This is a genomic window from Streptomyces sp. NPDC058195 (assembly GCF_042883525.1).
GTDB lineage: Bacteria > Actinomycetota > Actinomycetes > Streptomycetales > Streptomycetaceae > Streptomyces.
The window spans coordinates 1-56586 of record NZ_JBHVVM010000019.1 but is presented as its reverse complement, the minus strand read 5'-3'; the positions used below and the strand labels follow the sequence as shown (position 1 = coordinate 56586).

Here is a 56586-nt window from a genome sequence, read left to right as displayed (position 1 = left end):
GAGCCCGGTCTCGCGGGTCCAGACCTCGCCGCCGGTCTCGCTGCACCCCATCACGGCGGGGGTCCAGGAGTGGGCCCTGGCCTCGTCCATGAAGCGTTCGATGGCGCCTGGCCAGGCCTCCACGTCACCGATCGGGTCGCCGCTGGCCAGCATCACCCCGGACACCACCCGGTAGCAGACGGCGGCCTTGCCGCTGGGGGAGAAGACGACGCCCTTGTCGCGGCGGAGCGCGAAGTGGCCGAGCGAGTCGCGCCCGCCGTGCTTCTCCAGCAGGACCCGCAGCCGGGCCTCGTCGTCCTCGGTGAGGCGGGCGGCCGGGTGCTCGGGGCGGAAGGCGAAGTAGACGGTGGTGACGGCGGTGAGCAGGCCGAGGGCGCCGAGGGAGTAGGCCACGGTCCAGGAGGTGTCGTCGGCGTACCGGACGGGGCCCTCGATGCCGAGCATTCCGTACAGCACGTGCTGGAGGCGGTCGGCGATGCTGGGGCTGCCCACCACCCGGCCGGGGTGCGCGTTGACGATGGCCAGCCCGAGGGCGAGCGAACCCGCGCCGAGCAGCACGAAGTTGGCCAGAGCGCGCCAGCGGCTGCGGGCGTCGGGGAGCGCGGCGAACTCGCCGCGGTGACGGATCAGCAGCATGCACAGCGCCAGCGAGACCAGGGCGCCGATGACCGAGTGACGGTAGGTGAACTGTGCCAGCGCACCGGCCGGGAGCAGCAGGACGGCGGCCCGCCAGGCCCGCCGCTTGCGCCGCTTGAGGCCGTGGGCGAGGAGCAGGAGCAGGACACCGGCGCTCAGCGAGAGCGCGGCGGCGAACGGCCCGAGGGCTCCGGGCAGCACTTCGGCGAGGGTGTGCATCCGGCTGTGCCGGAAGCGGGGGAAGACGCCGGCGGCGACGTCGATCAGGCCGACGACGGTGCAGGCGGTACCGACGAGCCCCGGTACCGTTTCGGGGCGGGGGCCGCGTACGAACTTGGCTACGGGACTCGGAACCGATCCCGATTTATCCCCATCTAGCGTGACAGACATCGCTTCCCGTGGTTCCGCGAGAGATTCTTGAGTCCTTCGGACATATGCCTTCGGACGATGTGCGCCCTGTAGGACGAGGCTTCCGGGCCGCGGGTTCACCGCCGTACGGAAATTTCCAGACAAGAAAGCTCACCATCCATGGTCTTACCAGTAAGACGCTTCTGGTTCTGGCGATCGCGCTGGCCGTGGTGTTCTTCGCCGCCACGGTCTGGCTCTGGCCGCGGCTGTCCCGCAGCAGCGTGTCCGCGGTGTCCGGCGGGGTCGGCCTGCTGCTGGTGACCCAGGTGTCCCTCTTCGTCACGGTGGCCCTGCTGGCGAACAACTCCTTCCTCTTCTACGGGTCGTGGTCGGACCTGTTCGGCCGGAAGCAGGACCTGGGTGTGGTCACGGACCACGCGGCGGCCACGCTGGCCTCGAAGAACATCGTCCGGGTCGGGGTGCAGCGGCCGGAGGTGCCGGGAGGATCGCGGCCCGAGGTGGGCGGGCGGATCGACAAGGTCGTGGTCGCGGGCAAGCGGTCGGAGATCGAGAGCTCGGCGTACGTGTATCTGCCGCCGGAGTACTTCCAGCCGGCGTTCGCGCGCCGCGCGTTCCCCGCGGTCGTGGTGCTCACCGGCTGTCCCGGGGTCGCGGAGAACCTCCTGAAGGGGCTCGCGTACCCGCGGACCGCACACGAACGGGTGAAGGCCGGACGGGCGCAGCCGATGATCCTGGTGATGCTGCGGCCGACGGTCGCGCCGCCGCGGGACACCGAGTGCGTGGACATCAAGGGCGGGCCGCAGACCGAGACCTATCTCGCCGAGGATCTGCCGCAGGCGGTCGCGGAGTCGTACCGGGTCGGCAAGCGGGCCCGTAACTGGGGCATCATCGGCAATTCGACCGGCGGGTACTGCGCGCTGAGGATCGGGCTGCACCACCCGGACCGGTTCATCGCGAGCGCCGGGCTCTCCGCGTACTACGAGGCGGCCGAGGACCCGACGACCGGTGACCTCTTCCAGGGCGACCAGGACGCGCGGAACCGGGCGGACCTGATGCGGACGCTGGGCAGCCTGCCGCAGCCCGACGCGTCCTTCCTCGTCACCACCTCCCGGCACGGGGAGGGCAACTACAAGGCCACGCGGCAGTTCATCGCCAAGGTGAAGGCGCCCGCCCCGGCGTCGTCGGTCGTGCTCGACGGCGGCGGGCACAACTTCAACACCTGGCGGCGGGAGATCCCCTCGGCGCTGGACTGGCTGAGCAGCCGCCTCAGCGAGAACTGACGGGCCGGCACGCGCCGGGCCGGTCCCGTCCGGCCCTGCCTCTCCCCTCCGCGCCCCGGCTCAGCGCGTGGCGCGCTCCACGGTCTCGACCGTCACCTCGGCGCGCGGGAGGTCCTGGGCGTCCGCGTCGATCGAGCGGCGCAGCGCCTCGTGCAGCCGGGCCGGGGTGAGGACGCCGAGGAAGCGGCCGGTGCTCTGCGCGTCGATCACGGCGATCCAGCCCGCGTCGTGCTGGAGCATGGTGGAGAACGCCTGCTTGAGCGGGGCGCCGAGCGGCAGCCACGCCTCCATCCGGCGGGCGTGCGCGCGTACGGTCCCGTCGGCTGCGGTCGCGGTCGCGTTGGCGGTTTCGGTGGCGTCGGCCGGGAGCCAGCCGTGCAGCTGGTCCTCGCCGTCCAGGACGACGGCCCAGCGAGCCCCCTCGGCGCGGAGCCGTTCGGTGGCCCGGGACAGGGGGTCGTCGAGATGGACGACCGGGGGCTGGTCGAGGTCGCTCTCCTCGACGGGGGTCACGGAGAGCCGCTTGAGACCGCGGTCGGCACCGACGAAGTCCGCGACGTAACGGCTGGCGGGGGCACCGAGCACGGTGGCGGGGGTGTCGAACTGCTCGATGGAGCCCTGCCCGTAGACGGCGATCCGGTCGCCGAGCCGGACGGCTTCCTCGATGTCATGGGTGACGAACAGGACGGTTTTCCGGACCTGTTCCTGAAGTTTCAGGAATTCGTTCTGCAGCCGTTCCCGTACGACCGGGTCGACCGCGCCGAAAGGCTCGTCCATCAGCAGGACCGGCGGGTCGGCGGCCAGGGCCCGTGCCACGCCGACGCGTTGGCGCTGGCCGCCGGAGAGCTGTTCCGGATAGCGGTCACCATAAACGGAAGGATCAAGTCCGACCAGGTCGAGGAGTTCGGCCGCGCGTGCCCTGCCCTTTCCCTTTTTCCAGCCCAGCAGATGCGGGACGGTCGCGGTGTTCTCCAGGATCGTGCGGTGCGGGAAGAGCCCCACCTGCTGGATCACATATCCGATACGGCGGCGCAGCAGGACGGGGTCGATGGCGGATATGTCGTCCCCGTCGACGCATATCCGGCCCTCGGTCGGTTCGATCAGCCGGTTCACCATCTTCATGGTCGTCGTCTTGCCGCATCCGGACGGTCCGACGAGCGTGACCAGTTCACCCTCGGCGACCTCGAAGGAAAGGTCGTCGACGGCGGTGGTGCCGTCCGCGTACCGCTTGGTGACGTGCTCGAAACGGATCATGGTTCCCCATTGTGGCGCGAGTTCTGTGAAGGACATGTTGCTGAAATACAACGGCTCCGGCGATTGTCAGTGGCCGAGGATAGGGTCACCAGACATACGTACGATGCGTCGGCGGGAGGTGGGGACGGATGGCCGCGGGTGAGAACTGCCTGGTGACGAACGACTGGATCTGCGGGGAGTATCTCCGTTCCCGCAGCCAGGAGTTGGCCGACGCGACGGTCCAGCACATCTGGATCACCGTGGTCTCGGTGGTGATCGGGCTCCTGGTGGCCTTTCCGCTGGCGCTCCTGGCGCGTCGCGGCCGCCGTTTCGCCGCTCCGGTGCTCGGGCTGACGACGGTTCTCTACACGGTGCCCTCGCTCGCCCTGTTCTCGCTGCTGCTGCCCTTCTTCGGGCTCTCCGCGGCGCTGGTGGTCACCGGTCTCGTGCTCTATTCGCTGACCATCCTCGTGCGGAACATCCTGGCGGGCCTCGAAGCCGTCCCCGGGGAGGCGAAGGAGGCCGCGCGAGGCATGGGCTACGGTCCGGTGCGCCTGCTCTGGGAGGTCGAACTGCCCCTGGCGATGCCCGCGTTGATGGCCGGAGTGCGGATCGCCACGGTGTCGACGGTCGCGCTGACGACGGTCGGCTCGATCGTCGGCCGGGGCGGTCTGGGCAATCTCATCGGGGACGCGCTGCCCAGCTTCTTCAAAGCTCAGGTGCTCACCGCCTCGGTGCTGTGCGTCCTGCTCGCGGTCGTCGCGGATCTGCTGCTGCTCGGTGTGCAGCGGCTGCTGACCCCCTGGACCCGAATACGCCCCGCGCCCGCGGCGGCGGACACCGCGGCGAAGGCGGTCTGATTCCATGGGAGTTCTGGGCGAAGCCTGGACCTGGCTCACCACCGGGGCCAACTGGTCGGGGGAGAGCGGCGCGGCCCACCGGCTCGCCGAGCATCTGTACGTGAGCGGTCTCGCGCTCACCCTGGCGTGCGCGGTCGCGCTGCCCGTCGCCCTGTACCTGGGGCACATCGGGAAGGGCGGCACGCTGGCCGTCAACCTGTCCAACGTGGGGCGGGCGGTCCCGGTCTTCGCCGTGCTGGCCCTCTTCATGGTCTCGCCGCTGCGCAACGCCGGATACGTGCCGACGGTCATCGCGCTGGTGCTGTTCGCGGTGCCGCCGCTGCTGACCAACGCCTACGTCGGGATGACGGAGGTCGACCGGTCGGTGACGGAGGCGGCACGCGGCATGGGCATGTCCGGGCGCCAGCTCTTTCTCCGGGTCGAGCTGCCGCTGGCCTACCCGATGGTGATGACCGGGCTGCGCTCCGCCGCGGTCCAGGTGGTCGCCACGGCCACGATCGCCGCGATGGTCGGCCAGGGCGGTCTCGGCCGGATCATCACCGCCGGGTTCAACACCTACAACACCCCCCAGGTGGTCGCGGGGGCGGTGCTGGTCGCCCTGCTCGCGCTGCTGGTGGAAGCGGTGCTGGTGGGCCTGGACCGGCTGCTGTCGCCGCTGCGCCGCCGCCGGACGGCCTGACGAAGGGGCGGAGGCCGCCCGGTGCCTCTTCCTCGTAGATCCCCTTACCCACCCTGTTGCTGTGGACGGAGAACAACCATGAGCAAGTCCTCGCGCATAGCCGGCGCGGTCATCGGCATGGCCGCGCTGGCCGGTTCGCTCGCCGCTTGCGGCGGCGACAGCCTGGAGAAGGAGAAGGGAGGCCCGGCGGCGGACTCCGGCACGAAGGGCTCGCTGGTCGTCGGCGCCGCCTCCTTCACCGAGTCCAAGGTCCTCGCCGAGCTGTACGCGCAGATCCTGGCCGACGCCGGGTACCGCACCTCGGTCACCACCGTCGCCAACCGGGAGCTGTACGAGCCGTCCCTGGAGAAGGGGGAGATCGACGTCGTTCCCGAATACGCGGCGACGATCGCCGAATTCCTCAATGCCAAGGTGAACGGCGCGAAGAAGGCCGAGAAGGCGCCGGTCGCCTCGGGCGACGCGACGGCCACCGTCGCCGCCCTGGAGAAGCTCGCCGTCCCGCGCGGGCTGAAGATCCTCCCGCCCGGTGCCGCGGTCGATCAGAACGCCTTCGCGGTGACCAAGGAATTCGCCGCGAAGAACAAGCTCCGGACGCTTTCCGACCTCGGCCGGTCGAAGGTCCCGGTGAAGATCGCGGCGGGCGACGAGTGCGAGGTGCGGCCCTTCTGCGCCCCCGGACTGAAGAAGACGTACGGCATCGACGTCACCGGAATCGATCCCAAGGGAGTCGGCACTCCGCAGGCCAAGCAGGCGGTCAAGGACGGCAAGGACCAACTGGTCCTCACCACCACCACCGACGCCGTGCTGGACAGCTATGACCTGGTGTTCCTGGAGGACGACAAGAAGCTCCAGAACGCCGACAACGTCCTGCCGGTCGTCAATGCGAAGGACGCCGGTTCGCCGGAGATCGCCGAAGCGCTCGGCAAGCTCACCAAGGCGCTCACCACTGAGGATCTCGCGGAACTGAACCGCAAGGTCGACGCCGAGCGCGCAAAGCCCGCCGATGTCGCCGGGGACTATCTGCGGGCGAAGGGACTCGTCGCGAAGTAGAAAACGGAGGGAAAGGGGGGCCGTCAGGTAACCGGCAGGGAACAGATTGGCGGGCGGCCCCCCAAGTGCCCCGCACACACGGTAAATTTCAGGCCATGCCACGTGGACGCCATCGCCATTCGCCACCTCTGCACAGAATCCTTCCGCCCTCGGCGGTCGTCGGAGCATCGGTCGTCTGTGCCGCCGGTTCCTGGCTGCTTGCCGAGCCCCTGGTCCTGCGCGGACTGGTGGCCGCGGCGGCGGTGGCCGCGGTGGCCGGCGCGTATCTGATGCGCAGCTGGGACCGGGACGCCGGGCGCCGTGTCGCCGAGCTGACCCGGGCACGAGCGGGCGACGAGTGGCGGGCCGAGGAGCGGATCGCCGAGCTGGAGTCCGATCTGGAGGAATCGCGCGAGCTGCGCGCCCGGCTGGAGACGAAGCTGCGCCGCAAGCGCGTGGAGCTCGCCGGCCTGCGCGGGGAGCACGCCGCGCTGCTGCGCCGGTACGCCAACGCCGAGACCGGCCGGGCCAGCGCCCTGGAGGGCCGCAGACAGCTCGCGCTGGAGGCCGCCACCGCGCCCCGCGAGCTGACCGCCGCGCGCAGCACGCCGACGCAGGGCGCCTATCTCCGGGCCGCCCAGGCGCTTCAGGACCTCTCCCGCAACGCCGCGCTCCAGGAGGCCCGCCGCACCGCCGAGCAGGCCCGGCGGAGCGAGATCGCACCACGTCCGGCCGTCCACGCCCCCGCCGTGAACGAGGACCACACGGCCGCGCGTCATCTGCGTCCCCCGGCCCCGCTGCCCCCGGCCCGGCAGTCCGCCGCGCTGCCCCCGGCCCGTCCCGCGCCGGCCGCCGCGGCCGTCGCCCCGTACACGCCGCCGCGCCGCCAGCCGGTGCCGCAGGGCAGCTTCGACTTCTTCGGCACGCACAAGGCGAGCGCTGCGATCGAGTCCGTGCAGGACGAGGATCTCGCCGACGTGGTGGGCGAGGAGGCGCTGGCCGCGCACCGCACGGACAAGGCCGTGAAAGGGGCTGTCGGCAAGGTCATCGACCTGACCGCGCACGACGAGACCGAGCAGCTCGACGTGGTGGAGCTGCGCAGCGCGATCTCGTAGGAGGACGCGGGCCGGGCGGCGCTACTTGTCGATGTCGCCGACGACGAAGAAGAGCGAGCCCAGGATCGCCACCATGTCGGCGACCAGGGTGCCCGGCAGCAGTTCGGTGAGCGCCTGGATGTTGTTGTACGAGGCGGAGCGGAGCTTCAGCCGGTACGGGGTCTTCTCGCCCTTGGAGACCAGGTAGTAGCCGTTGATGCCGAGCGGGTTCTCGGTCCAGGCGTAGGTGTGGCCCTCGGGGGCCTTCAGGACCTTGGGCAGCCGCTGGTTGACCGGGCCGGGCGCCAGCGCGGTCAGCCGGTCCAGGCAGGCGTCCGCGAGGTCCAGCGCGTTGTGCGTCTGCTCCAGCAGGCACTCGAAGCGGGCCAGGCAGTCGCCCTCGGTCCGGGTGACCACCTTCAGGGTGTCCTGGAGCTCCCCGTACGCCAGGTACGGCTCGTCGCGCCGCAGGTCGAAGTCGACGCCGGAGGCGCGGGCGATCGGCCCGGACACCCCGTACGCGTGCACCGCGCCGGTGCTGAGCACACCCACCCCGCGGGTGCGGCCCCGGAAGATCTCGTTGCCGAGCACCAGGTCGTCGTAGACGTCCATCCGGGAACGGACCGAGGCGACGGCGTCGCGGACACGGCCGGTCCAGCCCGCCGGAAGGTCCTCCTTGAGGCCGCCGACCCGGTTGAACATGTAGTGCATCCGGCCGCCGGAGACCTCCTCCATCACGGCCTGGAGCTCCTCGCGCTCCCGGAAGGCGTGGAAGACCGGAGTGATCCCGCCGAGTTCGAGCGGGTACGAACCGAGGAACATCAGATGGTTCAGCACCCGGTTCAGCTCGGCGAGCAGCGTACGGGTCCACACCGCGCGCTCCGGGACCTCCATGCCGAGCATCCGCTCCACGGCCATCACGACGCCCAGCTCGTTGGAGAACGCCGACAGCCAGTCGTGGCGGTTGGCGAGCATCACGATCTGCCGGTAGTCGCGGGCCTCGAACAGCTTCTCCGCACCGCGGTGCATGTAGCCGACGACGGGCTCCGCGCTCAGCACCCGCTCGCCGTCCAGCACGATCCGCAGCCGGAGCACGCCGTGCGTGGAGGGGTGCTGCGGACCGATGTTGAGCACCATGTCCGTGCTCTCCGCCGCGCCGCCGATGCCGACCGTCGTCTCCGTCATGCGGTCAGTATCGCGTGAACGCGTCCGGGCCGGGGCCCGGACCCCCGCGCTGCATCAGCCAGCCGAAGTCGCCGAGGCCGCCCCGGGCCGTCAGTTCCGCCGCCTGGCCCGCCGAGGCCAGCGCCCGTACGTATCCGGCGGGGTCGGCCGAGGCCAGCGCCAGCGGCGGGCGCCCGCCGTGCACACCGAGGCGGTGCAGCGCCTCGCGCTGGGGCAGCAGCTCGGGCTCCGTACCGGCCACCGCCGCGCCCGCCGCCGCACAGGCGTCCAGCGCCACGTGCGAGGTGAGGTCGCAGCCGCCGTCCGGCACCGGCCGCACCTCCCGGCCCGCCCGGAAGCCGGTCAGGGTGCCGAAGGGCGGCCGTGCCTCCCGGTCGTGGGCGTAGTCCACCGCCACCGCGAGCCCCCCGGCCAGTGTGCCCACCGCCCGCGCCCAGGCGGCGTCGCGGGGGCGGCCGATCTCCGCCCGGCTCCCCGGCCCGGCCGAGGGCCACCAGCGGCGCAGCCACGCCGCGTCCGCCCCGGTCACCGGCGCCCCCAGCCGCTCCGCCCCGTCCCGTGTCCGGACCAGGACGTACCGGTCGACGCCGTCCGCGTCGGTCTCGGCGACGGGGACCGGGACGTTGTCCAGCCACTCGTTGGCGAACAGCAGCCCGTACGTGCGCGGCGGCGGCTGCGCGCGCCACTCGATCCGGGGATCGAGGCCCGGCGGCCGGTCCGCCAGCTCCACCGCGCGGGCCCGTACGGCCAGGCCCTCGCCGCCCTCGGCGGGCAGCGCGGTCAGCACCCCCGTCAGCAGCTCGCCCCGGCCCGCTCCCAGGTCCACCAGATCGACCCGGTCGGTGCCCAGCTCCCGGGCCGTCGCGACCAGCAGCCGGGCCACGGCGGCGGCGAAGAGCGGGGAGGCGTGCACGGAGGTACGGAAGTGGCCCGCGGGCCCCTCGGGGCTCCGGTAGAACCCGCCGTCCCCGTAGAGAGCGGTCCCGGCCGCCTCCTGCCACCCACGCCACTCATCCGTCACGGAGCCAAGTCTCCACCTTGGGGAGTACGGTGCCGTAAGCCGGATCGGCCCTTCGGCTGACCCACGAGCCCCATGCTTTTCCCTACGCTGGGTTACGTGCAGCGCCTCTACGACTTCCTCCGCAGACACCCCTTGGGCGTCGACGTCTTCTGGGCCGTCGTCCTCCTCGGGCTCTCCGGCCTGTCCGCGGCCGGAGTCGGGGGGAGCACGCGGGAGCGCGTCGCCGCTGTTCCGATCATGCTCGGCTACTGCACCGTCGTCGCACTGCGCAGGCGTGCGCCGGAGAAGATGCTGCTGCTCGCCATCGCGATGGGGCTGGCGCAGATGGCCATCGGCGTGGCGCCCGGTGCCATGAACTTCGCGATGCTGGTCATCGTCTTCACCGTGGCGACCGTCGGGCAGCGCTGGGCGTCCCGGCTCGCGCTGGTGTGCAGTCTGGGCGCCGCGACCCTGTCCAAGCTGCGCTGGCCGGAGGACATTCCACGGGCCGGCTGGGCCGAGGAAGCCTTCATCGTCGTCGTCCTGACGGTGCCGTTCGTGCTCGCCTGGGTGCTCGGCGACTCGATGCGGACCCGGCGGGCCTACTTCAGGCAGCTGGAGGAGCGGGCCGCCCGGCTGGAGCGGGAGCGCGAGGCGCAGTCGAAGGTCGCGGTGGCGGCGGAGCGGGCCCGGATCGCCCGGGAGCTGCACGACGTGGTCGCGCACAACGTGTCGGTGATGGTGGTGCAGGCCGACGGCGCCGCCTACGTCATGGACGCGGCGCCGGACCAGGCCAAGCAGGCCCTGGAGACCATCTCCAGTACCGGCCGTCAGGCGCTCGCCGAGATGCGCCGACTGCTCGGGGTGCTGCGTACGGGCGACGTGCCGGAGAGCGGGGAATACGTCCCGCAGCCCGACGTGGAGCAGATCGAGGACCTGATCGAGCAGGTCCGGCAGACCGGCCTGCCGGTCGACTTCAAGGTCGAGGGCACCCCGCGCCCGCTGCCCAGCGGGGTCGAGCTGACCGCGTACCGGATCGTGCAGGAGGCCCTGACCAACACCCGCAAGCACGGCGGCCCGGACGCCGGGGCCAGCGTGCGTCTGGTCTACTTCGACGACGGCCTCGGGCTGCTGGTCGAGGACGACGGGCGGGGCGCGGCGCACGAACTGTACGAGGACGGCGGCGCCGACGGCGCGGGGCACGGGATGATCGGCATGCGGGAGCGGGTCGGGATGGTCGGCGGCACGCTGGACGCCGGGCCGCGCCCCGGTGGCGGCTTCCGGATCAGCGCGCTGCTGCCGCTCAAGCAGGCCTGACGCCCGGCGCGCAGGAGAACCCCGGACCCATGGGCGTCCGGATATTCGGACAACAGGAGACAGGACCCCTCATGGCGATCCGCGTGATGCTCGTCGATGACCAGGCGCTGCTGCGCACCGGCTTCCGGATGGTGCTCGCCGCCCAGCCGGACATGGAGGTCGTGGCCGAGGCCGGCGACGGCGCGGAGGCGATCGAGAACCTGCGCTCCACCGAGGTCGACGTGGTGCTGATGGACGTACGGATGCCGAAGCTGGACGGGGTCGAGGCCACCCGGCGCATCTGCGAGCGGCCGGACGCGCCCAAGGTGCTCATCCTGACCACCTTCGACCTCGACGAGTACGCCTTCTCCGGGCTGAAGGCCGGGGCCAGCGGCTTCATGCTCAAGGACGTGCCGCCCGCCGAGCTGCTCGCCGCGATCCGCTCCGTGCACAGCGGTGACGCGGTCGTCGCCCCGTCAACCACCCGGCGGCTGCTCGACCGCTTCTCCCCGATGCTGCCGGGCCACTCGGGCGAGCCGCAGCACAAGGACATCGCCCGGCTCACCGAACGCGAACGCGAGGTGATGCTGCTGGTGGCCCAGGGCCTGTCGAACGGCGAGATCGCGGCGCGCCTGGTGCTCTCCGAGGCGACGGTGAAGACGCACGTGGGCCGCATCCTCACCAAGCTGGAGCTGCGCGACCGGGTGCAGGTCGTGGTCCTCGCGTACGAGACGGGGCTGGTCCGGGCCGGGGGCGGCGCGCACTGACGCCGGGCGGGCTCCGGTTCAGCGCAGGATGCCCTCCAGGAAGTCGCTGCCCAGCCGGGCCACCGAGGTCAGGTCGAGCTGGTGCAGTACGTACCGGCCGCGCCGCCGGGTGGTGACCAGGCCCGCCTTCTTCAGCACCGCGAGGTGCCGGGAGACCACGGGGGCCGTGATGCCGTGGGTGTCGGCGAGCTGACCGGTGGTGTGCGCGGAGCGGGCGAGGTGGCGGCAGAGCCGCATCCGCATCGGGTGGGCCAGCGCCTCCATGCGCAGCTGGAGCAGTTCGACGGAGGCGGGGGAGGGCAGCTCCGGCTGGTGCACGGGGTAGTGGATCACCGGGCGCCAGCCCGGCGCGTGCAGCAGGTTGAGGTGGGGCCAGCCGAAGGTGGACGGGATGAGGGTGAGCCCGGGGCCGACCGCACTGGTGCGGCCCTCGTTCAGCTTGTCGGCGCTGATCAGGGTGGACGCCTCGTCGACGCTGAGCGCGCTGGACACCGCGGCCATCGCCTCGCCGATCCCCTTGCGGTGCAGCAGATCGGTCTTGTGCCGGGCGTCGGCGACCAGCTGGACCCGTACGCGCTGCCAGGTGTCCGCGAAGAACGCCCGGTCGCAGTCCTCGAACAGGCGCCGTACCCAGCCGCGCACCGGCGCGGGGTCGGCCAGCAGGCGCCGGGCGAACTCCACCTGCCGGGGCCCGTGCGCCGCGGCCATCTCCAGGGCACGGGCGCGCATCATCGCGTCGCCGAGGGGGGAGGGCGCGCCGAGCCCGTAGAACCCGCTGCAGGCGAACTCCAGGGCGGCGGCGACGAACCGTTCGTCGTCCAGCCGGTCGAGGATGTCGAGGTCCTCGGCGAGGCCCGCGCCCGTCCGGCCGTTGCCGCCCCGGATGCCGGCGAACGGCATGAAGACGTCCGAGAAGGTGTGCCGCCACAGGAACTCGGCCTCGTGGAGCCGGTCGGCGAGGTCCGGGTCGAGCGCGCTCGCGGTCGCCGTCGCCCAGCCGTGCAGGCCCGGATGGTGGCCCGGCTCGGAGAGGGCGTGCAGGGCCAGCCCCAGCTCGGCGAGGGGGGAGGTCTCGAAGACGATGCGTTCGGGGGCCAGCCCGGCGATGTCGATGTGCACGCTCACCCCTCCATGGTGCGGGGTGGGCGGGGGTGCCACCGCGTCGTTTGACGCGGGCCGTCAATCGGCGGGCCGCCGACGGGCGGCCCCGGGGCAGCGGCGGGCGGCGGGCTGCGCCCGGGGCGGCGGGCGGCGGCCGCTCAGACCACCGCCCGACGTCCGTCAGACGGTGGCCGCTCCGTCCACCCGCTCCATGAAGGCCCGCGCCGCGTCCCGTACGTCCTCGGCGGTCCACTCCAGCCCCTCGTGCCCCACCGTCACCTCGGCGTACGAGATCCCGGGCGGTCCGGCGGGCGCGGGGAACCAGCGGCGGAAGAGGCACACGCCCGTCTCCTCCGCCTGCCGCACCGCCGCCTCGCCCAGGACGTCCGGCGGGTACGGCAGCCACACCTGGAACTGGTGCGTGTGAGGCGGCTCCGGATGGACCCGGAACCAACCGGCGCCGGACGCCGCGAAGGCCTCGGCCAGCGCCCCGGCGACCACCTTCGCCTGCGCCACGTACGCGGGCAGCCGCGGCAGCTCCCGGTCCAGGCCCATCAGGGCGGTGATCGCGGCGGGGAACTGCTGGAAGAGCAGGCCGCCGTACCGGTGGCGCCAGGTGCGGGCCTCCTCGATCAGGGTCCGGGGCCCCGCCAGCGCGGCCCCGCCGAGGCCGCCGAGGGTCTTGTAGAAGGACACGTACACGCTGTCCGCGAGCGCCGCGATCTGCGGCAGCTCCCGGCCGAAGTGGGCGGCGCACTCCCACAGCCGGGCACCGTCGAAGTGCACCACAGCGTCGCGTTCCCGCGCGGCCTCCACGACATCCTCCAGCTCCTCCCACGTTGGCAGGACGTAACCCGCGTCGCGCAGCGGAAGCTCCAGCATCAGCGTGCCGAACGGCTCGTCGAAGTCTCGGATCTCCGACGCCGTGGGCAGCCGGGGCTCGGCCGTCGGATGCACGGTGCGCAGCCCGCTCACCGCCCCCAGCGCCCCGCGCTCGTGCACCTCGGGGTGGGCCAGCGGATGCAGGGCCACCGTGCTGTTGCCGGTCCGCCCGGCCCAGCAGCGCAGCGCGACCTGCTGGGCCATCGTCCCGGTCGGGAAGAACGCGGCGGCCTCCATGCCCAGCAGCCGGGCGACGCGTTCCTCCAGCTCGGCGACGACCCCGTCGCCGTACATGTCCGTGGGGCGGTCGAGGTCGGTGACGGAGCCGGCCCCGGCCGCCAGGCTGGCCAGCCGCTCGCGGAGCGGGAGTTCCATGGGCGGTCTGGCCAGGGCGCGGCGGGCCGCGCGCCAGGCGGCGGCCCGGCGCAGCCGCTGTGCGTCCTGCGTGTCCTGTGCGTTCTGCGCGTCCCTGTCCGTGTGCCGCGTCTCCTTGTCCGTGGGCTGTGCGTCCGGCTCTTCGCACGCGCCCACGGGCTGTTCCTCCGTGCCTGTGATGTCTGTCATGGGACGATCATCACGCAGCGTGTACTCCGGGACCGAACCCTTTTCCCGGCCTGATTTTCTGATGTGCGGACTTTCATCCACAGGCTGTGGACGGCCGGATGGATCGGGCGAAACGCTGGCGTAGCATGCAGAGAAATCGTCCGGTACCCCCTGCGGACTGGAACGGAAGGCATCGCCGAGTGAACGCAACAGCTCCCCATGACCCCCTCGAAGCCAAGGACCGCCCCGCCCGTCTGACGGTCGGCGTCGTGGGCGCGGGCCGGGTCGGTCCCGCTCTCGCCGCGTCCCTCCAGCTCGCCGGTCACCGGCCGGTCGCCGTGTCCGGTGTCTCCGACGCCTCGGTGCGCAGGGCGGCGGATCTGCTCCCCGACGTGCCGCTGGTGCCGCCCGCCGAGGTCCTCGCGCGCGCCGACCTGGTGCTGCTGACGGTCCCGGACGACGCCCTGCCCGGCCTGGTCGAGGGGCTGGCCGGGACCGGTGCGGTGCGGCCCGGCCAGCTGCTCGTCCACACCTCCGGACGGTACGGGGCGGGGGTCCTGGACCCGGCGCTGCGGGCCGGTGCCCTGCCGCTCGCCCTGCACCCGGCGATGACGTTCACCGGTACCTCCGTCGACGTCCAGCGGCTGGCCGGCTGCTCCTTCGGGGTGACCGCCCCCGAGGAGCTGCGGCTCGCCGCCGAGGCGCTGGTCATCGAGATGGGCGGCGAGCCGGAGTGGATCGCCGAGGAGGCCCGCCCGCTCTACCACGCGGCGCTCGCCCTCGGCGCGAACCACCTGGTCACGCTGGTGGCCCAGTCGATGGAGCTGCTGCGTACGGCCGGGGTCAGCGCTCCGGACCGGATGCTCGGCCCGCTCCTGGGCGCCGCCCTCGACAACGCCCTGCGCTCCGGCGACGCCGCGCTGACCGGCCCGGTGGCCCGCGGCGACGCCGGTACGGTCGCCGCGCACATCGGCGAGCTGCGCAGGCACGCCCCGCAGACGGTGGCCGGTTACGTCGCGATGGCCCGTGCCACCGCCGACCGCGCCCTTGCCCACGGCCTGCTCAAGCCGGAGCTGGCGGAGGACCTGCTCGTCGTCCTGGCCGACGGCGCGGGTACGGGCAGCGGGACAGGCACAGGGACCGGACCCGAGGAGCCCCGATGACCAGCACCGCCTCCAGCACCCCCGGCGCCGCGGCCCTGCTCCGTACCGCCGCCGAGCTCGCCGCCCTCGCGCCCCGGGAGGGCGTCCGGGCCGTCGTCATGACCATGGGTGCCCTGCACGAGGGCCACGCCACCCTGATCCGCGCCGCCCGCGCGGCGGCGGGCCCCGGCGGCCGGGTCGTCGTCACGGTCTTCGTCAACCCGCTCCAGTTCGGTGAGGCAGCCGACCTGGAGCGCTACCCCCGCACGCTCGACGCCGACCTCGCCGTGGCGGGCGCCGCCGGAGCGGACGCGGTCTTCGCACCGTCCGTTGACGAGGTCTACCCGGGCGGCGAACCGCAGGTCCGGATCACGGCCGGACCCATGGGCGAGCGGCTCGAAGGGGCCTCGCGCCCCGGGCATTTCGACGGCATGCTCACGGTCGTCGCCAAGCTCCTCCACCTCACCCGCCCGGACCTCGCGTTCTTCGGTCAGAAGGACGCCCAGCAGCTGGCGCTGATCCGCCGCATGGTGCGTGACCTGAACTTCCCGGTGGAGATCGCCGGGGTGGAGACGGCCCGCGAGCCGGACGGCCTCGCGCTCTCCAGCCGCAACCGCTTCCTGGACCCGGCGGAGCGGCACACCGCCCTCGCCCTGTCCCGGGCCCTGTTCGCCGCCCGTGACCGGCTCGCCGCGCAGCAGGCGCTGCACGCCCGCGCCGCGGCCACCTCGGCCACCACCGGCCGGGCCGCCGCGCTCACCGCCCTCGGCGAGGCCCGCGCGGCCGCCGACGCCCACGCGGTGGCCCTGGCCCGCCCGGACGGCGGACCGGCGGTGGTGCGGGCCGCCGCCCGTCAGATCCTCGACGACGCGGCGGCGGCCCAGCCCCCGCTCGCCCTGGACTACCTGGCGCTGGTGGATCCGGCCGACTTCACCGAGATCCCCGACGACCGCACCACCGGTGAGGCGGTTCTCGCCGTCGCCGCGCGGGTCGGCCGCACCCGCCTCATCGACAACATCCCGCTGACTCTCGGAGCCACCCCGTGACCGGAATACGGCTGACCGCCCCCGCCCCCGGCTGGTCCATAGACGCCGACGTCGTGGTGGTCGGCTCCGGCGTGGCCGGGCTCACCACGGCGCTGCGCTGCGCGGCGGCGGGCCTCGCCACCGTGGTCGTCACCAAGGCCCGGCTCGACGACGGCTCGACCCGCTGGGCGCAGGGCGGCATCGCCGCCGCGCTCGGCGAGGGCGACACCCCCGAGCAGCATCTCGACGACACCCTGGTCGCGGGTGCGGGCCTGTGCGACGAGGCGGCGGTGAGGGCCCTGGTCACCGAGGGCCCGGACGCGGTACGCAGGCTCATCGGGACCGGCGCCCGCTTCGACACCACGCAGAGCGGCGACATCGCGCTGACCCGCGAGGGCGGCCACCACCGCCGCCGCATCGCCCACGCGGGCGGTGACGCGACGGGCGCCGAGATCTCCCGCGCCCTGGTCGACGCGGTCCGCGACGCCGCCCTGCACACCGTGGAGAACGCGCTCGTCCTGGATCTGCTCACCGACGCCGAGGGCCGTACCGCGGGTGTGAGCCTGCACGTCATGGGCGAGGGCCAGCATGACGGAGTCGGCGCGGTCCACGCCCCCGCGGTGGTCCTCGCCACCGGCGGTATGGGCCAGGTCTTCTCCGCCACCACCAACCCGCCGGTCTCCACCGGCGACGGCGTGGCGCTCGCGCTGCGGGCCGGTGCGGAGGTCTCCGACCTGGAGTTCGTCCAGTTCCACCCGACCGTCCTCTTCCTCGGAGCCGGCTCCGAGGGCCAGCAGCCCCTGGTGTCCGAGGCGGTACGGGGCGAGGGCGCCCACCTCGTCGACGCCCTGGGCACCCGCTTCATGCTCGGCGAGCACGAGCTGGCCGAGCTGGCCCCGCGCGACATCGTCGCCAAGGCCATCACCCGCCGGATGGAACTGCACGGCACCGAGCACATGTACCTCGACGCCCGCCACTTCGGCGCCGGGATGTGGGAGCGCCGCTTCCCCACGATCCTGGCCGCCTGCCGTGCCCACGGCATCGACCCGGTCACCGAACCGATCCCGGTGGCCCCCGCCGCGCACTACGCCTCCGGCGGCATCCGCACCGACCTGCGGGGCCGTACGACCGTGCCCGGCCTGTACGCCTGCGGGGAGGTCGCCTGCACCGGCGTGCACGGCGCGAACCGGCTGGCGTCCAACTCCCTCCTGGAGGGCCTGGTCTTCGCCGAGCGCATCGCGGCGGACATTGTCGCGGACCGGCCGCGCGCGGGTGCCCCGGTCACCGCGCTCCCCGCCGATCCCTCGCCGCTGATCGCCCCGGAGGCCCGCACCACGATCCAGCGCGTCATGACCCGCGGCGCCGGGGTCCTGCGCTCCGCCGAGAGCCTGGCCGTCGCCGCCGAGCGGCTGGAGGAGCTGCACGACAGCGCCGTCCGGGCCGTCGCGGCGGACGAACCGAAGGTCGCGGTGCCCGGCGTCGAGGCGTGGGAGGTCACCAACCTGCTGCTGGTCTCGCGCGTCCTGGTGGCCGCCGCGCGGCGGCGTGAGGAGACCCGCGGCTGTCACTGGCGCGAGGACCGCCCCGAGCGCGACGACGCGAACTGGCGCCGCCACCTCGTGGTCCGGATCACCCCCGAGCGCCGCCCGGTCGTGCACCGCACTCAGACCGAGGCATTCGGCCCCGTACGCCCCGCGCAGGCACCAGACTGCGCGGCAGCACCCCCCACCCACTCCGCCGACCTCACCGAGGAGCCGTAACCGTGAGCACGCCCGAAGAGAACCCGCGCCCCGAGCCCGTGGACGTACCGCTCATCCAGATCGGCGTGCCCGACCCGTCGGCGGGCGGCTGCGGGGACGGCTGCGGCTGCGGCGGGGACGAGTTCTACGAGGTCGACCCGCCGGAGTGCGGTCTCGACCCCGGCCTCGCCCAGCTGCTGGCCGAGGCCGGTCTGGACCCGGTCCAGGTCGAGGACGTCGCGCACGTCGCCATCGAGGAGGACCTGGACGGCGGGCTGGACGTCACCACCGTCGCCACGGTTCCCGAGGACGCCATGGCCACCGGCGACTTCACCGCCCGCGAGGACGGTGTGGTGGCCGGGCTGCGCGTCGCGGAGGCGGTGCTGTCCATCGTCTGCGCCGAGGAGTTCGCGGTCGAGCGCCACGTCGAGGACGGCGACCGGGTCGCCGCCGGCCAGAAGCTGCTGACCGTCACCACCCGCACCCGCGACCTGCTCACCGGCGAGCGCAGCGCGCTCAACCTGCTGTGCCGCCTCTCCGGCATCGCGACCGCCACCCGTGCCTGGGCCGACGCCCTCGACGGTACGAAGGCCAAGGTCCGCGACACCCGCAAGACCACCCCGGGCCTGCGCGCCATGGAGAAGTACGCGGTGCGCTGCGGCGGCGGCGTCAACCACCGGATGTCGCTCTCGGACGCGGCCCTGGTCAAGGACAACCACGTCATCGCGGCCGGTGGGGTGGCCGAGGCGTTCAAGCGGGTGCGGGACACGTTCCCGGACGTCCCGATCGAGGTCGAGGTCGACACCCTCCAGCAGGTCCGCGAGGTGCTCGACGCGGGTGCCGACCTGATCCTGCTGGACAACTTCACCCCGCTCCAGACGGCCGAGGCGGTCGCGCTGACCGACGGCCGCGCGGTTCTGGAGTCCTCCGGCCGCCTCTCCCTCGACACGGCCCGCGCCTACGCCGAGGCGGGCGTCGACTACCTGGCCGTCGGCGCGCTCACCCACTCCTCGCCGATCCTCGACATCGGCCTGGACTTCCGCGACACCGCCGACACCGACGGGGCCGACGTCTGATGCTGCTCACCATCGACGTCGGCAACACCCACACCGTCCTCGGTCTGTTCGACGGCGAGGAGATCGTCGAGCACTGGCGGATCTCCACCGACTCCCGGCGCACCGCCGACGAGCTGGCCGTGCTGCTCCAGGGCCTGATGGGGATGCACCCGCTGCTCGGCATGGAGCTGGGCGACGGCATCGAGGGCATCGCGATCTGCTCCACGGTCCCGGCCGTCCTGCACGAGCTGCGCGAGGTGACCCGCCGCTACTACGGCGACGTTCCCGCCGTGCTCGTCGAGCCGGGCATCAAGACCGGGGTGCCGATCCTGATGGACAACCCGAAGGAGGTCGGCACGGACCGCATCATCAACGCGGCCGCCGCCGCCGACCTGTACGGCGGTCCGGCCATCGTCGTGGACTTCGGCACGGCCACCACCTTCGACGCGGTCTCCGCCCGGGGCGAGTACACCGGCGGTGTCATCGCCCCCGGCATCGAGATCTCGGTCGAGGCGCTCGGCGTCAGGGGCGCCCAGCTCCGCAAGATCGAGCTGGCCCGGCCGCGCAGCGTGATCGGCAAGAACACGGTCGAGGCGATGCAGTCGGGCATCATCTACGGCTTCGCCGGTCAGGTCGACGGTGTCGTCACCCGGATGAAGAAGGAGCTGGCGGACGACCCCGACGACGTCACCGTCATCGCGACGGGCGGCCTTGCTCCGATGGTGTTGGGCGAGTCCTCCGTCATCGACGAGCACGAGCCCTGGCTCACCCTGATCGGCCTGCGTCTGGTGTACGAGCGGAACGCGTCCCGGCTGTAGCGGACAGGCGGCGTACCTGCGGGAACGGCTTGTGGGACGCGGGTCCGCCGCCGCGCCGCCGATGTCCAGTTAAGCGGATTTTGTCCCTTTAGCACGTATGGTCGCGTCATGCCCACGCCTTACGGATCACGCGGCGGCATGGCGTTCAGCGCGGACGAGCTGCGGGTGCTCCGACGTGCTCTCGCCACCGCCCTCCACCCCACGCCCCTGCCGGACGAGGACGTCCGGGACTGCCTGCGGCTGGCCGGTGCCGTGGACGAGGCGGCCGGGGAGGCGGGACGGCTGCGCGCGTTCCTCCTCGCCGACCTCGCCCGGTACCGCGACGCCCTCCCCGGCTCCGCCGGTGGCTACCTGGAGCTCCTCCAGGACGCCTTGGCGGGCGGGTACGACCCCCGCCCCGAGGACCTCGCCGCGCTGCAGGGGCTGCGCCGCCGTCCGGTGGCCGCCTCGCTCCTGGTGCGCTGCCAGGTGCTCGCGGAGCGTTCGGTGCGGGCCCGCCTCGCCGCACGCGCCCCCGCGCCGCGCAGCCGGCTCCTGGCGCTGCCGGGCGGCCGGGCCGCCGAGGCCGAACCCGAACGGCCCAAGGCCCCGGAGACCCCCGGGCGTCCGCCCGCCCGGCCCGCGCCGAAGCCCTCGGAGGTCTTCCCGCCCCGCCGCCGCCCGGTGCCCCCGCCGCAGCAGCAGCGCGTCGCCGGATGACGCGGGGGGCGCGGGAAACCAGAGGGGCGGCGCAGCCGTCCGGACCGGCCTCGCTACTCTGGACGACATGGACTACGTATCCGCGCTCCTGCCCCCCGTGGTGATGGCCGCCTTCTTCATCGGCCTCGTCGTGACGATCGTCAAGAGCCAGGGCGGTCCCAACAAGGCCAAGGAGGACGCGGCCGTGGACCTGGCGTTCGGCCGCGCCGCGTCGGTCCAGCAGCAGACCTCGCGGGCCGACGACGCCTGATCCGGGTCCGCACCCCGCAGCACACGAAGGGCGCACGGCTCATCCGGAGCCGTGCGCCCTTTTGCTGCGCAAATAAACCGGGCATTTGCCTCATCTGCCACTAAAGTGGCGTTGTGCCCCGTCAATTGGGAGATCTGGAAGACGCCGTGATGACACGGGTCTGGCAATGGAACCGTCCGGTCACCGTGCGGGAAGTCCTTGAGGACCTCCAGCAGGAACGCTCCATCGCCTACACCACCGTCATGACGGTAATGGACAATCTCCATCAGAAGGGCTGGGTGCGCCGGGAAGTGGACGGCCGCGCATATAGATATACGGCGGTGTCCACGCGTGCCGCCTACTCGGCCGCGCTGATGAACGAAGCGTGGTCGCGCAGTGACAACCCCGCCGCCGCTCTTGTCGCGTTCTTCGGGATGATGTCCGCCGAGCAGCGCGAGGCACTCAGGGACGCCATGCGGATCGTTCAGCCCGACCGCTCCGGCGGCGCGGCCCCGGACGAACCGGCCGGAGAAGCGGCCGGAGAACCAGCCGATGGGGCGGCGCCGGACGCCGGGCGATAGCGTCGGGGTATGTCCTCAGACCTTCCGCCCGCCGAATCCCGTACCGCGCCGTCGGCCAAAAAGACGGCCATCACAGTCCGACGTGCCAGGACCAGCGATGTGGCATCGGTCCGGGGTCTCCTCGACGGGTACGTACGCGAAGGCATCCTGCTCGACAAAGCGACCGTGACGCTTTACGAGGACATCCAGGAGTTCTGGATCGCGGAACGCGACGAGGACGGCCGTGTGGTCGGCTGCGGCGCACTGCACGTGATGTGGGAAGACCTCGCCGAAGTGCGTACTCTCGCCGTCGACCACGGCATCAGGGGCAGCGGAGTCGGCCATCAGGTGCTGCACAAGTTGTTGCAGACCGCACGCTGGCTGGGCGTGCGACGGGTTTTCTGCCTCACCTTCGAAGTGGACTTCTTCGCGAAGCACGGCTTCGTCGAGATCGGGGAGACGCCGGTCGACGGAGATGTCTACAGTGAGCTGCTGCGTTCCTATGACGAGGGCGTAGCGGAGTTCCTGGGGCTCGAACGAGTGAAGCCGAACACCTTGGGCAACAGCCGGATGCTTCTGCATCTGTGACCGACATCTGCGACCGCCTCAAGAACGCGGAGCCCTATGTCCGAATCGCGTACGTTTCCCGTCTTCCCGCGATCCTGAACCTCTCCCGGGGGTTTGTGTTTTCCGGGGAAAAGCGGTTTCCTTTCCGCGTACTGCATTTTCGATGAAAGGGAATCCAGTGGCACAGAAGGTTCAGGTCCTTCTTGTCGATGACCTCGACGGTGGCGAGGCGGACGAGACGGTCACGTTCGCTCTCGATGGCAAGACGTACGAGATTGACCTCACCACGGGCAACGCGGACAAGCTCCGTGGTCTTCTTGAGCCGTACACCAAGAGTGGCCGGCGCACCGGCGGTCGTGGTAAGGGCCGCGCCGTTACCGGTGGCAACAAGGACACCGCCGAGATCCGTAAGTGGGCCCGCGAGAACGGCCACAATGTGAATGACCGCGGCCGTGTTCCCGCGGAGATCCGCGAGGCTTACCGGAAGGCCAACGGCTGAGCCGTCGGCCCAGCCGCCGATGGTCCTGTTCGGGTATGCGTCAATCGGGCCCGGTGGCATTCCGTCGCCACCGCGTCCACCAGCCGTACGAGATCGGGAGCGCTCCCGCCCCTGCTCCCGAGGCCGGTGAGGGCCGGGAGCGCCGCACCTTCCTCATGCCGTGGTCCGGGGGGCCGCAGCCATGTGGCGGCCCCCGGCGGGCCCGTGGTCCGTCCGGGCGGCACCGGTGCGGTGATCCGGCCGCCCGTGCCGATGGCGGTCAGGGAGAGGGGGACGCCCCGCCACTCCAGCCAGTCGAGCAGGCCGGGCAGCTCCTCGGCGCTCCCCGCCGCGACCAGCAGGCTCATCCGCGCCCCCGACAGCGCCACGGGCCCGGTGCGGTCCAGTCGCCGCAGCGCCGCGTGACCGGCGGCCGCGGGGACCTGGAGCACGTCGAACCCCAGCCCGGTCAGCAGCCGCACCGGAGCGGTTCCCGCCGTCGCCCAGCCGAGCTCGCGTTCGTACCACTGCGCCCAGCGGGCGCCCTCGCCGCCTTCCCGCTCGCTGTCGGTGGACGGCATGGAGGACGGGACGGTGATGACCATGCCGGATGAACGTCCCGGGCATCCGCCGGGTTACGCAGGGTCGGCGAACGGGGACTCTCCGTGTTCGCGAGGGGAGCGCAGGGGCGCATTCGGGAGCGGCCATGTGTTCGCCCGTAGCGGAGGGAACCGGCGTGCGCCGCATGGACTGTCTGTAATTGCGGGTAAGACATCCCTAGTGGGGAGGGGCGACACGCGGGTTCGGGCATCTCCCGTTCGCCATCGGCGTACTGGCGAAAGGCGTATCTGCCTGGCCTGCGGGAACATCGTCTCGCACCATCGGGTTGGAGAAGTTGTCAGCGTTCGGGGCAGGAGGCCAAGGACGGTGTCGGCAGTTGGAATGAGCGGTCCCCGCTTGCGGGACTAAGCTGCGGAAGGACAGGGAGGGGACCGACCCCTAACTGCCTGACCGCTCTGAGGAGCGATTAACGATGTTCGAGAGGTTCACCGACCGCGCGCGGCGGGTTGTCGTCCTGGCTCAGGAAGAAGCCCGGATGCTCAACCACAACTACATCGGCACCGAGCACATCCTCCTGGGCCTTATCCACGAGGGTGAGGGTGTCGCCGCTAAGGCCCTGGAGAGCCTCGGGATTTCGCTCGAGGCGGTCCGCCAGCAGGTGGAGGAGATCATCGGCCAGGGCCAGCAGGCCCCGTCCGGGCACATCCCCTTCACGCCCCGGGCCAAGAAGGTCCTGGAGCTGTCGCTCCGCGAGGCACTTCAGCTCGGCCACAACTACATCGGCACCGAGCACATCCTGCTCGGCCTGATCCGCGAGGGCGAGGGCGTCGCCGCCCAGGTCCTCGTGAAGCTGGGCGCCGACCTGAACCGGGTGCGGCAGCAGGTCATCCAGCTGCTCTCCGGGTACTCGGGCAGCAAGGAGGCGGCGACCGCGGGCGGCCCCGCGGAAGGCACCCCCTCCACGTCGCTGGTGCTCGACCAGTTCGGCCGCAATCTCACCCAGGCGGCCCGCGAATCCAAGCTCGACCCGGTCATCGGGCGCGAGAAGGAGATCGAGCGGGTCATGCAGGTGCTGTCCCGCCGCACCAAGAACAACCCGGTCCTCATCGGCGAGCCCGGTGTCGGCAAGACCGCGGTCGTCGAGGGTCTGGCACAGGCCATCGTCAAGGGCGAGGTGCCCGAGACCCTCAAGGACAAGCACCTCTACACCCTCGACCTCGGCGCGCTGGTCGCCGGCTCCCGCTACCGCGGTGACTTCGAGGAGCGCCTGAAGAAGGTCCTCAAGGAGATCCGCACCCGCGGCGACATCATCCTGTTCATCGACGAGCTCCACACCCTGGTGGGTGCGGGTGCCGCCGAGGGCGCGATCGACGCCGCCAGCATCCTGAAGCCGATGCTGGCCCGCGGTGAGCTCCAGACCATCGGTGCCACCACGCTCGACGAGTACCGCAAGCACCTGGAGAAGGACGCCGCGCTGGAGCGCCGCTTCCAGCCCATCCAGGTCGCCGAGCCGTCGCTGCCGCACACCATTGAGATCCTCAAGGGTCTGCGCGACCGCTACGAGGCCCACCACCGCGTCTCCATCACGGACGAGGCGCTGGTCCAGGCCGCGACGCTGGCCGACCGCTACATCTCCGACCGCTTCCTGCCGGACAAGGCGATCGACCTGATCGACGAGGCCGGTTCCCGGATGCGCATCCGCCGGATGACCGCGCCGCCGGACCTCCGCGAGTTCGACGAGAAGATCGCCGGCGTCCGCCGCGACAAGGAGTCCGCGATCGACTCGCAGGACTTCGAGAAGGCCGCTTCCCTCCGTGACAAGGAGAAGCAGCTCCTCGCCGCGAAGACCAAGCGCGAGAAGGAGTGGAAGGCCGGCGACATGGACGTCGTGGCCGAGGTCGACGGCGAGCTGATCGCCGAGGTCCTCGCCACCGCCACGGGCATCCCGGTCTTCAAGCTCACGGAGGAGGAGTCCTCCCGCCTGCTCCGCATGGAGGACGAGCTGCACAAGCGCGTCATCGGGCAGAAGGACGCCATCAAGGCCCTCTCGCAGGCGATCCGCCGTACGCGGGCCGGTCTGAAGGACCCGAAGCGCCCCGGTGGGTCGTTCATCTTCGCCGGTCCGTCCGGTGTCGGTAAGACCGAGCTGTCCAAGACGCTCGCCGAATTCCTCTTCGGTGACGAGGACGCGCTGATTTCCCTCGACATGTCGGAGTTCAGCGAGAAGCACACGGTTTCCCGTCTCTTCGGTTCGCCCCCCGGCTACGTGGGGTACGAAGAGGGCGGTCAGCTCACCGAGAAGGTGCGCCGCAAGCCGTTCTCCGTCGTCCTCTTCGACGAGGTCGAGAAGGCCCACCCCGATATCTTCAATTCCCTGCTCCAGATTCTGGAGGACGGTCGTCTGACCGACTCCCAGGGCCGGGTCGTGGACTTCAAGAACACGGTCATCATCATGACGACCAACCTCGGTACGCGGGACATCTCCAAGGGCTTCAACCTGGGCTTCGCCGCCCAGGGTGACGTCAAGACCGGCTACGAGCGGATGAAGAACAAGGTCAACGAAGAGCTGAAGCAGCACTTCCGGCCCGAGTTCCTCAACCGTGTCGACGACACGGTCGTCTTCCACCAGCTCAGCCAGGAAGACATCATCCAGATCGTCGACCTGATGATCGCGAAGGTGGACGAGCGCCTGAGGGACCGCGACATGGGCATCGAGCTCAGCGCGGAGGCCAAGACGCTCCTCGCCAAGAAGGGCTACGACCCCGTGATGGGCGCCCGGCCGCTGCGCCGGACGATCCAGCGCGAGATCGAGGACATCCTCTCGGAGAAGATCCTCTTCGGCGAGCTGCGCCCCGGTCACATCGTGGTCGTCGGCACCGAGGGCGAGGGTGACGAGAAGAAGTTCACCTTCCGCGGCGAGGAGAAGTCGGCGCTGCCCGACGTCCCGCCGATCGAGCAGGCCGCGGGCGGCGCGGGTCCGAACATGTCGAAGGACGTGTGAGGCCGCCGCTGAGCGCCTGAGCGGAAGCGAGCAGGGGCCCGGACCCCGGACCGTACACACGGTCCGGGGTCCGGGCCTTTCCGGGTGCGTGGCGGGGTCAGGCCACGGTGACCGTGCAGCCGGGCAGTGCCTGGAGCGCGGAGAGGTCGGCGCCGTCGGCGCGGCTGGGCAGGGCGATCAGCAACTGCTTCAGCGCGGGGAAGACCCGGGGGATCTCCTCCATCCCGAGGGTGTCGGCGGCCGGGCCGAGCTCCAGGCTCTCCAGGGAGGGCACGGGCTGTTCCGCCGCGAATTCGGTGACGGACGACAGGCGCAGGGCGAGGTGGGCCACCTGCGGGGCCCGCCGGAGGGCGGCGAGCAGGGGACGGACCGGGGTGGGGGACCGCAGTTCCAGACGGCGCAGGTTCGTCCAGCCGTCGAGCGAGTCGATCTCCAGCGTGGCCGCCTCCTCGATGCTCAGCAGGCTCAGCCGGGGGTGGACCGGGAGCTGGGAGAGCTGTCCGGCGGTCAGGTGGTTCAGCCGGAGGGAGCGCAGTTCCCGTGACGCCGTGGCGGCCAGCACCGTGCCGGGGATGCGGCTCATGTCGAGGTCGACCGAGCCCAGCGAGGGAAGTGCGGCGAGCGCCCCGAGGTCCCGTACGGCGGGGCATCCGCTCAGCGACACGGATTCGAGTGCGGCGCAGTCCGCCAGGAACGCGAGGTCGGTCAGACCGGGGTTCTGCTGGAAAACCAGCAGGGTCCAGGAACCTCCGCGCAGGGAGGCGTGCAGGGCGGCGGCGGGGTGGTCTCCCACGATCATCAGGATCCTGGCGGAGGGCAGGTGGCGCAGGGCTGCCAGCTTCTCCGGGGTGGTGAGCATCAGGGGCGGGCTGTCGAAGGTGGAGAGGACCTCCCTCGCGTAGGCGCCTATCGGGTACTCGTCCCAGTTGACGGTGAAGACGGGTTCGAGTTCCGGGTGGGCGAGGGCCCAGCGGCGGGCGTGGGGGAGGGCTTCCGCCCCGCCGATCTCGTTGATCAGGTCGATGAGCAGCCGGAGCTCCTCGTCGTCGGTCACCTGGGCCGGGTCCGGCAGGTGGGCCAGCGCGGCCGGGCCGAGCCGGGCGAGCACTCTGACGGTCTTGTATCCCTTCGGCGGGAAGAGCGCCGCGACGGCGGCGTGGACCCTTTCCCGGGTCGGTTCGTCGAGCCAGGTGGCGTGCTGGGCGCAGAGGGCGGCGAGGACCGCGATCTCTTCCCGGGTGACGGTGTCGGCCGGGCTGAGGGCGGCGAGGACCGCGGTCTCGCCCCGGGTGACGGTGTCGGCCGGGTCGCGGACGCAGTAGTCGAGCAGCCCGTTGACCAGGACGGGGTGGTCCCGGCGGTCGCAGTGACCGGCGGCGAGCAGGATGACGTCGTACCAGTGCTGGGAACCGGCGCGGCTGAGGAGTTCGTGCAGCTGGTCGCCCTCGACGAACTCCTTCGCCGCGAGGAAGTCCTGGAAGGTGCGGTGGGCGAACTGGTAGGTGTCCTCGGCGCGCTCCTGGAGGACCCCGCTGCGGTTGAGCAGGTGGTTCAGGATCATCCCCGAGGAGCCCTGGGAGCGCAGCCGTTCCATTCCGGGCAGGGCGCGTTCCAGCTGGCGGAGGGCGGAGGCGCGGCTCAGCTCCGACTGGCCGCCCCGGACCAGCCAGACCGCGATGCGCTGGAGGAGCTGGGCCTGCTCCGCCGCGCTCATCGTGATGCCCTCGGGGGCGTCGATCCTGCGCTGTCTGTCGCGGTCGCCGAGCAGCATGGTGAGGGCCGAGTCGTACAGACTCCAGCGGGTTTCCGGCAGGAGGCCCTGGCGGCGTCGGTGCAGGGCGCAGATCACGGCGCAGAGCAGCGGGGTGCGGGCGAGGTCGCGCAGGGTGTGGTTCTGGGTGAACCGCTGGATCAGGTCCCTCTCCAGCATGCCGAGCGTCTCGTGGTCGTCGTCGTCGAGCCGGGCGGCCCGGTGCCAGGCGGCGACGAAGGCCTCGATGTCCCGGTCGCCCATCGGCAGCAGCCGCAGTTCCTCGAAGTCCTGGGCGTCCAGCCAGCCCGGCTCGACGGCGAGCGGGCGCACCGTGACCACACAGCGGACGTCCGGGTAGCGGTCCAGGAACCGGGAGAGCCACTGGTGGGCCTGTTCGCGGTCGTCTCCCGGCACCTCGTCCAGGCCGTCGACCAGCAGCAGGCCCCGGCCGGACTCCAGCACCCGGCCCACCCAGCCCTCGGGCGCCCGGTCGACCACCAGCCGGGCGGCGTCGGGCAGCTGGGCGGGGGAGGGGAAGGTGCCGCCCTCGGCGCGCAGGGTGCGCAGCGGTACGACGAACGGGACCAGCCCGTTGAGCGGGGCCAGCTCCGGGCTCAGGGTGCGGGACGCGGCGTGGGCGGCCAGCCACCACAGCAGGGTGGTCTTGCCCGCACCCGCGTCGCCGCGCAGCAGGACCCGGGGGCGGCCGGGCAGCAGGGTGTCGATCCGCCGGGGCGAGCCGGGGGCGGGCCCGGCGCCGGGGTGCCGCTGGGCCTCCAGGCTCAGGTACGCGGTGTCCAGGTCCCATTCGGAGTCGCGTCGGCCCAGCTCGTCGAGGCCGAAGATCTTCGTACGGCGGTACGCGGCCCCGAGCGCCGCCGCGTAGTCCTCCTCGTACCGGGCGTCCTGGGGGAAGTGGCCGTGCACCGGTTCGTGGCGCAGGGGCGTGCCGGTCTGCTCGTAGACCAGCCGGAACGGTTTCGAGGCGAGCAGCGGGGCGAGCGGGACGCACTCCACGCGTCGGCCCTCGCGCTGGTGGGGGAGCTGCCGGGCGATGCCGATGAGGACGTTCCCGGCGAAGACGGGGCCGCCGGACAGGCCGCGCAGTGGCTGGTCCCGTGTGTCGTTCACCGGGGGAGGGCCGTCCAGTTCGCAGACCAGCAGTCCGCGGGGCTGTCCGGCCGTCGGCAGGGCGGTGGCCGTGTACTGGTCGGACTCCAGATGCCGCTCGGGGCCGTACCGCTGGACGCCGGGGTAGCCGGTGATCTCGCAGCCGGGGACCGCGTGCCCGGTGTGCAGGGTGCCCAGCCGAGCCGGGAGGACCGGGAGGACCGGTCCGGCGGTGAGGAGGAGGGCGGCGTCGAGGTCGTGGTCGACCCAGGCGACCGTCGCCTGGGTGCTCCCGGACAGCCGGGGGTGGGCGACCGTGGCGTGGCCGCCGCCGCGGACGACATGGGCGCACGTCAGCACGAGGTGGTCGGTGAGCAGGGCGCCGCTGCCCTGGATGCCTCCGCCGCCGAGGACGACGACCGTGCGCGAGGCGAGGCTCACGGCCGGGGCGTCCCGCCGCCGAAGTGGGCCGTGCTGCCCGGGTCGTCGTTGCCGATCCGCCAGGCTCCGCCGGTCGCGGCGTCGCGCGGTGTCAGCGTGAAGGCGACCCGGTGGGTGCGGCCGGTGGTGCGGGAGGCGTCGGCGCCCGCCTCGACCACCCAGGCCTTGACCTTGCCGCCGCCCTTGACCTCCTTGCGGAGTTCGAGGGTGAACTCCATCTGGATGTCGCCGACCTCGAAGGCCAGCGGGCGCCCGGTGGCACGGCTCGCGGCGTCGATGAGCTGGTTGCGGATGGACTCGACGGCATCGGCGAGCTCGATCCCGTCCATGTCGCTGGTGCCTGCGTCATTACTGGCCATGGCCGGTGTCCCCCCGGAGTGAGCTGGTCCGCTCACCCTAAGGGCTGTCCGGTAGTCCCTGGCTGACGCCGCACGCCCGCCAGGGATTACCGGACAGCCCTCAGTCAGGGAGCGGGCCGAAGGTCCCGGGAAGGACGCGCTTTCGGCCCGGCGGCGGTGACAAGGCGCACAGGCCGCCGGAGACCTACGACGGACGTTAGGAGAGCGGGGGCGGTTGATCGCGGCCCGTCCCGAAGCGGCGCCCCGGCGGGGTCCGGTCGCGGTCAGCGCGGGTCCGGCCGCGGCTCGGGCGGCGTCCGGCAGGGCGAATTCCCGAGGAGCCGAATACGGCTTTTGTTCGTAGATGGGGTATTTGAACCCTGGCCGGGGTGCGGGTTACCAAGGGATGGCCAGCCCGGCCGACGCCGGGTCCAGTCATCTACGGAGGTTCTCCGCATATGTCGAAGCGCGTTTCGTTCCAGCACTCCCGTCGCCCGTCCCTGTCCCGTGTCCGCGGCGCCGTGATGGCCGCCGGTCTCGGTACGTCGATGGTTCTCGGCGCGGGCGCTGCGTTCGCGGCCAGCTCGACGGGTGCCCCCGGCAGCGCGGACCATCTGACCGGCGCCGGTGCGGCCCGGTCGATCGCTGAGCAGGCTTCCGTCCAGAGCAAGATCGCCGCCAAGAAGGCGGTGGCGGCCAAGAAGGCGGCCGCGACGAAGAAGGCCGCTCTGAAGGCGAAGAAGGCCGCCCTGAAGAAGACCCACGGCTGGTCCGCCCCGGTGAACCGCTACGAGCTGAGCGCGAGCTTCGGCAACGACGGCAGCCGCTGGGCCCACAAGCACTCCGGCCAGGACTTCGCCGTTCCGGTCGGTACGAAGGTCAAGGCCGCGCACAACGGCGTCGTCGTGAAGGCGGGCCCGAACGGCGGTGGCGACGGCCCCGCGTACGGCAACGCCGTCGTGATCAAGCACTCCAACGGCACGTACTCCCAGTACGCCCACCTGTCGAAGATCGACGTGCGGATCGGCGAGAGCGTGCGGACCGGTGACCGGATCGCGTCCTCCGGCAACACCGGCAACTCCAGCGGCCCGCACCTGCACTTCGAGATCCGGCACACCGCCGACTACGGCTCCGCGGTCAACCCGGTCCACTTCCTGAACCGCGAGGGCGTGCGCGTCTGACCCGTCGCGGCGGGCGCGTCCCGGACGGGCGGCGGATCACTCCCCGGTCTGCGGGGCGGTGTGCGCCTGAGTGATCAGATCGATGGCGACCTCCAGGACGGCCTTGCGCTTCTCCTCGGGGTCGCCTTCGGCGTCCTTGAGGGCGAACATCCCCGCGTGCGAGGCGACGAGCGCGGTGAAGCAGCGCACCTGGTCGATCAGTGAGGCGTCCGGCTCCTGGAGCAGCCCCATCAGGGCGATCACGCGCTCCTTGATGGTCACCCCGATGCTGAGGTCCCTTACGGCCGCCTGGTTCTCCTGCATGAAGCGGAAGAGGGGGGCGGCGGAGACCAGCGCCTCGCTGTAGCGGTGGAGGATCTCCTTCTTCGTCTCCAGCGTGCGCGGCTGCTCCTGGCCCCAGGCGACCAGCTCCTCGACCGGCCGGTTCAGGTCCTCGAAGATGCTGACCAGGATGTCTTCCTTGGTCTTGAAGTGGTAGTACAGCGCCGCCTTGGTGACGTCCAGCCGCTCGGCGATCTCGCGGAGCGAGGTCTTCTCGTAGCCCTGCTCGGCGAAGAGTTCCAGGGCGACGTCCTGAATGCGCTGGCGCGTGTTGCCACGGCGCTGCTGCGGTGTGCGGCCCATGAGAGCTCTCCTCAAAACTTACTTGACGCCCGGCTAGTTACGGGTCTACCTTCCCCAGTGTAGTTACTAGCCGGGCGGCAAGTAAGTCCCCGGCTCACACCGGGGAACGGGCCCGTACGGCGGGACCAGGGGAGTGGGGACCATGACCGATCTGAAGAAAGCCGCAGGCGGGGGAGGGAAGCCGGTCGTCGCCGACCCGCCGGCCGTACAGCCCGCGGCACAGCAGCGCAGCGTCCGGGTGGTGATGCTCGCACTGATGATCACGATGCTGCTCGCCATGCTGGACAACCTGATCGTCGGTACGGCCATGCCGACCATCGTCGGTGACCTCGGCGGCCTGGAGCACCTGTCCTGGGTCGTCACCGCGTACACCCTGGCCACTGCCGCCTCCACCCCCATCTGGGGCAAGCTCGGCGACATGTACGGGCGCAAGGGCATCTTCCTCACGTCCATAGTGATCTTCCTGATCGGCTCGGTGCTGAGCGGCATGGCCCAGGACATGGGCCAGCTGATCGGCTTCCGGGCGGTTCAGGGGCTCGGCGCGGGCGGTCTGATGGTCGGCGTCATGGCGATCATCGGCGATCTGGTGCCGCCCCGCGAGCGCGGCAAGTACCAGGGCATGATGGCCGGGGTCATGGCGGTCGCCATGATCGGCGGACCGCTGGTCGGCGGCACCATCACCGACCACCTCGGCTGGCGCTGGAGCTTCTACATCAACCTGCCGCTGGGCGCGGTCGCCCTCGCCATGGTCACCGTCGTACTGCACCTGCCCAAGCGCCAGGGCGCCAAGGGCCGGATCGACTACCTCGGTGCCGCGCTGCTCACCCTCGGCATCACCGCGATCGTGCTGGTCACCACCTGGGGCGGTACGGAGTACGCCTGGACCTCCGCCATGATCATGGAGCTCGCCGCGATCGGCGTCGTCTCGCTCGTCGGCTTCGTGTTCGTCGAGACGAAGGCGTCGGAGCCGATCATCCCGCTGCACATCTTCCGCAACCGCAACTTCACCCTGATGTCCGTGATCGGCTTCATGTCGGGCTTCGTGATGTTCGGCGCGGTGCTCTTCCTGCCGCTGTACCAGCAGTCCGTCCAGGGCGCCTCGGCCACCAACTCGGGCATGCTGCTCCTGCCGATGCTGCTGTCGATGATGGTCGTCTCGCTCGTCGCCGGACGGGTCACCACCAGCACCGGCAGGTACAAGATCTTCCCGGTCCTGGGCTCCGTGCTGATGGTGAGCGGCCTCTACCTGCTGTCCCGGATGGACGTCGGCACCACACGGCTCACCTCCGGCCTCTACATGGCGGTGCTCGGTGCGGGCATGGGCTTCCTGATGCAGATCACCATGCTCGTCGCGCAGAACAGCGTGGAACTGAAGGACATGGGAGCCGCCTCGTCCTCGACCACCCTCTTCCGCACGCTCGGCAGCTCCTTCGGCGTCGCGATCATGGGCGCGCTGTTCACCGGGCGGGTGCAGGACGAGATGGCGGCCCGCGGCGGCGGGGCGGCCACCGCGAGGTCCGCGCAGCTGGACGCGGCGAGCCTGGCGAAGCTGCCGGACGCGGCGCGTGAGGCGTACCAGTTCGCGGTGGCCTCCGGTACGCACATCGCCTTCCTGGTGGGCGCCTCGGTCGCGGTGATCGCGCTGGTGTCCTCGGTCTTCGTCAAGGAAGTGCCGCTGCGCGGGGCGGGCCCGGCGCCCAAGCCGGTCGCCGAGGCCGTCTGAGCCCGGCGTACGGACGGAGCGCGCGTACGGGCGCTCCGTCCGTACGCGCGCGGGGCCGGACGACGGACCGGGGCGACGATGTCCGGAGCTCCGTCCGGGCGGGTGCGGGCATTCCGGCCCTTGGGGCGCCGTCCGCGCGGGTACGGGCGCGGGGCTCACGGAGCCCACGGCGCGTGCGACGCGGCAGGCGCCGCCCGCGCGGGTACGGGCGCGGGAACGCGGTGCGCGGGCACGGAACGTTCGTACGGATCAACGGAACGGAAGGCTCCCGGGCGACGCGCCCCGGGAGCCTCCCGTCATGTCCGGCACCTGGCTCAGCGCCGTCTGCGCCCCGGCGCCGCCCCCGCTTCGTCGCCGTCGCCAGCCTCCGCGGCCCGCTGCTCCGCCACCGCGAGGACCGGGAAGCTGCCGGTGTTGGTCGGGGCGTGCTCGGGCAGCCACAGCACCGCGATCGCCCCGCCCCCGCCCGGCGCCGCCCCTTCCGGCCCCGCGTTGCGGAAGGTCAGCCGGGCCCCGAGCACCCGCGCCTGACCCGCGGCGATGGTCAGCCCGAGGCCGTGCCCGTGTCCCGCCCGGTCGCTGCTGCCGGTACGGAACCGGCTCGGCCCCTCACGCAGCAGGTCCGGGGGGAACCCCGGACCGTGGTCGCGGATGCGGACCACCCGGCCCTCGACCGTGACCTCTACCGGGGTGGCGCCGTGCTTGGCGGCGTTGCCCAGCAGGTTCCCCAGAATGCGTTCCAGCCGCCGCGGATCGGTGCTGACGTGCGACTCGTGCACCACCCGCACCGTCACGTCCGGGTCCAGCAGCCCGATGCGCCGGCTGACGAACTCGCCCAGCGCCAGTTCCTGGAGCTCGGCCCGCTCCGACGCGCTGTCCAGCCGGGCCACCTCCAGCACGTCCTCCACGAGCGTCCGCATCGCCTGCGCCCGGTCCCGCACCAGCTCGGTCGGGCGGCCCGGAGGCAGCAGCTCGGCCGCCGTGAGCAGCCCGGTCACCGGCGTACGCAGCTCGTGCGCGATGTCCGCGGTGACCCGGCGCTCCGCCTCGATCCGCGCGTTCAGCGCGTCCGTCAGCGCGTCCACCGCACCGGCCAGCTCGTCCGTCTCGTCCCGGACGACCCCGCCGACCGCCTCACGGACGCGCACCTCCGTGTTGCCCTGCGCGACCCGGCCCGCCGCGGTCGCCGCCTTGCGCAGCCGACGCGACAGCTGCCCGCCGATGAGCACGCCCAGCGCACAGCCGCCGAACACCACCGAGACCGAACCGATGATCAGCGCCCGGTCCAGATCGGCCATGATCGTGGAGCTGCGCCCGGCGAACCGGGTGTGCAGCGACAGCACGTCGCCGTGGCCGACCGGCACCGCCGCCCACACATCGGGCACCCCCTTGTCGGTCTCCTCGACATGGGTGGCCCGCCGGTTCTTCGCGGTCTCCGCGCGCAGGCTGCGCGGCATCGTCGGATCGTTGAGCTTGGCGCCGAAACGGGGGTCGGCCTTCTTCGTCTTCGTCGCCTCGTACAGCAGCTGCGCGTACGTCAGCCGCTCCAGCTGGACCTCGCGGGCGTTCTCCAGCATCGAGACCCGGGCCGCGTTGTGGACGACGAAGCTGAGCGCGACCGCCGTCAGTGCCCCGACCGCGGCGATCGCGATGCTGATCTTCCAGCGGACTCCCGTCCGCAGGGCGGGCCGCTTCACGGGCGCAGTTTGTAGCCGAAGCCGCGGACCGTCTCGATCCGGTCCTGGCCGATCTTGGTGCGCAGCCGTTGTACATGGACGTCCACGACCCGGGTGTCACCGCCCCATCCGTAGTCCCAGACCCGCTCCAGGAGCTTGTCGCGCGAGAGCACCGTGCCCGGCGCCGCGGAGAACTCCAGCAGCAGCCGCATCTCGGTCGGGGTCAGCGCCACCCGCTCGCCGCCCCGGTGCACCGCCATGCCCTCGGTGTCGACCTCCAGGTCACCGAAGACCAGCACCCCGTCCACGTCCTCGGCCTCCGGCTCCGCGCCGCCCGCCTGCCCGCCCGAGGCGTGACCGAAGCGGCGCAGCACGGCGCGGATACGGGCCACCAGCACCGCCCCGTCGAACGGTTTGGTGACGTAGTCGTCCGCACCGGCCTCCAGGCCGAGCACCACGTCGATCGAGTCGGCGCGGGCCGACAGCATGATCACGGGCACCGTCGACTCGTCGCGGATGCGGCGGCAGAGGCTGACCCCGTCGAGCCCCGGCACCATCACGTCGAGCAGGGCGATGTCGGGGCGGTCGGCCCGGAAGGCCTCCAGGCCCGAGAGGCCGTCGGGCATCGCGGTGACCGCGAAGCCGTCGCGCTCCAGCGCCAGCTGGGTGGCCTCGCGGATGACGTCGTCGTCCTCGACGAACAGGACGTGGGTCTCGGCCATCGGAATGCTCTCAGTTCTCCGCCGGTTCGGCGTCCGTCCCCGGAAGGGCGGCGCCGCCGCTGCCGACGGCTCGGTTGAAGTCGTTGTGCACCCGGTCGTGCTCACCGAACCGGCTGCCCGACCAGCGGTAGGTGATCACTTCCTCGCCGGAGGGGTACGCGACGGAGTCCTTCTTCTCGTACACCTGGGTCGTCACCACCAGATCCCCGCGGTCGATCGTCCCGTAGACGGCGGGCTGCTCGATGGCGAAGACGTTCCGGTACGCGTCATTGCCCTCCCGCCGGTACACGTACGTACCCACCCCCACGGAGTCGGCGCAGGTCATCACGTTCACCACGACATCGGCCGCCGGACCGCCGGTCAGCGTGCCGTACGAGGTGTCCACCGGGTAGTCGGACCCGGCGCAGGGCTTCAGGTCCGTCCGGACCCGCTCGCTGACCTTGGGGTCGCGCTTGAGCAGGGCCACGGGGTCGACCCGGGGGGCGGGCCGGGCGGAGGCGGACGGGTCGTCGCTGGGGGTGACCTGGGCGACGGGCTGGGTACCGGCCGGGCCCTCGTCCCGGGTGCCGGTGCCGCCGGTGGAGCAGCTCACGGAGAACAGCCCGAGGGCGGCGAGCCCGACCAGGGTCGTGGCACTCGCCGCCCGGCCGGTCAGGCGCCGGCCCCGCTGGACGGCGGCCGCGTGGCCACCGCCGTCCCCTTCACCGCCGTGGCCTCTGCCACCGGTACTGTCGCACGCGCCGCCGCGGCCTCTGCCACGGTCACCGCCGCGCTCACCGCCGTCGCCGCTGGCTGTCAGGCCGCGCAACGCTCCCGCCCCCGTTCGTCCGTATGCCTGCCCACCCGCGCCCGCGCCGGTACGCGGCCGGTCGGCCGCTGCCGCTCCTCGGCGATCCGGGCCTCCCGGCTCGCCGCCTCGCGGCTCTCCAGCTCCTGGCGCAGCCGTGCCAGCGCACGGTGCAGCGTGCTCTTCACCGTACCGGCCGACATGCCGAGCGCGGCGGCGGTCTCCTCCGTACTCATCTGCTCCCAGTGTCGCAGGACGACGACGCTGCGCTGTTTGGGAGCCAGCACGCCCAGCACGTCCATCAGCAGGGCACGGTCGGCGCGCTGCTCGGTGCCGTCCTCGACGCTGGCGTCGGGCAGCTGCTCGGTGGGGACCTCGTCCAGCTTGCGGGCCCGCCACCACTCGGTACGGGTGTTGATCATGACGCGGCGGAGGTAGGCGTCGGCCAGGGACTTGTCGGCGATCCCGTCCCAGCGGCCGTACGTACGGGCCAGGGCGGTCTGGAGCAGGTCCTGCGCGTCCACCGGGTCGGGGACCAGCCGTCGTGCGCTGCGCAGCAGCGCGTCATGCCGAGTGCGTACGTAGTCCTCGAATGCGAGCACCTCGCCCTGCGCCATTTCCAACCGCCTCCGTCCCCGTGGATCCCCGTAGTGCCGCCGCCAGCCGTTCTTCGGTCGGGCTGACGGGGAAGACGCTACGGAGCTGTTGTCACGAGGCTGTGCGGAGCAGCCATACGCCGACGCACGGCTGTCCATCGGTTGTGTAACAGCGAAGGGGAGTGAGGAGGTGCGTACGAGGGCCCGTACGGGGGTGTGTACGGAGTGCGGTCAGGTGAGGGGAAGCCGGTACTGCCCGCCGGGCAGCGGTTCGACCAGGCCGTCGGCGACCAGGCCGTCCAGGGCGCGGGCCCGTTGCACGGGCTCGTCCCACACCACGTCCAGCGCCGACTGCGGCACCGGTGTCACCGCCTCGCGCAGCACGGCGAGCAGCCGGCCGCGGACCTGCCGGTCGGTGCCCGCGTACGTCTGGCCGCGCCGCGGCGGGCCCTGGTGGGCCGGCTTCCCGGCCAGCCGCCAGGCGCACTGCTGGGCGATCGGGCAGCGGGTGCAGTCCTCGTTCTTCGCGGTGCAGACCAGGGCGCCCAGCTCCATCGTGGCGGCGGCCCAGCGGGCGGCCCGCTCGTCCTCCTCGGGGAGCAGCGCGCGGGCCAGCCTGCGCTCGGCGGCGGTCGTCGCGTTCGGCGGGTACTGAATGCCGGTCGCGGCCCGTGCGAAGACCCGGCGGACGTTCGTGTCGAGCACGGCGTGCCGCTGCCCGTACGCGAACGAGGCCACCGCCGCCGCGGTGTACTCGCCGATGCCGGGGAGCGCGAGGAGCTGGCCGTGCTCGCTCGGTACGTCGCCGCCGTGGCGCTCCGTTATGGCCTGCGCGGCACCGTGCAGGCGCAGGGCCCGGCGGGGGTAGCCGAGCCTGCCCCAGGCGCGGACCGCCTCGCCGGGCGGCTCGGCGGCCAGGTCCGCGGGGCGCGGCCAGCGCTCCAGCCACTGCTCGTACACCGGGAGGACCCGGCTCACGGGGGTCTGCTGGAGCATGAACTCGCTCACCATCACACCCCAGGCGCCCGCTTCGGGGCGGCGCCAGGGCAGATCGCGGGCGTGCTGGTCGAACCATCCGATCACGGGGGAGTGGAGGGACGTGGGGGGCGTCTGTGTCGCAGTCGTGGCAGTCATCGCCCCTCGATCCTGGCACGGAAGAACGGGCGACGGTTCCGCGTGCGGAGGTGTCGCTCCTCCGGGGGGCCCTTGGGGTGACAACGCCACCCGTCCGAGACCCGCCGGGTCCGGCAACCGGCCCAAGAGGGGCCGGAGCCCGTACACCCCCGCTCCACCGGCCTCAGCCGTGCCGGCGCCGGGAACGACGGGGAGCCGCGCCCGGTCCGCAGGCCCAGGCCGCCACCGGCGCCCCGCTGCTCCGTACCGTCCGGGCCAGCGACTGCGCGGGGCGGCGCAGCGCGAAGACGACCAGGGCCGACACCAGGGCGCCCAGGAGCAGGCCGACCGCCACGTCGTGCGGGTAGTGCACGCCGACGAAGACCCGGGAGAAGGCCATCAGCAGCGCCATCGGCACGGTCAGCCAGGCCAGCGCGGGCCGGACGAGCGCCACGGCGACCGCCGCCGCGCCCGCGATCGCGGAGTGGTTGCTGGGGAAGGACCAGTCGCCGTACGGCGGGCAGGTCACCAGCGAGGCCGCGGCCCCGGCGACCGCCCGGCACGGGCGTTCCTCGGTCACCGCCGTCTTGAGCACTTCGCTGACCACGTAGCCGAAGGCCGTCGCCACCGGTGCCAGCACCGCCAGCGCCAGGGCGCGGTCGTCGCGGTTGCGGGCCCGCCACCACCCGGTGACGAACAGGAGGCCGAAGACCAGGAGCCCCAGCTCCGTCCATATCTCGGCCAGATGGTGCACCCATGACGGCATGTCATGCGCGAAGTCGGTGATGTCCCGGTAGAGCGGGGCGGTAACTGAACTATCCATGTGACAGAGGGTAGTGAATGAAATCTGAAGTTCATTCAGGAGCCGACCTTCGTTCAACTGGACGGCGGCGCAGGGCTGGAGCGGAGGGCCAAAGAGGCCCGGAACGGGCCTTCCGGGATGATGATCCGTAAAACTTGGCGTCCTGGATGGCGGGTGGGGCGGGAGTCGGCGCCGATCTCTCGTAGAGTTCGGGTCGTGGGATCTCTGCGTAATCCGATCGGTCCGCTTCCCTCCAGCATCTACTGGCGACGGAGGGCCGTAGCGGTGTCGCTCGCCGCGCTGATCGCGGTGCTGGTCGTCTGGGCCGTGACCTCGGGCGGGGGCAAGAGCGCCAAGAGCGATGCCCGGCCCGGCGGTCCGGGCCCCGCGAGCGAGATCACCCCGGGCCCCGGGGGCACCGGCCCGGCCATCACCCAGCAGCCCGGCGGACGCGACGAGCCGGACGACTCCGGCGGCGACGGCGGCGCCACGGGCGCGGGCTCCGGCGACGCGGGCTCCGGCAGCGGCAGCACGGACGCCGGGGGCGGCACGCAGACCGAGGCCGGGGACACGGGCGGCTCCGGTTCGGGTTCCGGCTCCGGCGGTACGGCGGGCCAGCAGGTCCCGGCCTCCTCCCCGCTTCCCGACTGCACCCCCGAGGCGCTCCGGATCAGCCTGAGCACGCAGAACAGCTACGCCCCCGGGCAGAAGCCGGAGTTCCGGCTGGCCGTCAGGAACACCTCGGCCGCCACCTGCAAGGCCGACCTCGGGCCGAGGAGCGCGGTGCTCACCGTCACCGAGGCCGGAGGCGACGACAGCCAGGTCTGGTCCTCCAAGGACTGCCCGCGCGCCGCGGCGCCCCTGCTGCTGAAGGTCCCGGCGGGCGGGACCGTCGTCCACGCCGTGGAGTGGGACCGCCACAAGAGCTCCCCGCGCTGCGCGACGCCCCCGGCGGGAACGGCGGGGCCCGGTACGTACCTGGTCGAGGCGAAGGCGCCGGGCGAGCCGGTGCAGCGCGCCTCCTTCGTCCTCGCGAAGGACTGAGCTCCGGCGTACGCCGGACATGCGGAAGGGGCCCGGGAAACCGGGCCCCTTCCGCATGCCGTGTCCCGCGCGGGGAAGACGGCTACACGTACCGTTCGAGGATCGACGACTCGGCCAGCCGGGACAGTCCCTCACGCACGCTGCGCGCCCGTGCCTCGCCGACCCCGTCCACCGTCTGGAGATCGTCCACGCTGGCGGCGAGCAGCTTCTGCAGACCGCCGAAGTGCTCCACCAGCCGGTCGATGATCGCGCCCGGCAGCCGCGGCACCTTCGCCAGCAGCCGGAAGCCGCGCGGCGAGACCGCCGAATCCAGCGTCTCGGGCGAGCCGCTGTAGCCCAGCGCCCGTGCCACGACCGGCAGTTCGAGCAGCTCGGTGTGGGAGAGCGCGTCCAGCTCGGTCAGCGCCTCGGCGACCGTACGGGAGCGCTTCGCGGTCGGCTCCGGCACGTAGTCGCGCACGACCAGCTCGCGCTCCGGCTCGACGCCCGCGATCAGCTCGTCGAGCTGGAGCGAGAGAAGACGGCCGTCGGTGCCCAGCTCGACCACGTACTCCGCGATCTCGGTCGCGATCCGGCGGACCATCTCCAGCCGCTGGGAGACCGCCGTCACGTCCCGGACCGTCACCAGGTCCTCGATCTCCAGCGCGGAGAGCGTGCCCGCGACCTCGTCCAGCCGGAGCTTGTACCGCTCCAGGGTGGCGAGGGCCTGGTTGGCGCGGGAGAGGATCGCGCCGGACTCCTCCAGGACCCGGCGCTCCCCGTCCACGTACAGCGCGATCAGGCGCATCGACTGGGAGACCGAGACGACCGGGAAATTGCACTGCTTGGAGACCCGGTCCGCGGTGCGGTGGCGGGTGCCGGTCTCCTCGGTGGGGATGGAGGCGTCCGGCACCAGCTGCACGCCCGCGCGCAGGATCTTGGTCATGTCCTTGTCGAGGATCAGCGCGCCGTCCAGCTTGGCCAGCTCGCGCAGGCGGGTCGCGGTGAACTCCACGTCCAGCACGAATCCGCCGGTGCACATCGACTCGACGGTCTTGTCCATGCCGAGCACGATCAGTCCGCCGGTGTTGCCGCGAAGAACGCGTTCCAGCCCGTCCCGCAGCGCCATTCCGGGCGCCACGGCGCTCAGCGAGGCGCGCATCAGCGCCTCGTTACCGGTGCCTTGGCCGGACTTTCCGGGCGATGCTGCCCGGTCGTTGGCTGCCACTGCACTCCTCCGGTCACAGGTTCGCGGTGCCCTTACGTCCCTCGTGCTGTTCGCACGGACGGGCGAGACCAGGGCAAAGTCTACCGGCGTGCGCCCTCCTCCTGGGGGGCCTGTGCGCGAGACCGGCGCGGGAGGACTCTGAGCGCGTCGCCCATGTTGGCGACTTCTGTGACCTTCATACCGGCGGGGACCTTTCCCGGATCGGGCGGCACCAGCGCGTGCGTGAAGCCCAGGCGGTGTGCCTCGGCCAGCCTGCGCTGCACCCCCGTCACCCTTCTGACCTCGCCCGCGAGCCCCACCTCGCCGATCGCCACCAGGTTCTTCGGCAGGGGGGTGTCACTGGCGGCGCTGGCCAGCGCCAGCGCCACCGCGAGGTCCGCGGCGGGCTCCGAGAGCTTCACTCCGCCCACCGTCGCGCTGTAGATGTCGCGCTTGCCGAGCGCGCTGATCCGGCCGCGCTGCTCCAGGACCGCGAGCATCATCGACACCCGGGAGGTCTCCAGACCCGAGGTGGTGCGCCGGGGCGAGGGGATCTGGGAGTCGACCGTGAGCGCCTGGACCTCGGCGACCAGCGGCCGCTTGCCCTCCAGCGTGACGGTCAGGCAGGTGCCGGGGACCGGCTCGTCGCGCCGGGTGAGGAAGAGGCCGGAGGGGTCGGCGAGACCCGTGATCCCTTCGTCGTGCAGTTCGAAGCAGCCGACCTCGTCGGTCGCTCCGTACCTGTTCTTGACGCCCCGTACGAGACGCAGGCGGGCATGGCGGTCGCCCTCGAAGGACAGCACCACGTCGACCAGGTGCTCCAGCAGGCGGGGGCCCGCGATCGCCCCCTCCTTGGTGACGTGTCCGACCAGGAGCGTGGACATGCCGCGCTCCTTCGAGGCCCGGATCAGGGCCCCGGCCACCTCCCTGACCTGAGCCATGCCGCCCGGCGCGCCCTCGATCTCCGGCGAGGCGACGGTCTGTACGGAGTCGAGGATGAGGAGGGAGGGCTTGACGGCGTCCAGATGGCCGAGGACGGCGGAGAGGTCCGTCTCGGCGGCGAGGTAGAGGTGGTCGCTGATCGCGCGGATACGGTCGGCGCGCAGCCGGACCTGGCTCGCCGACTCCTCGGCGGTGACGTAGAGCGTGCGGTGCTCGTCGCTCGCCGACTTGGCGGCCACGTCCAGCAGCAGCGTCGACTTGCCGACGCCGGGCTCGCCCGCGAGGAGCACGACGGCGCCCGGCACGAGACCGCCGCCGAGCACCCGGTCCAGCTCACCGACACCGGTCGTCCGGGCGGTGGCCTGCCGGCTGTCGACCTGGCCGATGGGGATCGCGGCGGTGCTCACCCGGCCGGCCGCGGTGGTCCGCACGGCGGGGGCGCCGCCGAACTCCTCGACCGTCCCCCACGCCTGGCATTCGGGGCAGCGGCCGAGCCATTTGGCGGTCGTCCAGCCGCATTCGGAGCAGCGGTAGGACGGCCGGTCCTTCGCGGATTTCGTACGGGCAGCCATGGGGCCCACCGTATAGGTGCGGTACGACAACGCCGCCGGTCGCCGTGCGGGGCCCGGGAGCCAGCGGCTGTCAGGCCCCGACGCCTGGCGGAATGGGGGATTCCTGTCCCCTTTTGAGCGATACGTTCACCCGTAAGGATTAAAAGTGCTGAAGGCGAGCTAAAGGTGTGCCGGGTGCTGCCTACGGTCGCAAGGTGACGAGCAGCGGTCTGGAGCCCCCCACACACACCACCGGCGCACACCGGACGCGGCGCAGTGCGCCCCGCCTTTCGGCGTATGCCCCGTCTCCCCTGCCCTCGTCCTCGCCGTCGCACCAGCCGCCCGCCCGTGACGAACCGCACCTCGACGGCCTGTTCACCTACTGCCTCTCGGTGCTCTGCGACCACGACGCCGCCACCGAGGCGCTCGGCGGCGTGCTGGCGATCGCGGAGCGGCAGGGCGGCCGGTGCCCGGCCGACGAGGAGGAACGTAAATCCTGGCTGTACGCGCTGGCCCGGTGGATGTGCCTGCGCAAGCTCACCGAGCAGAGGCAGGGCCGCCAGGCGCACCGGCGCGGGACGGGGGCGACCGCTCCGGGGGCGCGCACCGGGCGGCGTACCTCACGGACGCCGCCCGGTGCCGCCTCGGCTCCGAACGCCCCCGAGGCCGAAGCCGCCGAGGCGCACCGCCGCGAGCTGGCCCAGCTGGCCTGGCCCGAGGCGGCGGGCACCACCCCCGAGCAGCGCGAAGCGCTCGAACTGGCGGTGCGCCACCGCCTCGCCCCGCACGCCGTCGCCTCCGTCCTCGGGCTCGACCCGGTGGCCGCCCGCGAGCTGCTGGCCGCCGCCGCCTGCGAGGTGGAGCGCACCCGCGCCGCCCTCGCCGTCGTCGAGACGGGCAACTGCCCCACCGTCGCCCGGCTCACCGGCGAGCACCGGGTCCTGCTCTCCGCCGCGCTCCGCCGCGAGCTGGTCCGCCACGTCGACGACTGCCCCCGCTGCCGCAGGGCCGCCGAGCGGGCCGGGGCCGAGGGGCCCTGGCCCGGCGCCACCGTCGCCCCGGCCGCCGTACTGCCGGTCGTCCCGGCGCCCCGCCGCTCGGCGTACGTCGCGATGGCCCACGCCCAGCGCAACCGCTCCGGCGGCCCGCGCTTCGACCGGGCGGGCTTCCCGGTGGACCCGAAGGACCACGCCGCGCGCCGGGTCCGGCTGCGGGCCAGGGTCGTCACGACGACGGTGGTCGCCACGGTGGTCGCCGCCCCGGTGATCGCGCTCTGGACCGCCTACCGCGGAGCGCCGCAGACCGGCGAGGGCCGGGGCGGCGCGACGATCTCCGCCACCGAGAGCGAGGCCCGCAGTGACGCAGGAACCTCGGACGGCCACTACGAGAACGCGGGAAACGCCCGTCCCCGGCCCGGCACCGGCTTCGAGGACGGCCGGGCCCCGGACGTCTCGGTGGAGGTGACCGGCTCCGGGACCGGCCGCCCCGGCGCGGGCGGCCTCAGCGTCGAGGCCCGCACCTCCGGCGGCGTCACCCGCATCCGGCTGACCGCCTCGGGCGGGGCGCCGGTCGCCTGGTCGGCCCGCGCGGACGCCTCCTGGGTGCGGCTGAGCCGCCCCTCGGGCACGCTCGCCGCGGGCGGGTCCACCACGCTCCGGGTCCTGGTGGACCACCGGCGGGAACCGGCCGGTCCGTGGAGCGTGCGCATCGCGCTCGCCCCGTCCGGCTCGGCCGTGGTGGTCCGGGGGCACGGGGCGGCGCCGCCCGCCCCCGCCGTTCCGGTCCGCCCGGCAGGGCCTCTGGTCATCGCCCGGCAGCCCAGGCCCTCGCCAGGCCCCGCGTCGCCCACGGACGCGGCCCCCGGCGACCCGGCGCCCACGCGCACGCCCACGTCCACGTCCATGACGACCGCGGCGGAGCCGGAGCCGGGCGGTCACCCCCCGGCGTCCCCCGGCCCCTCCGGCTCCACGGCCGTCGCGGACCCGGCCCCGTCCGGCTGACCTCCCGAAGGGACCGGCGGGCTCAGGCCGGGTCGGCCGGGTGCGGGGCCATCGGCAGCAGCGCGGACATCCGCTCCTCGCACAGCCCGGCCAGCCGCTCGTACGCCGCCTCGCCCATCATCTCGGTGAGCTCGGGCCGGTAGGAGACGTACACCGGCTCCCCGGCCCCGTGCGCCGAGGTCGCCGAGGTGCACCACCAGTGCAGGTCATGACCGCCGGGGCCCCAGCCCCGGCGGTCGTACTCACCGATCGACACCTGGAGCACCCGGGTGTCGTCGGGCCGGTCGATCCAGTCGTACGTGCGCCGGACCGGCAGCTGCCAGCAGACGTCCGGCTTGGTCTCCAGCGGCTCCCGGCCCTCGCGCAGCGCCAGGATGTGCAGCGAGCAGCCCGCGCCCGCCGCGAACCCCGGCCGGTTCTGGAAGATGCACGAGCCCTTCCAGCGCCGCGTCTGGCGCTCACCGTCCTCGTCGGTCTCGACCCAGCCGGTCCCGGTGCCGACGTCGTGGAACTGCCACAGCTCCGGCGTCAGCCGCGCGACGTGCCCGGCCACCCGCCGCTCGTCGTCCTCGTCCGAGAAGTGGGCGCCCAGCGTGCAGCACCCGTCGTCGGCGCGGCCCGCCTGGATGCCCTGGCAGCCGCTGCCGAAGATGCAGGTCCACCGGGAGGTCAGCCAGGTCAGGTCGCAGCGGAAGATCTGCTCGTCGTCCGCGGGGTCCGGGAACTCGACCCACGCGCGGGCGAAATCGATCCCGGTCTCGTCCTCGGCCCCGTCCGCGGCCGGATCCGGTCCGTTCACTTCCTGCGGCATCTCCTGCTTCGCCTTCTGCTTCTTCGCACTCTTCGTGTTTTTGCCCGGCTTCGCCTTTTTCGTCTTTGGCACGTGCCAAGCGTACGGCCGGCCGGTGACCGGACGGCGGGCCGGAGCGGGGGCGGGAAGGGCCCCGGCCACCCGTCGGAGCGGCTTCGGGCCCCGGTAGCGTTCCGGGTATGAGACTCGGAGTCCTGGACGTGGGTTCGAACACGGTGCACCTGCTGGTGGTGGACGCGCACCCCGGCGCGCGCCCGCTGCCCGCGCACTCGCACAAGGCGGAGCTCCGCCTGGCCGAACTCCTCGACGCCGAAGGGGCGATCAGCCCCCAGGGCGTGGACCGGCTGGTCGCCACGGTCGCCGACGCCCTCCAGGCCGCCGAGGACAAGGGGTGCGAGGACGTCCTGCCGTTCGCCACCTCCGCGGTGCGCGAGGCGAGCAACGCCGACCGGGTGCTGGCCCGGGTGCGTGAGGAGACCGGCGTCGACCTCGCCGTCCTCAGCGGCGCGGAGGAGGCCCGGCTCACCTTCCTCGCCGCGCGCCGCTGGTTCGGCTGGTCGTCGGGCCGACTGCTGGTGCTGGACATCGGCGGCGGTTCGCTGGAGGTCGCGTACGGCGTCGACGAGGAGCCGGACGCGGCGGTCTCGCTGCCGCTCGGGGCGGGCCGCCTCACCGCCGGATGGCTGCCGGGAGACCCGCCGGACCCGGCCGACGTGAAGGCGCTGCGCCGTCACGTCCGCGCGGGTATCGCCCGCAGCGTCGGGGAGGTCACCCGCCTCGGACGCCCCGACCACGTCGTGGCCACCTCCAAGACCTTCAAGCAGCTCGCCCGGATCGCGGGCGCCGCGCGCTCCGCCGAGGGCCTGTACATCCAGCGCAACCTCTCCCGCAAGGCGCTGGAGGACTGGGTGCCCAGGCTGGCCGCGATGACCGCCCGGCAGCGCGGCGCACTGCCCGGCGTCTCCGAGGGGCGGGCCGGTCAGCTGCTCGCCGGGGCGCTGGTCGCGGAGGGCGCGATGGACCTGTTCGGGGTCGAGGAGCTGGAGATCTGCCCCTGGGCGCTGCGCGAGGGCGTCATCCTGCGCCGCCTGGACCACCTGCCCGCGGAACGGGCCGCGCTGGGCTGAGGAGCGCTGCGCCCCGGCCGCCATGGCCCTGCTCACTTTCCGCGGTGACCCCTCGGCGGGGCGTACCGCTGCCCGTACGCTGTCCCAGTGGCAGAACCAGTGGTGCGCATCCCGGATGCGAAGGTCGCCCTGTCGACGGCTTCGGTCTACCCGGAGTCGACGGCGACGGCCTTCGAGATCGCCGCGCGTCTGGGCTACGACGGCGTCGAGGTCATGGTGTGGACCGATCCCGTCAGCCAGGACATCGAGGCACTGCGGCGGCTCTCGGACTATCACGGGGTGCCGATCCTGGCCGTCCACGCGCCCTGCCTCCTGATCACCCAGCGCGTCTGGTCCACCGATCCGTGGGTGAAGCTCCAGCGCGCCCGGAAGGCGGCCGAGCGGCTGGGCGCGACGACCGTCGTGGTCCACCCGCCGTTCCGCTGGCAGCGCGGTTACGCGCGCGACTTCGTCACCGGCGTCTGGCGCATGGCCGACGAGACCGACGTGCGGTTCGCGGTCGAGAACATGTACCCCTGGCGCTACCGGGACCGCGAGATGCTCGCGTACGCCCCCGACTGGGACGTCACCCACGACGACTACCGTCACTTCACCGTGGACCTCTCGCACACCGCGACGGCCCGCACCGACGGCATGGCGATGGTCGGGCGGATGGGCGACCGGCTCGCCCACATCCACCTCGCCGACGGCAAGGGCTCCAACAAGGACGAGCACCTGGTGCCCGGCCGCGGCGACCAGCCCTGCGCCGAACTCCTGGAGCACCTGGCCCGTACCGGCTTCGACGGCCACGTCGTCATCGAGGTCAATACCCGCCGGGCGATGTCCGCCGCCGAACGCGAGGCCGACCTGGCGGAGGCGCTGGCCTTCACCCGGCTCCACCTGGCCTCGTCCCCGACCGGGACGCCGCGCGCGTAGCGCGGGCCCCTTTCCGTACCGCCCGCACACCGAGCGGCGTATCCCGCATATCGGACACCGTGTCCAGATCCTGGAGCCGGGGCGTACGCTGCGAAGGCAGTCTTCATACGTCGAAGGAGCGAGAGACGATGCCCCAGCTGAGGTCCCGCACTGTCACTCACGGCCGCAACATGGCGGGCGCCCGCGCCCTCATGCGGGCCTCGGGCGTAGCGAGCGAGGACATCGGCAAGCCGATCATCGCCGTCGCCAACTCCTTCACCGAGTTCGTCCCCGGCCACACCCACCTGGCGCCGGTCGGCCGGATCGTCTCCGAGGCCATCAAGGCGGCGGGCGCCGTGCCCCGCGAGTTCAACACCATCGCCGTCGACGACGGCATCGCGATGGGCCACGGCGGGATGCTCTACAGCCTCCCCTCGCGCGACCTGATCGCCGACTCGGTCGAATACATGGTCGAGGCGCACTGCGCGGACGCGCTGATCTGCATCTCCAACTGCGACAAGATCACCCCCGGCATGCTGATGGCCGCGATGCGCCTCAACATCCCGACGGTCTTCGTCTCCGGCGGCCCGATGGAGGCCGGCAAGGCCACCCTGGTCGACGGCACGGTTCGCAAGCTCGACCTGATCAACGCGATCACCGACGCCGTCGACGAGAACATCTCCGACGAGGACATCCTCCGCATCGAGGAGAACGCCTGCCCCACCTGCGGCAGCTGTTCCGGCATGTTCACCGCCAACTCGATGAACTGCCTGACCGAGGCCCTCGGCCTCTCCCTCCCCGGCAACGGCTCCGTCCTCGCCACCCACACCGCCCGCCGGGCGCTGTACGAGGAGGCCGGGCGCACGATCGTCGAGATCACCAAGCGCCACTACGAGCAGGACGACGCGACGGTCCTGCCCCGCGCCATCGGCACCCGCGCCGCCTTCGACAACGCCATGGCCCTGGACATCGCCATGGGCGGCTCCACCAACACGATCCTGCACCTGCTGGCCGCCGCGCAGGAGGCCGAGCTGGACTACGGCCTGGCCGACATCGACGCCGTCTCGCGCCGCGTCCCCTGCCTCTCGAAGGTCGCCCCCAACGTCGCTCCCGGCGGTACGTACTACATGGAGGACGTGCACCGGGCCGGCGGCATCCCCGCCATCCTCGGCGAGCTGCACCGGGCCGGACTGCTCGACGAGAACGTGCACGCGGTCCACTCCGACTCCCTCGACCAGTGGCTGAAGGACTGGGACGTCCGCGGCGGCTCCCCGTCCCCCGAGGCCGTCGAGCTGTGGCACGCCGCACCCGGCTGCGTCCGCTCCGCCACCGCCTTCTCGCAGTCCGAGCGCTGGGAGACCCTCGACCTCGACGCCGCGGGCGGCTGCATCCGCGACCTGGCGCACGCCTACTCCAAGGACGGCGGTCTGGCGGTCCTCAAGGGGAACCTCGCGGCCGACGGCTGCGTCGTGAAGACGGCGGGCGTCGACGAGTCGATCTGGACCTTCGAGGGCCCGGCGGTCGTCTGCGAATCGCAGGAGGAGGCCGTCGACAAGATCCTCCGCAAGGAGATCAAGGAGGGCGACGTCGTCGTCATCCGCTACGAGGGCCCGCGCGGCGGTCCCGGCATGCAGGAGATGCTCTACCCGACCTCCTTCCTCAAGGGCCGCGGTCTCGGCAAGAGCTGCGCCCTGGTGACCGACGGCCGCTTCTCCGGCGGCACGTCGGGCCTGTCCATCGGCCACGCCTCACCGGAGGCGGCCTCGGGCGGCACGATCGCCCTGGTCGAGGACGGCGACCGGATCAGGATCGACATCCCGGACCGGTCGATCGAGCTGCTGGTCCCCGAGACCGAGCTGGCCGCCCGTCGCGAGGCGCTGAACGGCGCGTACGCCCCGAAGGACCGCGACCGCAAGGTCAGCGCCGCGCTGCGGGCCTACGCGGCGATGGCGACGAGCGCCGACCGGGGCGCGGTGCGCGACGTGTCCAGGCTCGGCTGAACCACCGTGCGTCCCGGACCCCGCTCCGGCTGGTGAACCGCTGTGCGTCGCGGACCCCGCTCCGGCTGGTGAACCCTCACCAGCGGGCGGGGTCCTCGCCGTCCACGGCGAACACCGACCCGTCCGGCGCCGTCCCGAGGACGGCCCGGCCCGCCACGACCGGGGCGGGCAGCTCGGAGGAGTAGCCGAGCCGCCCGTCGCGCAGCCGCGGGCCGGTCTGCCCCAGCAGCCTCCCGCGCGCGGTGTCCACGGCCAGCAGCCGCCCGTCCGCCGCCGAGAAGTACAGCCGGTCCCCGGTGGCGAGCACCGGCGCGGAGGTCCGCCCGGCCGCGGTCTCCAACTGCCAGCGCACCGGGCGCCCGCCGCCCGCGCCGCTCTTCGCGCCGGTGCCGACGGCCACCAGCGTCCCGCCGCGCCCCAGCAGATACGCGGTGTCCCCGCCCACCACGACCTCCGGCTCGTTCATCCGGAACGGCAGCGCGGTCCGGACGGCCTTCCCCGTCCCCGGGTCGTAGCGGACCAGCCCGACCGTCTGGGTGTCCCCGTTCATCGCGGTCAGCACGAGCGCCCCGCCCGAGGTCCCCACCGGGGTCAGCATCCCGTCCAGCCGCCGCTGCCAGGCCGTGCGGCCGGAGGCGGCGTCGACGGCGGTGACCAGCGTGCTCGACCCGTACGACGAGTGCTCGAAGGCGTAGGCCAGTGCGGTGTCCGCGTCGTACAGCGCGTAGTCCGGGCGCCGGTGCCCGGCGAGCGCGTGCCGCCACAGGGAGACCCCGGTCGCGGAGTCCAGCGCCTCGGTCGTGCCGTCCTCGGCGACCAGCAGCAGGACGTCGCCCGCACCGAAGGGGGTGCCCACGTACGGGGAGAGGTCGGCGGCCCAGACCTGCTCGCCCCCGGCGGGGTCGTACGCCCGGATCTTTCCGTCCGGCACCGCCGTGTGCACCAGGCCGCCGGAGACCGACACCACCCCGGCCGCGGTGCCGCCCCCCGTGGCGTGCCGCGACCACAGCACCCGGCCGTCGGCGGGGTCCAGCCGGGCGGCCCCGGCCCCGCCCGCCGCGCAGTACAGCGCGGAGCCGTCGGCCGCGGTGCAGACCGGCGTCGCCCCGCCGCCCGTGCGCAACGCGGTCCGCCACGGCGAGAACGTCTCCGCGGGGCTCTCCGCAGGGCCTTCCACCGGCCCCTTCGCCGCCCCCGCCCCGCCGGAGCCGCCGGGCACCACGCCCGAGCCCACGGCCCACGCCCCGCCCGCGCTCATGACCAGCAGCGCCGCCGTGGCCACCAGCCACCGCCGCTTGCCGCCGCCCGGCCCCGCCCGTCCGGGCCGCGCCGCCGCCCGCACATGCGTATCGACGTCGGCGGCGCCCGCCGCACCGCCGGACGCGGGCCCCGGCCCGGGTGCGAGGACCGGGCGGGCGGGAGGCCGCCGCTGCGACGGTATGAACGAGGCCGCGTCGTACGACGGAGGACGCAGCGTCGCCATGATCTCGTCGGGGGTGGGCCGCCCGGCGGGATCCTTCGTCAGGCACCGTCCGATCAGCGGGGCCAGGTCCTCCGGCACCCCCGTCAGATCCGCGTCGTCGTGCACCACCTGGTAGGCCACGATGTACGGGCTGTCCGAGTCGAACGGCCCCCGCCCCGTCGCCGCGTGGACGAGCACGGCCCCCAGCGCGAACACATCGGCGGCGGGCCCGACCTCGCGCGGCCGCTGGAACTGCTCGGGCGCCATGTACGGCGGCGAACCGACCAGCTTGCCGGTCTCGGTGCGCAGATCGCTGTCGTAGGGGCGGGAGATCCCGAAGTCGATGACCTTGGGCCCGGAGTCGGCGAGCAGCACGTTGCTCGGCTTGAGGTCGCGGTGGATCACCCCGGCCCGGTGGATGTCGCGCAGCGCCTCCGCGAGCCCCGCGGTCAGCCGCCGCAGCTCGGCGGGGGCCATCGGGCCGTTCCGCTTCACCTGGTCGGCGAGGGTCGGGCCGGGAACGTACAGGGTGGCCATCCAGGGGCGGCCGGCATCCGGATCGGCGTCGACGACCGGCGCGGTGAAGGCGCCGCTGACCCGACGGGCCGCCCCGACCTCCTGCCGGAAACGCGCCCTGAACTCGGGGTCCGAGGCGTACTGCCGGTGCACCACCTTGACGGCGAGCTGGAGCCCGGAGGCGGAGCGCGCCAGATGCACGACGCCCATGCCGCCCGCGCCGAGACGTGCCTGAAGACGGTACTGGCCCGCGTAGTCCGGATGTTCCGCTTCCGGACCGGCTCCGGTACCTCGCAGCGGCGGCATCGCCCACCCCCGTGTGTTCCTCCGCAAGCGCGACGCACGGAGCCTAGTCGATGGTGCGTGCGATCCGGAGGGGGCTTGTAGCCTGCGCGTCGTACATGTCGTACGGATCCGTCTTTCAACGGGGGAGGCCTCATGGCCATGGACGAGCAGACCGGAACAACGACCGCCCAGACGGACGCCGACGCGTCCGGGACCACCGACGTCGAGGCGCTCGCGGCGGACGACGACGTCACCCGGTACCCGATCGCACCCGGCTACCGCGTCAACGTCCGCCGTGGACCGGGCACGCAGTACGGCATCGTGCGCACGCTCCCGTACGGGGTGAAGGTGGCGGTCTACTGCCAGAAGGTGGGCGAGCGGGTCACCGGCCCGTACGGCACCTCGAACATCTGGGACAACATCGCCAACGGCCAGTTCGTCGCGGACGCCTACGTGCGCACGGGCAGCGACGGCTACATCGCGCCCCGCTGCGACTGACCGGCACGGCTCCCGGCGCGCCCTTCGCCGCGTGCGCGGTTCGTGTCCGCTTGTCCGCGTGCGCGGTTCGCGTCCGCCCGGCACCGCGTCCGCCCGGTGCCGGGCCCGGGGATAATCGGCTTCGTGAGCGAGAACAGCGAAGCCCCCGGCACCGGTGCCGCGCCCGGTTCCACCACGCCCGGCCCCCGGCCCGAGCCACTGCGCTTCTTCGGGACGACCTGGGTCGACCACAGCGGGGGGTACGGGCTGCGCCGGGCGGGCGCCGCGATCGGTTCGCTGGCCGCCGCGGTGGGCGCCTGCTACGTCCTGCGCTTCGCCTTCCAGGGCCTTGAGATCGCCGACGTCGACAACTTCGTCGGCATCCTGGTGGTCCTGATGTTCGCCATCTGCAGCGCCGTCGCCTTCCGCAAGACCTGGGAGGGCTTCGGCCGCCGCCCCGCCGATCCGGCGCGCGAGGCCAGCCTGCGCGGCATCAAGACGATCGGCTTCGTCGGCTCGCTGCTCGCGTACTTCTTCCGCACGTTCCGGGAGGCGCCGGGCGAAGGGCTGCACCGCGAGGAGTACGAGGCGGCCCTGACCCGCTACGAGAAGCGCCGCTCGACGCGCACCGGGAACCCCGCGGCCCGCAAGCGGGGCAAGGCCGCCCAGTCCAAGCGCCCCAAGCGCACGTAGTACCGCGTCGCGGGCCTGGTGCCCCGTACCCCTGGCGGGCCTGGTGCCCCGCACCCCTCGTGGACCACGATGACCCCATGAACCCCGCCGACGCCACCAGCCCCGCTGCCGCCGACGCCACCGGCCAGGCCGACGCCGGGACCGCCTCCGCCCCGCCCGCCTCCCGCGCCCTCTCCTTCGACCGCGCCGCCGCCCAGTACGCCGCCGCCCGCCCCGGCTATCCGCCCGCACTCCTCGACGCCGTCGAGGAACTGGCCCGCCGCCCCCTGCGCGGCGCCCGCGCCGCCGACATCGGCGCCGGCACCGGCATCGCCACCCGGCTCCTGCACGAACGCGGTGCCCGGGTCACCGCCGTCGAGCCCGGCGCGGGCATGGCGGCGGAACTGCACCGCGCGCTCCCGCACCTGCCCGTGGTGCGCGGCGACGGCAACCGCCTCCCCCTCGCCACCGCGTCCGCCGACCTGATCACCTACGCCCAGTCCTGGCACTGGACCGACCCGGTCCTGGCCGCAGTGGAAGCGGTACGGGTCCTTCGCCCCGGCGGCGCCCTCGCCCTGTGGTGGAACGTCTCGGACCACGCGGTCCCCTGGGTCGCCGAGCAGGACGCCCGCCTCCGCCGCTTCCTCGGCGCCGGTGAATCCGCCCACGGCTCGCCCGCCCTTGCCCGGGAGCTGCCGCCCGCGCTCGGCTTCGCGCACCGCCTGCTGCCCTGGACCCGGCGCGTGTCCCTCGACACCCACCTCGCCAACCTCGCCAGCCACTCCGCCTTCCTGGTCATCGGCGACGCACCCACCAGGCGCTTCCTCGCCGGGGAACGCGACCACCTCACGAAGGTCTTCCCGGACGGCACGGTCGAGGAGACCTACACCGTCCAGCTGTACGTGGCGATCAGCCCGGCCTCCTGAGGGAGGATGGCGGCCACGAGCACCGAGACACGAGCACCGAGAACCGTCAGCACCGCCCGGAGGGTGAACCACATGGCCCAGACAGTCGCAGTCCTCGGCACCGGAAAGATCGGCGAGGCCCTGCTCAGCGGCATGATCCGGGCGGGCTGGCGCCCGGCAGACCTGTTGGTCACCACCCGCCGGGCCGAGCGCGCCGAGGAGCTCCGCGACCGTTACGGGGTCGACTCCGTCGACAACGCCGAGGCCGCCGCCCGCGCCGACATCCTCATCCTGGCGGTCAAGCCCCAGGACATGGGCCGCCTCCTCGACGAGCTCGCCGCGCACCTCACCCCCGGCCGCCTGGTCATCAGCGCGGCCGCGGGCATCACCACCGCGTTCATCGAGGAACGTCTCACCGCGAACACCCCGGTCGTCCGCGTCATGCCGAACACCCCGGTCCTGGTCGACGAGGGCATGTCCGTCATTTCGGCGGGCAGCCACGCCACCGCCGGGCACCTCGCCGCCGCGGAGGCGATCTTCGGCGGTGTCGGCAAGACCCTCCGCGTCCCCGAGTCCCAGCAGGACGCGGCGACCGCCCTGTCGGGTTCGGGCCCCGCGTACTTCTACTTCCTGGTCGAGGCGATGACCGACGCGGGCATCCTGCTCGGACTGCCCCGCGCCCAGGCCCACGAGCTGATCGTCCAGGCCGCGATCGGCGCCGCCGTGATGCTCCGCGACAGCGGCGAACACCCCGTCAAGCTGCGCGAGGCCGTCACCAGCCCGGCGGGCACCACCATCAGCGCCATCCGCGAGCTGGAGAACCACGGCGTACGGGCCGCCCTCATCGCCGCCCTCGAAGCCGCCCGCGACCGCAGCCGCGAACTCGCCTCCGGCAACGGCTGACCGCTGCCCCGCCCGGTCCGGACGAGGCGGCCCTACCCCGCGGCGGCGATCAGCTCCGCACTGCTCACCACCTTCGCGAACCCACCGCCGTGCAGCGACACGGCGGTGGCCCGCGCCAGTTCGTCCGCGCCCAGCACCCACCCGTACGGCCCGGTCAGACCGAAGGTGTACGTGGCGTCCAGCGCGAAGAACACCTCGTATCCGAGGTTCCCGCCCATCCGGGCCGTCGTCTCCGCGCACATATTCGTCTGCACCCCGGCCACCACGAACTGCCGGATCCCGCTCCGGTCCAGCCACTCCCTGAGGTCCGGCGTCCCGTAGAACGCGGAGTTCACGCTCTTCGTCAGCAACAGCTCGGGCCCGCTGCCCCTCCCGCGCCGCTCCTCCACGTACCCCTGGAAGCCGTTCCCCGGCTGCCCCGCCCGCAGCGGTGAGTCCGGCTTGAGCGAGTCGTGCCGTACGAACACCACCGGCCGCCCGCTCGCCTGCCAGGCATCGATCAGCCCGGCGATGTTCCCGTCGGCCGCCGGATTGTTCCGCGTCCCCCAGTACGCCTCCTCCTCGAAGCCGCGCTGCACGTCGATCACGACCAACGCCGCGTCCGTGTCGATCTCCCGCTCCGCCCTCATCTCCGCCGCCTTCCGCGTTCTAGTCCCTGTCTGCGTCTCCTGCTCCATGCCGACGATCCTGCCGCCCCGTATCTCCGCGCCCCAGAGGCCGAAAAGCCATCGACCGATGGTTTACTGCCACGATGACGCCTCCCGACGGCCCTACCCGTGTCGCGCTCGTCTGCTTCCCCGGCATCCGCGCCTTCGACGTCACGGTCATCGGCGAGGTCTGGGGTGTCGACCGCACCGATCGAGGTGTCCCGCCCTTCGACCTGCGCCGCGCCGCCGCGGACCCGGCTCCGATCCCCCTGCGCGGCGGCCTCTCCCTCACCCCCGACAGCACCCTCGGCTGGCTCGCCCGCGCCGACCTGATCGTCGTTCCCGGCCTGGACGACCAGCTGACACCGGCTCCGGCCCCGGTCCTCGCCGCCCTCCGCCGCGCCCATGCCCGGTCCACCCCGATCGCCGCCCTGTGCGGCGGGGCCTTCACCCTCGCCCAGGCGGGCCTCCTGGACGACCGGCGCGCAGTCACCCACTGGAACCTCACCGGCCTCCTCCGCACCCACCACCCCCAGGTACGGATCAGTCAGGACGCCCTCTTCGTCCACGACGACAACCTCTGGACCTCGGCGGGCACCGCCGCTGGCATCGACCTCTGCCTCCACCTCGTACGCACCGCCCATGGCGCCGAGGCCGCCGCCACCATCGCCCGCTCGATGGTCACGGCCCCTTTCCGTACCGGAACGCAGGCCCAGTTCATCGAGCACCCGACCCCCCGCGCCGACCGCGACGCGGACACCCTCGCGGCGGTACGGGCCTTCGCCCTGACCCATGTGGCCGAACCCCACACGGTCGCCTCCCTCGCCGCCCGCGCCGGAATGTCCCCCCGCACCTTCGCCCGGCATTTCCAGGCCACCACCGGGACGACCCCGCTGCGCTGGCTGATCACCCAACGCGTCGCCGCGGCCCAGAAGCTCCTGGAGCGCACCGACCTCCCCCTCCCCGAGGTAGCCCGCCGCACGGGCTTCGGCAGCGAGATCACCATGCGCCAGCACTTCGCGACCCACCTGTCCATCAGCCCGCGCGACTACCGCCGCGCCTTCCACAGCCGACCGGCCTCAGCCGGGGTTGACACGGGCAGCCTCGATCCGTAATGTGCTCCGAGTTGTCCGACGTGAGCGCCGACTCCGGTCGGTCCCCGGACAGCCATTCCGCAGTAGCCACTTCTGACCAGCGACATCTGTCGCCGGGCTTTCCGTGCGCATTTGTGGAATGAGGAATCCGCGTTCGAAGGAACGCCCCCGATTAGCGTCGGGGCCAAGGAATCCGCTAAAGTCTCACTCGTCGGAACGGCCCAAGGGCCAGGAAGACAAACCCCCCTGACTGGGAATCAGGCCCGAAAGGATCTGATAGAGTCGGAACCGCCGGAAAGGGAATCGCGGAAGCGAGGAACTGGAAAGCGAATCCCGCTTCGACTGGGAATCGGCACTCGAAAGAGTCTGATAGAGT

51 protein-coding genes (1 of these 51 only partly in view) are annotated in these 56586 nt (G+C 72.5%); 30 read left to right on the top strand and 21 right to left on the bottom strand.

The genetic code is table 11. The features are described 5' to 3' along the window. Positions 1-1026, bottom strand: partial view of a phosphatidylglycerol lysyltransferase domain-containing protein gene (locus ACFVWY_RS23225; RefSeq protein ID WP_389875547.1) — the 5' portion only. 816 nt of this gene lie to the left of the window's left edge; only the first 1026 of its 1842 coding nucleotides appear in the window; the start codon lies at positions 1024-1026; its stop codon lies off the left edge, out of view. Between the two features lie 185 nt (positions 1027-1211). On the opposite strand from ACFVWY_RS23225, the gene ACFVWY_RS23220 reads away from it, so the two are divergent. Next, the gene (locus ACFVWY_RS23220; RefSeq protein WP_389875544.1) at positions 1212-2285 is read left to right on the top strand and encodes an alpha/beta hydrolase; all 1074 of its coding nucleotides are present in this window, start codon (positions 1212-1214) and stop codon (positions 2283-2285) included. A 60-nt stretch (positions 2286-2345) separates the two neighbouring features. On the opposite strand, the gene ACFVWY_RS23215 is transcribed toward ACFVWY_RS23220, so the two are convergent. Further along, complete coding sequence (locus tag ACFVWY_RS23215) at positions 2346-3539, bottom strand: ABC transporter ATP-binding protein (RefSeq protein ID WP_389875541.1); 1194 nt, start codon at positions 3537-3539, stop codon at positions 2346-2348. Between the two features lie 128 nt (positions 3540-3667). On the opposite strand from ACFVWY_RS23215, the gene ACFVWY_RS23210 reads away from it, so the two are divergent. The 4 genes from ACFVWY_RS23210 to ACFVWY_RS23195 all read left to right on the top strand — a co-directional run bounded on the left by ACFVWY_RS23210 (position 3668) and on the right by ACFVWY_RS23195 (position 7201). Continuing rightward, a complete protein-coding gene (locus ACFVWY_RS23210; protein WP_389875538.1) occupies positions 3668-4378 on the top strand; it encodes an ABC transporter permease in 711 nt (236 codons plus the stop codon). A 4-nt stretch (positions 4379-4382) separates the two neighbouring features. After that, positions 4383-5057: an ABC transporter permease gene (locus ACFVWY_RS23205; RefSeq protein ID WP_389875535.1), complete on the top strand. Its 675-nt coding sequence runs from the start codon at positions 4383-4385 to the stop codon at positions 5055-5057. A 78-nt stretch (positions 5058-5135) separates the two neighbouring features. After that, complete coding sequence (locus ACFVWY_RS23200) at positions 5136-6107, top strand: ABC transporter substrate-binding protein (RefSeq protein WP_389875533.1); 972 nt, start codon at positions 5136-5138, stop codon at positions 6105-6107. Positions 6108-6202: 95 nt separating this feature from the next. Continuing rightward, positions 6203-7201, top strand: coding sequence for a hypothetical protein (locus ACFVWY_RS23195; RefSeq protein ID WP_389875530.1), 999 nt, complete (start codon positions 6203-6205; stop codon positions 7199-7201). 21 nt (positions 7202-7222) lie between these two features. Here ACFVWY_RS23195 and ACFVWY_RS23190 read toward each other — a convergent pair whose 3' ends face one another. Both ACFVWY_RS23190 and ACFVWY_RS23185 read right to left on the bottom strand, forming a co-directional pair. Continuing rightward, on the bottom strand, positions 7223-8365 hold the full coding sequence (locus tag ACFVWY_RS23190; protein WP_389875527.1) for an NADH-quinone oxidoreductase subunit D: 1143 nt from the start codon (positions 8363-8365) through the stop codon (positions 7223-7225). 4 nt (positions 8366-8369) lie between these two features. Continuing rightward, entirely contained in the window at positions 8370-9386 is a 1017-nt protein-coding gene (locus tag ACFVWY_RS23185; RefSeq protein ID WP_389875525.1) for an SAM-dependent methyltransferase, read from the bottom strand. A 96-nt stretch (positions 9387-9482) separates the two neighbouring features. Between ACFVWY_RS23185 and ACFVWY_RS23180 the strand changes: the two genes are divergently transcribed. Further along, positions 9483-10682 carry a sensor histidine kinase gene (locus ACFVWY_RS23180; RefSeq protein ID WP_389875522.1) on the top strand — a complete coding sequence of 400 codons (1200 nt, stop codon included), beginning with the start codon at positions 9483-9485 and terminating at the stop codon, positions 10680-10682. 71 nt (positions 10683-10753) lie between these two features. Next, positions 10754-11428, top strand: a complete 675-nt coding sequence (locus ACFVWY_RS23175; RefSeq protein WP_389875519.1) for a response regulator — start codon at positions 10754-10756, stop codon at positions 11426-11428. 18 nt (positions 11429-11446) lie between these two features. Here ACFVWY_RS23175 and ACFVWY_RS23170 read toward each other — a convergent pair whose 3' ends face one another. Next, positions 11447-12547, bottom strand: coding sequence for a DUF5937 family protein (locus ACFVWY_RS23170; protein WP_389875746.1), 1101 nt, complete (start codon positions 12545-12547; stop codon positions 11447-11449). Positions 12548-12709: 162 nt separating this feature from the next. After that, positions 12710-13975: a threonine aldolase family protein gene (locus tag ACFVWY_RS23165; protein WP_389875516.1), complete on the bottom strand. Its 1266-nt coding sequence runs from the start codon at positions 13973-13975 to the stop codon at positions 12710-12712. 179 nt (positions 13976-14154) lie between these two features. Here ACFVWY_RS23165 and ACFVWY_RS23160 point away from each other — a divergent pair, with 179 nt between their 5' ends. From ACFVWY_RS23160 to ACFVWY_RS23115, 10 genes are all read left to right on the top strand, one after another. Beyond that, entirely contained in the window at positions 14155-15117 is a 963-nt protein-coding gene (locus tag ACFVWY_RS23160; RefSeq protein ID WP_389875513.1) for a Rossmann-like and DUF2520 domain-containing protein, read from the top strand. Then, a complete protein-coding gene (gene panC, locus ACFVWY_RS23155) occupies positions 15114-16142 on the top strand; it encodes a pantoate--beta-alanine ligase (RefSeq protein WP_389875510.1) in 1029 nt (342 codons plus the stop codon). The genes ACFVWY_RS23160 and panC overlap by 4 nt, the downstream gene beginning before the upstream one ends. Beyond that, complete coding sequence (locus ACFVWY_RS23150) at positions 16139-17881, top strand: L-aspartate oxidase (protein ID WP_389875508.1); 1743 nt, start codon at positions 16139-16141, stop codon at positions 17879-17881. The genes panC and ACFVWY_RS23150 overlap by 4 nt, the downstream gene beginning before the upstream one ends. A 2-nt stretch (positions 17882-17883) precedes the next feature. Continuing rightward, positions 17884-18936, top strand: a complete 1053-nt coding sequence (nadC, locus tag ACFVWY_RS23145) for a carboxylating nicotinate-nucleotide diphosphorylase (protein WP_389875505.1) — start codon at positions 17884-17886, stop codon at positions 18934-18936. After that, entirely contained in the window at positions 18936-19733 is a 798-nt protein-coding gene (locus ACFVWY_RS23140; RefSeq protein WP_389875503.1) for a type III pantothenate kinase, read from the top strand. Before nadC ends, ACFVWY_RS23140 begins: the two co-directional genes overlap by 1 nt. A 138-nt stretch (positions 19734-19871) precedes the next feature. After that, positions 19872-20432 (top strand): hypothetical protein, encoded by a 561-nt coding sequence (locus tag ACFVWY_RS23135; protein WP_389875743.1) that lies wholly within the window; start codon positions 19872-19874, stop codon positions 20430-20432. Between the two features lie 67 nt (positions 20433-20499). After that, positions 20500-20682, top strand: a complete 183-nt coding sequence (locus tag ACFVWY_RS23130) for a hypothetical protein (RefSeq protein WP_389875500.1) — start codon at positions 20500-20502, stop codon at positions 20680-20682. Between the two features lie 113 nt (positions 20683-20795). Continuing rightward, the gene (locus ACFVWY_RS23125) at positions 20796-21242 is read left to right on the top strand and encodes a BlaI/MecI/CopY family transcriptional regulator (RefSeq protein WP_389875498.1); all 447 of its coding nucleotides are present in this window, start codon (positions 20796-20798) and stop codon (positions 21240-21242) included. A gap of 9 nt (positions 21243-21251) precedes the next feature. Continuing rightward, entirely contained in the window at positions 21252-21809 is a 558-nt protein-coding gene (locus ACFVWY_RS23120; RefSeq protein ID WP_389875495.1) for an amino-acid N-acetyltransferase, read from the top strand. Positions 21810-21966: 157 nt separating this feature from the next. Next, the gene (locus ACFVWY_RS23115) at positions 21967-22287 is read left to right on the top strand and encodes an Lsr2 family protein (RefSeq protein WP_389875492.1); all 321 of its coding nucleotides are present in this window, start codon (positions 21967-21969) and stop codon (positions 22285-22287) included. Here ACFVWY_RS23115 and ACFVWY_RS23110 read toward each other — a convergent pair. After that, complete coding sequence (locus tag ACFVWY_RS23110) at positions 22266-22871, bottom strand: SCO3374 family protein (protein WP_389875489.1); 606 nt, start codon at positions 22869-22871, stop codon at positions 22266-22268. The genes ACFVWY_RS23115 and ACFVWY_RS23110 overlap by 22 nt on opposite strands. 428 nt (positions 22872-23299) lie before the next feature. Between ACFVWY_RS23110 and ACFVWY_RS23105 the strand changes: the two genes are divergently transcribed. Continuing rightward, the gene (locus ACFVWY_RS23105; RefSeq protein ID WP_389875487.1) at positions 23300-25828 is read left to right on the top strand and encodes an ATP-dependent Clp protease ATP-binding subunit; all 2529 of its coding nucleotides are present in this window, start codon (positions 23300-23302) and stop codon (positions 25826-25828) included. Between the two features lie 97 nt (positions 25829-25925). Here ACFVWY_RS23105 and ACFVWY_RS23100 read toward each other — a convergent pair whose 3' ends face one another. Together ACFVWY_RS23100 and ACFVWY_RS23095 are read right to left on the bottom strand one after the other, a co-directional pair. Beyond that, the gene (locus ACFVWY_RS23100; RefSeq protein ID WP_389875485.1) at positions 25926-29132 is read right to left on the bottom strand and encodes an NACHT domain-containing protein; all 3207 of its coding nucleotides are present in this window, start codon (positions 29130-29132) and stop codon (positions 25926-25928) included. Then, positions 29129-29491, bottom strand: coding sequence for a trypco2 family protein (locus ACFVWY_RS23095; RefSeq protein WP_389875482.1), 363 nt, complete (start codon positions 29489-29491; stop codon positions 29129-29131). The genes ACFVWY_RS23100 and ACFVWY_RS23095 overlap by 4 nt, the downstream gene beginning before the upstream one ends. Positions 29492-29928: 437 nt before the next feature. Between ACFVWY_RS23095 and ACFVWY_RS23090 the strand changes: the two genes are divergently transcribed. Further along, complete coding sequence (locus ACFVWY_RS23090; protein WP_389875480.1) at positions 29929-30651, top strand: M23 family metallopeptidase; 723 nt, start codon at positions 29929-29931, stop codon at positions 30649-30651. Between the two features lie 36 nt (positions 30652-30687). Here ACFVWY_RS23090 and ACFVWY_RS23085 read toward each other — a convergent pair whose 3' ends face one another. Beyond that, a complete protein-coding gene (locus tag ACFVWY_RS23085) occupies positions 30688-31275 on the bottom strand; it encodes a TetR/AcrR family transcriptional regulator (protein ID WP_389875477.1) in 588 nt (195 codons plus the stop codon). 142 nt (positions 31276-31417) lie between these two features. Here ACFVWY_RS23085 and ACFVWY_RS23080 point away from each other — a divergent pair, with 142 nt between their 5' ends. Beyond that, the gene (locus ACFVWY_RS23080; protein ID WP_389875474.1) at positions 31418-32998 is read left to right on the top strand and encodes an MDR family MFS transporter; all 1581 of its coding nucleotides are present in this window, start codon (positions 31418-31420) and stop codon (positions 32996-32998) included. Positions 32999-33312: 314 nt separating this feature from the next. Here the strand turns inward: ACFVWY_RS23080 and cseC are convergent, their stop codons facing one another. The 6 genes from cseC to ACFVWY_RS23050 form a co-directional block, all read right to left on the bottom strand. Then, entirely contained in the window at positions 33313-34695 is a 1383-nt protein-coding gene (cseC, locus tag ACFVWY_RS23075; protein WP_389875472.1) for a two-component system sensor histidine kinase CseC, read from the bottom strand. Continuing rightward, complete coding sequence (gene cseB / locus ACFVWY_RS23070; protein WP_389875469.1) at positions 34692-35396, bottom strand: two-component system response regulator CseB; 705 nt, start codon at positions 35394-35396, stop codon at positions 34692-34694. The genes cseC and cseB overlap by 4 nt, the downstream gene beginning before the upstream one ends. Positions 35397-35406: 10 nt before the next feature. Continuing rightward, a complete protein-coding gene (locus tag ACFVWY_RS23065) occupies positions 35407-36204 on the bottom strand; it encodes a hypothetical protein (RefSeq protein ID WP_389875467.1) in 798 nt (265 codons plus the stop codon). Continuing rightward, positions 36192-36800: a SigE family RNA polymerase sigma factor gene (locus ACFVWY_RS23060; RefSeq protein WP_389875465.1), complete on the bottom strand. Its 609-nt coding sequence runs from the start codon at positions 36798-36800 to the stop codon at positions 36192-36194. The genes ACFVWY_RS23065 and ACFVWY_RS23060 overlap by 13 nt, the downstream gene beginning before the upstream one ends. Before the next feature lie 210 nt (positions 36801-37010). Further along, positions 37011-37913 (bottom strand): A/G-specific adenine glycosylase, encoded by a 903-nt coding sequence (locus ACFVWY_RS23055; RefSeq protein ID WP_389875463.1) that lies wholly within the window; start codon positions 37911-37913, stop codon positions 37011-37013. 163 nt (positions 37914-38076) lie between these two features. Continuing rightward, positions 38077-38715 (bottom strand): phosphatase PAP2 family protein, encoded by a 639-nt coding sequence (locus tag ACFVWY_RS23050; RefSeq protein ID WP_389875460.1) that lies wholly within the window; start codon positions 38713-38715, stop codon positions 38077-38079. Between the two features lie 195 nt (positions 38716-38910). On the opposite strand from ACFVWY_RS23050, the gene ACFVWY_RS23045 reads away from it, so the two are divergent. After that, positions 38911-39738, top strand: coding sequence for a hypothetical protein (locus ACFVWY_RS23045; RefSeq protein WP_389875458.1), 828 nt, complete (start codon positions 38911-38913; stop codon positions 39736-39738). Positions 39739-39820: 82 nt separating this feature from the next. On the opposite strand, the gene disA is transcribed toward ACFVWY_RS23045, so the two are convergent. Together disA and radA are read right to left on the bottom strand one after the other, a co-directional pair. Further along, a complete protein-coding gene (gene disA, locus ACFVWY_RS23040) occupies positions 39821-40945 on the bottom strand; it encodes a DNA integrity scanning diadenylate cyclase DisA (RefSeq protein WP_352275488.1) in 1125 nt (374 codons plus the stop codon). 80 nt (positions 40946-41025) lie between these two features. Further along, positions 41026-42438 carry a DNA repair protein RadA gene (radA, locus tag ACFVWY_RS23035; RefSeq protein ID WP_389875455.1) on the bottom strand — a complete coding sequence of 471 codons (1413 nt, stop codon included), beginning with the start codon at positions 42436-42438 and terminating at the stop codon, positions 41026-41028. Between the two features lie 194 nt (positions 42439-42632). Between radA and ACFVWY_RS23030 the strand changes: the two genes are divergently transcribed. Next, positions 42633-44417 carry a hypothetical protein gene (locus ACFVWY_RS23030; RefSeq protein WP_389875453.1) on the top strand — a complete coding sequence of 595 codons (1785 nt, stop codon included), beginning with the start codon at positions 42633-42635 and terminating at the stop codon, positions 44415-44417. Between the two features lie 22 nt (positions 44418-44439). Here the strand turns inward: ACFVWY_RS23030 and ACFVWY_RS23025 are convergent, their stop codons facing one another. Continuing rightward, positions 44440-45300 (bottom strand): hypothetical protein, encoded by an 861-nt coding sequence (locus ACFVWY_RS23025; RefSeq protein ID WP_389875450.1) that lies wholly within the window; start codon positions 45298-45300, stop codon positions 44440-44442. 107 nt (positions 45301-45407) lie between these two features. Here ACFVWY_RS23025 and ACFVWY_RS23020 point away from each other — a divergent pair, with 107 nt between their 5' ends. The 3 genes from ACFVWY_RS23020 to ilvD all read left to right on the top strand — a co-directional run bounded on the left by ACFVWY_RS23020 (position 45408) and on the right by ilvD (position 49249). Further along, positions 45408-46355, top strand: a complete 948-nt coding sequence (locus ACFVWY_RS23020; RefSeq protein WP_389875448.1) for a Ppx/GppA family phosphatase — start codon at positions 45408-45410, stop codon at positions 46353-46355. 87 nt (positions 46356-46442) lie between these two features. Beyond that, on the top strand, positions 46443-47270 hold the full coding sequence (locus tag ACFVWY_RS23015) for a sugar phosphate isomerase/epimerase family protein (protein WP_389875446.1): 828 nt from the start codon (positions 46443-46445) through the stop codon (positions 47268-47270). 128 nt (positions 47271-47398) lie between these two features. Beyond that, complete coding sequence (gene ilvD, locus ACFVWY_RS23010; protein WP_389875443.1) at positions 47399-49249, top strand: dihydroxy-acid dehydratase; 1851 nt, start codon at positions 47399-47401, stop codon at positions 49247-49249. Positions 49250-49325: 76 nt separating this feature from the next. Here the strand turns inward: ilvD and ACFVWY_RS23005 are convergent, their stop codons facing one another. Then, positions 49326-51533 carry a serine/threonine-protein kinase gene (locus ACFVWY_RS23005; RefSeq protein WP_389875440.1) on the bottom strand — a complete coding sequence of 736 codons (2208 nt, stop codon included), beginning with the start codon at positions 51531-51533 and terminating at the stop codon, positions 49326-49328. Between the two features lie 132 nt (positions 51534-51665). On the opposite strand from ACFVWY_RS23005, the gene ACFVWY_RS23000 reads away from it, so the two are divergent. The 4 genes from ACFVWY_RS23000 (at position 51666) to proC (ending at position 54469) form a co-directional block, all read left to right on the top strand. After that, positions 51666-52010 carry an SH3 domain-containing protein gene (locus ACFVWY_RS23000; protein ID WP_389875438.1) on the top strand — a complete coding sequence of 115 codons (345 nt, stop codon included), beginning with the start codon at positions 51666-51668 and terminating at the stop codon, positions 52008-52010. Positions 52011-52133: 123 nt separating this feature from the next. Beyond that, entirely contained in the window at positions 52134-52682 is a 549-nt protein-coding gene (locus ACFVWY_RS22995) for a hypothetical protein (protein WP_389875435.1), read from the top strand. A gap of 77 nt (positions 52683-52759) precedes the next feature. Next, positions 52760-53587 carry a class I SAM-dependent methyltransferase gene (locus ACFVWY_RS22990; RefSeq protein WP_389875432.1) on the top strand — a complete coding sequence of 276 codons (828 nt, stop codon included), beginning with the start codon at positions 52760-52762 and terminating at the stop codon, positions 53585-53587. 72 nt (positions 53588-53659) lie between these two features. After that, positions 53660-54469, top strand: coding sequence for a pyrroline-5-carboxylate reductase (gene proC, locus ACFVWY_RS22985; protein ID WP_389875430.1), 810 nt, complete (start codon positions 53660-53662; stop codon positions 54467-54469). Between the two features lie 32 nt (positions 54470-54501). On the opposite strand, the gene ACFVWY_RS22980 is transcribed toward proC, so the two are convergent. Next, positions 54502-55098, bottom strand: a complete 597-nt coding sequence (locus ACFVWY_RS22980) for a cysteine hydrolase family protein (protein ID WP_389875428.1) — start codon at positions 55096-55098, stop codon at positions 54502-54504. Between the two features lie 122 nt (positions 55099-55220). On the opposite strand from ACFVWY_RS22980, the gene ACFVWY_RS22975 reads away from it, so the two are divergent. Continuing rightward, positions 55221-56231, top strand: a complete 1011-nt coding sequence (locus ACFVWY_RS22975) for a GlxA family transcriptional regulator (protein WP_389875426.1) — start codon at positions 55221-55223, stop codon at positions 56229-56231. Positions 56232-56586: the final 355 nt, after the last annotated feature.

Bases quoted from the DNA above. Each gene is read 5' to 3' on its own strand.
- ACFVWY_RS23215 (WP_389875541.1), bottom strand. From the start codon at position 3,539: ATGATCCGTTTCGAGCACGTCACCAAGCGGTACGCGGACGGCACCACC.
- ACFVWY_RS23210 (WP_389875538.1), top strand. From the start codon at position 3,668: ATGGCCGCGGGTGAGAACTGCCTGGTGACGAACGACTGGATCTGCGGG.
- ACFVWY_RS23205 (WP_389875535.1), top strand. From the start codon at position 4,383: ATGGGAGTTCTGGGCGAAGCCTGGACCTGGCTCACCACCGGGGCCAAC.
- ACFVWY_RS23200 (WP_389875533.1), top strand. From the start codon at position 5,136: ATGAGCAAGTCCTCGCGCATAGCCGGCGCGGTCATCGGCATGGCCGCG.
- ACFVWY_RS23195 (WP_389875530.1), top strand. From the start codon at position 6,203: ATGCCACGTGGACGCCATCGCCATTCGCCACCTCTGCACAGAATCCTT.
- ACFVWY_RS23190 (WP_389875527.1), bottom strand. From the start codon at position 8,365: ATGACGGAGACGACGGTCGGCATCGGCGGCGCGGCGGAGAGCACGGAC.
- ACFVWY_RS23175 (WP_389875519.1), top strand. From the start codon at position 10,754: ATGGCGATCCGCGTGATGCTCGTCGATGACCAGGCGCTGCTGCGCACC.
- ACFVWY_RS23165 (WP_389875516.1), bottom strand. From the start codon at position 13,975: ATGACAGACATCACAGGCACGGAGGAACAGCCCGTGGGCGCGTGCGAA.
- panC (WP_389875510.1), top strand. From the start codon at position 15,114: ATGACCAGCACCGCCTCCAGCACCCCCGGCGCCGCGGCCCTGCTCCGT.
- ACFVWY_RS23140 (WP_389875503.1), top strand. From the start codon at position 18,936: ATGCTGCTCACCATCGACGTCGGCAACACCCACACCGTCCTCGGTCTG.
- ACFVWY_RS23135 (WP_389875743.1), top strand. From the start codon at position 19,872: ATGGCGTTCAGCGCGGACGAGCTGCGGGTGCTCCGACGTGCTCTCGCC.
- ACFVWY_RS23130 (WP_389875500.1), top strand. From the start codon at position 20,500: ATGGACTACGTATCCGCGCTCCTGCCCCCCGTGGTGATGGCCGCCTTC.
- ACFVWY_RS23120 (WP_389875495.1), top strand. From the start codon at position 21,252: ATGTCCTCAGACCTTCCGCCCGCCGAATCCCGTACCGCGCCGTCGGCC.
- ACFVWY_RS23110 (WP_389875489.1), bottom strand. From the start codon at position 22,871: ATGGTCATCACCGTCCCGTCCTCCATGCCGTCCACCGACAGCGAGCGG.
- ACFVWY_RS23105 (WP_389875487.1), top strand. From the start codon at position 23,300: ATGTTCGAGAGGTTCACCGACCGCGCGCGGCGGGTTGTCGTCCTGGCT.
- ACFVWY_RS23095 (WP_389875482.1), bottom strand. From the start codon at position 29,491: ATGGCCAGTAATGACGCAGGCACCAGCGACATGGACGGGATCGAGCTC.
- ACFVWY_RS23090 (WP_389875480.1), top strand. From the start codon at position 29,929: ATGTCGAAGCGCGTTTCGTTCCAGCACTCCCGTCGCCCGTCCCTGTCC.
- ACFVWY_RS23085 (WP_389875477.1), bottom strand. From the start codon at position 31,275: ATGGGCCGCACACCGCAGCAGCGCCGTGGCAACACGCGCCAGCGCATT.
- ACFVWY_RS23080 (WP_389875474.1), top strand. From the start codon at position 31,418: ATGACCGATCTGAAGAAAGCCGCAGGCGGGGGAGGGAAGCCGGTCGTC.
- cseB (WP_389875469.1), bottom strand. From the start codon at position 35,396: ATGGCCGAGACCCACGTCCTGTTCGTCGAGGACGACGACGTCATCCGC.
- ACFVWY_RS23060 (WP_389875465.1), bottom strand. From the start codon at position 36,800: ATGGCGCAGGGCGAGGTGCTCGCATTCGAGGACTACGTACGCACTCGG.
- ACFVWY_RS23055 (WP_389875463.1), bottom strand. From the start codon at position 37,913: ATGACTGCCACGACTGCGACACAGACGCCCCCCACGTCCCTCCACTCC.
- ACFVWY_RS23050 (WP_389875460.1), bottom strand. From the start codon at position 38,715: ATGGATAGTTCAGTTACCGCCCCGCTCTACCGGGACATCACCGACTTC.
- radA (WP_389875455.1), bottom strand. From the start codon at position 42,438: ATGGCTGCCCGTACGAAATCCGCGAAGGACCGGCCGTCCTACCGCTGC.
- ACFVWY_RS23020 (WP_389875448.1), top strand. From the start codon at position 45,408: ATGAGACTCGGAGTCCTGGACGTGGGTTCGAACACGGTGCACCTGCTG.
- ilvD (WP_389875443.1), top strand. From the start codon at position 47,399: ATGCCCCAGCTGAGGTCCCGCACTGTCACTCACGGCCGCAACATGGCG.
- ACFVWY_RS23005 (WP_389875440.1), bottom strand. From the start codon at position 51,533: ATGCCGCCGCTGCGAGGTACCGGAGCCGGTCCGGAAGCGGAACATCCG.
- ACFVWY_RS23000 (WP_389875438.1), top strand. From the start codon at position 51,666: ATGGCCATGGACGAGCAGACCGGAACAACGACCGCCCAGACGGACGCC.
- ACFVWY_RS22990 (WP_389875432.1), top strand. From the start codon at position 52,760: ATGAACCCCGCCGACGCCACCAGCCCCGCTGCCGCCGACGCCACCGGC.
- proC (WP_389875430.1), top strand. From the start codon at position 53,660: ATGGCCCAGACAGTCGCAGTCCTCGGCACCGGAAAGATCGGCGAGGCC.
- ACFVWY_RS22980 (WP_389875428.1), bottom strand. From the start codon at position 55,098: ATGAGGGCGGAGCGGGAGATCGACACGGACGCGGCGTTGGTCGTGATC.
- ACFVWY_RS22975 (WP_389875426.1), top strand. From the start codon at position 55,221: ATGACGCCTCCCGACGGCCCTACCCGTGTCGCGCTCGTCTGCTTCCCC.